This is a genomic window from Dongia soli (genome assembly GCF_034044715.1).
In the GTDB taxonomy this organism is placed as follows: Bacteria; Pseudomonadota; Alphaproteobacteria; order Dongiales; family Dongiaceae; genus Dongia_B; species Dongia_B soli.
Genome location: NZ_JAXCLW010000012.1, coordinates 1 through 57327, shown reverse-complemented (window position 1 = coordinate 57327; position 57327 = coordinate 1). Strand labels below are relative to the sequence as shown.

Genomic DNA, 57327 nt, shown 5'->3' with positions numbered 1-57327 from the left:
TTGCCGTTCTGGGCGCGGTCGCCATGGTATCTGTCACCTGCGACCGCATCTCCGGCGACATCGGCTTCGGCGCCGGTTCATCTAATCAAACCGGTCACCGTCGCGACGAGGCCGTATCGGGCGCCAACACAATTATGACTGATACGGAGAATGATCATGCGTCGCTTTGCACAACCCATCCCCTATATTCAGGGCCCCTGTGTCCAGGTCCGTGCGGAGGGTTCGGTGCGGCGGTCCTCAATGCTGTCGCGCTCCCTGCTGATGCTGGTGCTCGCCGGGACCCTCAGCGCAAGCCTGCCGGCTGTCAGCCACGCCCAGGATGTGGGTGACGACCTCAATGCCGCCGGCCAATCGGTCAAGGAAGGCGCCAAGGATACCGGCCATGCCATCGGCGACGGTGCCAGGGATGTCGGCCATGCCATCGGCGAAGGCGCCCGCGATACCGGCCACGCTATCGGCGAAGGCGCCAGCGACGCCGGCCATGCGATCAAGGAAGGTGCCCAGGATACCGGCGACTTCGCCAAAGACAAAACCCAGGAAGCCCGCAGCGGTATCGGCGGCTTCTTCCACCGCGTCGGCAACTGGTTCTCGGGCGGCGAATAGACGTACCGGCTCTTCCTTATCAAGAACACGCCGCAGACGCCTTGTGCCGTCTGCGGCGTTAGCTTACCGGACTCCGGCATCCCGTGCAGATCATCTGGCTTGCATTCGTGCCGCAATCGGCCGCCATCCTGCCGGTGATGAGGACTTCGCCGAGCTGCTGAAGAAGACGGTCGAGGACATGCATGGCGATGGCACGCTGAGGAGATTGTCGCTGAAATGGTTCGAATTCGACATGACACAGCGCTGAGCGGTTTCCGACGAACAGTAAGCAAATGCAAATGCGATTGAGGCTGGCAACCGGGCCCGATCCTGAGACCACGCCCGGGGAATGTGATCAGTCCTGCAAGGCCAGGCCCGGATGCTTCACCTTTGCCCTGATATCGGCATCATAGAAGCGGGCACTGACGAAGCCGAACAGGGTCCAGCCGAGGAAGATGCAGAGCCCACCCAGCATCAGCGCCTCGGTCCCGGAGCTCCAGAGCGCATAATAGCTATAGGCGGCGCCGATCAGGGCGATGACGTTGGTGAATATCTGCTTGGAGCGCGGCACCCGCCTCACCTTCTGGATCGCGAAGATCGCCGCCATGCACATGACATAGGGCACGAGATTGGTGACCACGGCGAGATTGACGACACGCTCGAATTGCGCGCTGAGATTGGGGCTGATGGTCATCAGAGCGAGCGCAACCTGGGCTACAAGCAGCACGAGCATGCCGATAATCGGCGTGCCGTTCTTAGTCGCCCGGCCGAAGATCGGTAGGAAATAGCCGACATCGGCGGAGCTTTTGAAGACCTGTGCCACGGTGAACTGCCAGCCGAGCAAAGAGCCAATGCAAGCGATCACCATCAAAGCCATGACGATGCTGCCGACCATCGGCGAGAACATATGCGCAAAGGCAAGGCCGAAAGGTGCCGTCGATGCCGCCAGTTCCTGATCCGGAATGATGCCGGCGATCACGTTGGTGGAGAGAATATAGATGACGGCAGCGCCGAGCGTGCCGCCCATGACGGCAACCGGAACGTCGCGTTCGGGATTTTCCACCGCATCGGCATTGGCGCAGGCTGATTCCAGCCCGAGAAAGGCCCAGAGGGTCAGGGAGATCGAGGCGCCGACCGCCGTGCCGAAAGGCAGGTTGTTTGGGTTCCAGGCCGCGAGCCAGGTCGAACCGCTGAACCAGAACCAGCCGAGGAGCGCAACCGCGACCACCGGAATGATGACGCCCCAGACCGTCACCGCGCCGATACGGCCGGTGATGCGGGCGCCGCCGAAATTGGCGACCGTGGTGATGATGAGGAGAACGATCGACCAGATGCAGGTCTGCAGCGGCGACAATTCCATATTGAACAACACGACCAGATAGCCGACGGCGGTGATCGCGATAGCGACATTGGCGATCACCAGGGACAGGCCATATGTATAATTCGCCATGTAATTGCCGCCCTTGCCGAAAGCATATTCGGCATAGCCACCCATGCCGCCCGGCTTCTTGCTGAGCATGCCGCAGCGGGCGAAGACATAAGCCAGGGCGATGGAACCACCCGCCGTGATGGCCCAGGAAATGATCGAGATGGTGCCGACCTGAGCGAGTTTGGTCGGGAGCATGATAATGCCGGAGCCCATCATGTTGACGGCAGTCAGAATGGTGAGCTGCCATACATTCATTTTACTGCCTTGCGCACTCATTCCAACCTCCATCGCGAGAAGCGTAATCCGTTCTGCACAAATTCATTGTCGGACGTGATGACTCGGCGGCTTTCGGATATTTCTCTCCGAGATAAAAACGGGCAACCGAATTGAAACCGGAGCATCGGCCAAGGCAATAGCTTGGCGTACCTTCGTATGACGTTTTATGTCAGTCTCGGTCGGTGGATCCCCGTGGCACGGCTGCTCGCAGCTCGCGATCATTGGGATGCAGCGCACAACAAAAAGCAAGCATTTTCTGTTTAACCTAAATAAAGCTCGGTAATAAGCGCCACTGGGAAGCGGGTCTTACACCGTTTGTTGGCGCCGATATTTGCCGACTGAGTCCAAGGAACCCGCGCATAACGCATGCGCCAAGGAGGAGCGATGAAATCGCTATTGAGCAGTTGGCCCTTCTGGGCGTTTTTGTCCGCAGCCTTCGCGGCATTGACGGCGATCTTTGCCAAGGTCGGCGTCGAGAATATTCAATCGGATTTCGCGACGTTGATCCGCACCATCGTCATTCTCGGCGTGGTCCTTGCGATCGTGTTGGCCAGCGGTCAATGGCAGCCATTGAGCGGCATCTCCGCCCGCACCTATCTTTTCCTGATCCTCTCCGGCATCGCCACCGGTGCCTCCTGGCTGTGCTATTTCCGTGCGCTCAAACTGGGCCAGGCGGCGCAGGTGGCACCGATCGACAAGTTGAGCGTGGTGCTGGTCGCTGTGTTCGGCGTCGCCTTCCTGGGCGAGAGCCTGTCGATCGTGAGCTGGCTCGGCATCGTGCTGATTGCCGCCGGGGCCGGCATCATCGCCTGGCAGGCTTAGCGCCGAATTGATGGAGATTGACCTGGCAAGCAAACCGGCCGCACCTGAAGGTCGGACACAGACCACAGCCAACCAACACGAACATCGCCTCGTCTCCGACCCAATGCAGAGGCCGTCCACATATGACAAGGGCCTCTGGCATCCAAACTCGGCGTCGGCAACAAACTCGTCTTGTGTCGATCTTGGTTCCGCTCATCGCCCGATGCCAACAGAATTCGCCGGTCACCAACGCTGTTAACCCGTCGTTGCCGGTTGCGACAAGGCTGTCAAACTTGGCCTTTGTAGGTGACAACCTCGACGAGCGTCGCATTTGGCGATGCTTGCGATGCGTACGAGCGCCTCACCGTTGCGGCGATCAGGATGCGTCGCGGCTATCACTGCATCTTGTGACCCCGGTGAATGCGACGCTTGCGAAGCCGGGCCGTATCGGCTTATCTCGATTGTCGGAAAGCGCATATATTTTCGGTATGCGAAAATTGACCTCTATCAAGAGGAACGACATCGGAAACAGCAGCGGTGGCGTGCAACGGGGAGAACTGCACGACGAGGCCACCACGCCAACAACCGAGTCATCAAAAGCAATGACCTATAGCACTGGGAGACGAGAATGTCGGACTGGCTTGATTTGCAATTGGCTCTGCGCCGCGGCGGTGTCGGTCGCCGCGACTTTCTGAAATATGCGAGCGCGCTGGGCATCGGTGCCGTCGCTTCGCAAACCATCCTCGCCAAAGCAGGTTACGCGGCCGAGCCGCAATCGGGCGGCGTGCTGAAGCTCGGCATGGGTGGCGGCAATACCACGGACAGCCTCGACCCTCGCACCGTTACGGGCACGGTCGGGATCGTGACCGGCTTTTGCTTGCGCAACAGCCTGGTCGAGATCGATGCCGACGGAACGGCGATCCCGGAACTGGCGGAAAGCTGGGAAGCCAAGCCGGGTGCGACAGAATGGATCTTCAATGTCCGCAAGGGTGTCACCTTCTCCAACGGCAAGACGCTGGACGCCGACGACATCATCTATTCGATCAACCTGCATCGCGGCGCCAATACGACATCCGGCGCGGCAGCGGTGATGAAAGCGATCAAGGACATCAAGAAGCTATCGTCGCACCAGATCCTGGTGACGATGGAAAGCCCCGATGCCGATACGCCGACCATCTTCGCCGATTACCATGTACAGGTCGTGCCGAACGGCTTCACCGACTGGCAGCATCCGGTGGGGACGGGCGCTTTCGTGCTGGAGAGCTTCCAGCCGGGTGTCCGTATCCAGTTTAAGAAGCGGGACGGATATTGGAAAGCCGGACGCGGTCATCTCGACGGTCTCGATTTGACGGTGGTCAATGACGGGATGGCGCGGGTGAATGCGCTGGTATCCGGTTCGGTCGATGCCGTCAACCGGATCGACGGCAAGACAGCCTCGCTGGTCGAAAGCAACGGCCTGCAATTGGTGCGCTCGCCTGGCGCGCAGCATTACACCGCGCCAATGATGATCGACCACAAACCCTACGACAATCCCGATACGCGGCTGGCGCTGAAATACGCCTTGGACCGGGAAAAGGTGTTGAAGACCGTGTTCAATGGCTATGGCTCGGTCGGCAATGATCATCCAATCCGACCCACCGATCCCTTCTGCAATACCAGCCTGCCGCAATATAGCTATGATCCCGACAAGGCGAAATTCCATGCCAAGAAGGCCGGCCTTGGCGACACGGCCATGACCTTGACCGTTTCCGATGGCGCGTTCCCCGGAGCCGTCGACATGGGCGTTCTCTACCAGGCGGATGCGGGTCGCGCCGGCCTCAATGTAAAGATCGACCGCCAGCCGGCCGATGGCTATTGGGACAATGTCTGGCTGAAAGCCCCATGGTGCACCTGCTTCTGGGTCGCCCGCGCCTCGGCGACCCAGGTCCTCACCGTCGGCTATAAATCCGACGCGCCCTGGAACGATACGCATTGGCGCGTGCCAGCTTTCGACAAGCTGCTGCTGGAAGCCAAGGCGGAACTGGACACGGCCAGGCGCAAGGGGAAATTATGGGAGTTGCAGCGCATGCTGCATGACGATGGCGGCCAGATCGTCGCGGTCTTCGCCGACCGGCTGGAAGCATGCACCAAGAAGGTCGGCGGCCTGACACCGCATGGGCTGGATGAGATGGATAACGGCCGGATCGGCGAGAAAGCCTGGCTCATCAGCTAATACCGGCATGGCCCCGCCTTGCGCCGCCGGTATCGCGGGGCGGGGTTATTGCTTTTCCAGTGCCGTCAGTATCTGGTAGGCGGCCGTCACACGCGCCGGCGTGGGATAGTTTCGGTTCGCTAGCAACACGATGCCGATATTTTTGGCCGGCACGAAAGCGACATACGTGCCGAAACCGTTGGTCGAGCCGGTCTTGTTGATCAGCACATCCTGGCGCGGCGGCACGGGCGGCGACAGCCGTGTGACATCATGCGGCTTAAGGACCATGTCGGATGAATTGCCCGCCAACAGGCGGTCGAGCGTGACTGGATAGTCATACATCTCCCAGCCCAAGCCCTGTGTCATGTCCCCGATCTTGTCATAGCCGCTTTGCGCAACGGAGATTGCCCGGCGGAATGTGTCGTCCAGCTTCGCGCCGTTCATATTCGCCGCGAGAAAGCGGATCATGTCCGACGCGGTGGTCTTCACGCCGTAGGCCTCCGAATCCAGGACGCCCGGGCGCACGCGGATCGGTTTGCCGTCTTTCGAATAGCCGTAAGCATAGCTCGCCATCTTGTTCTGCGGCACGTGGATATAGCTATGGGTCAGGCCGAAAGCCGGAAAGACCTTTTGTGCCATCAGATCGTCGAAGGACTGCCCCAGGCTTTGCGCCGCCAGATAGCCGAACAGGCCGATGCTGGCATTCGAATAGAGCCGATGCGTGCCGGGTGCATAGGCGGGCTGCCAGTCCTTGTAATACGCGACCATTGTCGCCTGATCGGTGACATTGTCGGGGAACTGCAAGGGCAAGCCGCCCGCCGTATAGACCCCAAGATCGAGCAGGCTGATCGTATCGAAGCTGCTGCCGGCGAGTGCCGGCAGATATTTGGTCGCCTTGTCGGACAGGGACAAGGCACCTGTCACCTGCGCATAACCCGCCAGGGTCGCAGTGAAGGTCTTGCTGACCGAGCCAATCTCGAACAGCGTTTCGTCATTGACCTTCTGCCCGCTCTTTTTTGAGGCGATGCCATAATTGAAGACATAGGCCTTGCCGCCGACCGTGATTCCCACGGCCATGCCGGGGATGTCGTTCTCTTTCATCAATGGGCGGATCGTCTGATCGACGATGTGCTTGATCTCTTTTGGGCCAGGATTGTCGGCGGCGTGAGCGGCGGTGCCGCCGAGCAGAAGACCCGCGGCAAGAATGCCAAGGTTTGGCCGTGAAACTCTTATCATGATCGAATGCCCCTCTATCCCGTAACCGCGCTTGCCGGCCGGTATAGGGAATATACCGACGCCATACAAACTACGATATTTTGCAGCACGTATTAGAATAACTGGGGCAGTCGACCAGACTCGCCCGCCCGTTCTCGTCGGCTCTTCCGTGCCTTGAGAACGGGGGGCGTCCCGGCTGTCGCGGCTTTGATTACAAGGTAGCCATGCCGCCATCGATGATGAGCTCGCTGCCGACGGTGAAGGTCGATTCATCGGAGGCGAAAAAGACCACGGCCTTGGCGATCTCGGCGGTATCGCCGCGACGGGCCACCGGAATTTGCGCAACGAGACCTTTGACGGCCTCATCATCCATGCCGATCTTTCCGTGCAACGGCGTTGCGATGGGGCCCGGGCTGATCGCGTTGACGCGGATGCCACGGCTGATCAATTCACCCGACAATGTACGCGCCATCGACAGCAAAGCAGCCTTGGTGGCGGCATAGATACTGCTCATCGGCATGCCGATATGGGCGTTGATCGAGGCATTAAGGACGATCGACGCGGGATTGGCGAAAAGCGGCAACAGCGCCTGGATCAGAAAATAGGGGCCCTTCACGTTAATCGCGAAGGAGCGGTCGTATCCCGCTTCGTCCCAATTCTCCACCGGCCGGAAATCGCCGATCCCGGCATTGACGAAAAGAATATCGAGGCCACCCATAGCTTCCTTCACCTGCCGGGCGACATCCTGCTGTGCCGCGACGTCGCCGGCATCGGCCTGGATCACCAACACATCTTTGCCCAGCACCTTGCGCGCTTCCTCGATGCTCTTGGCACTGCTGCCGGTGACCGCGACACGGGCACCTTCGGCCAGAAATTCTTTGGCGGTTTCCAGGCCGATGCCACTGGTGCCGCCGGTGATGAGGGCGCGTTTGCCTTGCAATCTCTTCATGATCTCCTCCTGCTGAGAATTCGCTTCCGGGTGCTCCCGTCGCTGAAGAAACTGGCCCTTTTTCCCCGCCCTGATTAGACTGGAAATAAGAGAACTGCTTTTCGGAAAAACCGAACAATGAAAATCGAAGGAATCGCGGCTTTCGTGGCTGTGGCCGAGGCCGGATCGATCAGCGAGGCAGCCCGGCGGCTCAACCTATCGAAATCGGTGGTTAGCGAACGCCTGGCGGAGCTGGAACGCAACCTGAAAAGCCCCCTGCTCCACCGGACGACCCGGAAATTGTCCCTGACTGAGGACGGGGCGGCTTTCCTGGAACGGGCCTCGGCCATTCTACGCGACATCGATGCCGCCGTCGCCGATCTGGCCGAACGGCGCGGCACATTGTCAGGGCCACTGCGCCTGTCGGCGCCAGTGACTTTCGGCCGGATGCATCTCGGCCCGGCGCTCTATCCCATCCTGCAACGCAATCCCCGGATCGAACTGACACTCGATCTCAACGACCGCCGGGTCGATGCCGCCGCCGATGGTTTCGACGCGGTGATCCGCCACGGCCCGATCTTCGACAGCCGTTTGATGGCCTGGCGACTGGCGCCGAGCCGTCGGGTCCTAGTGGCGGCGCCGTCTTATCTAGCCAAGCATGGCGTGCCGCGATCGCTTGAGGAACTTGCCGCACATCGGGCCCTCACTTATACCAATCGCGGCGTCACCGATTGGCAGTTCGCCGGACCGAGCGGCGCGATCACAGTACGGGCACGGGTCGCCTTGCGGGTGAATAACGGCGATATGCTGCGCGACGCCACCCTGGCCGCGCTCGGCATCGCCTTTCTGCCGACCTTCATTATCGGTGCCGAGGTCAAAGCCGGTACGCTGCAAGTGATTGATGTCGGATCGCCAGCTTTGGGCGAATTCATCTATATTGCGCATCCGGAAGGCCGGCAGCCATCGGCGAAACTGCGTGCTTTGGCCGACAGCCTGCGCGATGCTTTCGGCAAGCCGCCTTATTGGGAATGGACCTGATTATTTGCTCTTAACGGCTCGCCTGCTGGCCAGCGCCACGCCGATCGCGGCAACCGCCATTCCGATCCAGGCAGCCGCCGGCATGGTCTCGCCGATCATCGGCCAGGACAGCAAGGCGGCAAGCGGCGGTACCAGGAAGAACAAGGCGGCGACGCGCGAAGCCTCGCCATGGCGGATCATCGCTAGCATCAGGGTAATGGCGATCAGCGAATTGCCGATGACGAGATAGGCCATGACACCGATGAATTCGCCATTCCAGTCGACCCGCGTCGAACCGAACAGGAAGGCGAAGGGCAAGGTGGTGATGAAGCCGACGCCATATTGCACGGCATTGGCGACCAGCGGATGCTGCGTCACGCCGAAACGCTTCTCATAGAGGGCAGCACCGCTCATGCCGAACAGGCCGATCACGGTGAGAACCAATCCCGTGATCGACGTCACCTCCACGGCCGAGCGGCAAAGGATGACAATGACCGCGCCAGCCAGGCCCAAGCCGAAACCGAGCCATCTTTTGAGGCCGATCACCTCACCGACCATGGCCGGCGCCGCAAGGGCGACGACGACGGGCTGCAGCGAGACGATCAGCGCCATGGTCCCGGCCGACATGCCGAAGGAGAAGGCGGTATAGCAGAGGCCGAAATAGAGCGTCTGGATGAGGAAGCCGACCACCGCCAGATGCAGCCAGTCGATGCGCCGCGCCGGCAGGCGGGGGCGGAACCAGACGATCAGCGGCGCCAGGACGATCAGCACCAGCCCATAGCGCATGGTCAGGATCATCAGCGGATCGGCGTGACGGATGCCGATCTTCGCCACCGGAAAGCCGAGCGACCAGAGCAAAAGGAAGATTGCCGGACCGGCTTTCAGCCAGAGTGGGGTATGTTCCTGCGGCACGGCTTGGCGGTCCGAATTGCGTGGCGCCTCTGCGATATTGGAAGTTGTGGCGGGCGCCTCGGACGTCACGGTGGTCTCTCCCCTTCATGGCTTGGCCGACCTGCACCATAGAGGGCCGGTCGGACCGCGTCATCACACGGGAAGAGAAGGCAGGTATCGGCCTGGCTCATGCCAGGACCGCTTCACTAAGTGCCTTGTGACCGGTCCTCGGCGAGGCTGGTTTGCAGAAAATTCAGGCAATCCTGTATGGCGGTGCGATGGCTGAAGCGGCCGGGATTGAGAATGGCCTGGAGCCAGTAGCCGTCGATCATGGCGATCAGCGGCGCGGCGATATCGCGGGTGCGGCGCATGAGATGGGATTTCGGCACGGCTTGCGGCAGGGTCGCGAGAAGACGCATGCCATGCAGCCGGCATCACGTTCCGATACCTGAACGAACGTTCAATATTTGAATATTTATTCAATTTATGCCGAAGCGGGGCCGTCTTGTCCAGTTCCGCGTCTCGCCTCTGCGCATGAAAACCTGACGCCCGGCCGCGGGGGGGGGGGCGTGGACCTTTTGGGCGTGGGGCGCGTTTCGCCATCGCGAAACTGCGATTTGACTTCCCCGGTTGTGCTGGCTACCACTGCCGGCATGCAGAGACGAAAGGCTAAGATAGTGCAATTGCAGCAAAAATTGCCAAAAGAGCGCGCCGTCACGGTTGCAGCGCAGAGTGTCCTTGCGGTTGGATTGACGCTTGCCTTGGCGAGTTCGCCGGCGCTGGCCAAAAAGAAACCCGCCGACGAGCCGCCCGCTCCCAAGGCGGCGCCGGTAGGAGCGGTCGACGGCGCACCACTGGGGGCGGTTAGCACCACGTCGATCGAGGGTACGCCCACTGTGATCGATGGCGACACCTTGCGATTCGGCGACCGGTTGGTCCGTCTTTACGGCATTGCCGCGCCAGATATCGACAGCGCCAAGGGGCCCGATGCCCGTGTCGCCCTGGACGAGATTGTCGATCACCAGCGCGTTGCCTGTACGGAAGCGGACCGGACCCGCGACGGCATGTCCATTGCCATCTGTAAGGCTGGCAATACAGATCTCGCCGAAGCGATGTTGCAGCGTGGCGAGGCCGCGGTGTATCGGGCCGGCAATAATGCCACGGCCGAGGAACAAGCGCTGGGCGGGCGTTACGATGCGGCGGAGTTGGTCGCGCGGCAGATGGCCGTTGGACTTTGGATGAAAGCGGAAAAACCGGCAGCCCCACCTGCGAAAGCCGAGCCGGCGCCGGAGCCCTGGATCGATCGCGGCGTGATCCGGGACTGGATCGTCGCCGCGCCGATCGTGCTGCTCACCTTTGTCGGCCTACTGCTGCTTGGCCTGCTGGGAAACCGGCAGCGGCGCCTGGAACTTTTGGATCAGCGGCGTAGCGATACCTCGCTGCTGGCGCAAATTCTGGCCGAGGTCCTCGCCATCCGCGAAGCTGCCGCCGATTTCGTGATCAACACATCCGGCCTGAACCACCAGGCCCCCCTGCCGGTCGATCATCTGGCGACGCTGAACCTGCCATCGACACCGGTCTATGTCGGCAATGCCGGCCGCGCTCATCGCCTGCCCCGCGATATCGGCGTCGACCTGGTGCAGTTCCATGCGGCCCATGCCGGCATCACCCAGATGCTGCGCCATGCCGGCGAGATCCCCAGCGAAAACGTCCGCACCGCCTTGCGCAAGCTGGTCGATTCTGCCGATATGGTGCTGGAGCGGGGACAGAAGTTTCTATAGGCCGCGGATTGGCGATCACCTCGCCGGCATCGGTTGCTGTTCCACTTCAGGCTGGATCATCCAGCCCGTCATATAAATGTAAGAATTCCAATGGCAATTGGCGACGCGTTGTGCTCGATACGCGCCCCCATTCCTAGGAGTTCGATGCAATTTTATTAAAACGAGTATTTCTTCTCCACAAGGTATCCATGCAATCCTATCGCGCCGATATCGATGGGCTCCGGGCCATCGCTGTCCTTTCCGTCGTCCTCTTTCATGCCGGGTTCGGGCTGAGCGGCGGCTTCATCGGCGTTGACATCTTCTTCGTCGTTTCCGGCTATCTGATCACCGGATTGATCACACGGGATATCGCGCAGCAGCGCTTTTCGCTCGCGGATTTCTATGAGCGCCGCATCCGCCGGATCTTTCCCGCTTTATTTGCCGTGCTGGCGGCTTGTGTCGTCGCGGCCAGCTCTCTCTTCATGCCACGGGAGTTCATCCTGTTCGGCCGCAGCGCCATCGCGACAGCCTTGTTCTATTCCAATATCCAATTCTGGCACGAAGCGGGATATTTCGACGTCGCGGCACAGTTCAAGCCGTTGCTGCATACCTGGTCACTGGCGGTGGAGGAACAGTTCTATATCGTCTTCCCGCTGATCCTCTTGGCGGTCGAACGATGGGCACCGCGTCGACGGCTGTGCATCATCGGCTTTCTGCTGATGGCCTCGTTCGCTCTCAGTCTCTACTGGGTACGATACGGGCCGGAAAGCGCCTTCTTTCTGATGCCGGCACGTTTCTGGGAACTCGCGCTGGGGGGACTTATCGCTCTGCAGCCTCGCCTCGCGCCACAGCGGCCCGTATCCGCCATCTGCATGGCAGCGCTCGGCCTGCTGCTGATCCTAGCGGCCGTTTGCGGCATTTCCGAGGACATGCCCTTTCCCGGCGCCCTCGCCCTCTTGCCCTGCCTCGGCGCCGCGCTGGTCATCCTCGCGGGAGAGATCGACAATCCCCTCAGTCGTCTGTTAGGGGCGCGCCCGCTTGCCTTCATCGGCCTCATCTCATACTCGCTCTATCTGTGGCACTGGCCGATCATCGTTTTCTTCCAATATAAGCAAGGCGATCTGCTGACCTGGTCGCAAGGGGCGTATGTGGTGGCCGGCTCGTTCATGGCGGCCGTCCTATCCTGGTGGCTGATCGAACGGCCGTTCCGTCGGCGATCGCTGCTGGCGGCACGCAAGCCGCTGTTCAAGACAGCTATTGCCAGCATGGCGGCGTTCAGCATTGCCGGCATCGCCATAGTGACGACCAAGGGATGGCCGGAACGCCTTCCTGACAATGTCGAGCAGATCTATGCCGCGAAGCTCGATACCAGCCGCTATGGGAAGGCGACCTGTTTCACCGACACCAAGCATCGCGGGCCGAGCAATGATGATGTCCGCGCCGGAAAACTGTGCATGCTTGGTGTCGAGTTGCCGGAATCAGTGGATTTCCTCGTCTGGGGCGATTCTCATGCCGGCGCGATGGCGCCCGCCATCGATCTTGCGGCCGAGCGATATGGCGCGACGGGATTGCTGGCCGGACAAGGCGGTTGCCCGCCTTTGCTCGGCTATCACGCGGTCAATGGAACTAAGGGTAAAGCTGCCGCCTGTATCGACCGGAATGCCGCCGTGCTCGACCTGGTGACGACACAGCATATTCCGCTCGTCTTCCTTGTCGCACGCTGGCCGCGCGAGGTGCTGGGCTCCGAATTCGGCAATGAAGGGCCCTATTTCGATCCCACCCGCTCCTATTCGATCACCGACCGCTCACGGGAAGTCGCTGAGGGGTTGGAGCGCACGCTGGCCGCGCTGAAGCAGTTGAATGTGCATGTCGTTCTGGTGATGGATGTGCCTGAGCCGGGATATGACGTTCCTGACGCCCTTGCCAAAGCGGCGCTGCATCAAGTGGTCCGCGACATCGACCCGCCGAGAAGCGTTGTCGATACGCGGCAACAAAAGGCAAAGGCGATCCTGACCGCGGCGGCAGCCAAATACGGTGCGTCGATCGTCGATCCGACCGCCACCTTCTGCGATCCGGATGATTGCGAGGTGCAGGAAAACGGCCAGCCTTATTATGTCGACGCCGATCATCTGACGGCCAGCCGCGCCCGTGAATTGAGCACGCTTTACGACCCCGTCTTTGCCGCCTTTGCCGGCATGCCGACCGCACACGGCGGCTAACAGCATCAGCTAGCTGGTACCGGACCATGACGGGGCATTCGCGATGCTGCTCGCGAGCGGTAAAGATTCCCCTGCCGAGGACGGCATCGACATCGCCAACAGTGAACGGTATCATTCCTCGGCTGGCGTCAAGCCGGCGTCATATAGCGGCGTAACGAGCACCGGGCCTGCGACCCATATCGCAGTGCAACCGACAGGATAAAGTTCGTACGACGGGAGGCAACCGCATGCAAATGATATCGAAGCATATCTTTGCAGCGGTGACCATTGTCACCGCTGTTATGCTTGCCACACCTGTAGCCCAGGCCGGACCGGTCAGCACCGATGATTTGCTGAAGGCGCAGGACAATAGTGCTGAATGGCTGATGTATGGGCGCGACTATCGCAATTGGCGATACAGCCCACTCAGCGAATTGACCCCGGAAAATGTCGCGCAGCTGCACCCGGTCTGGGCAATGTCGACCGGCGGCCAGTTGGGCGGACTGGAATCCACGCCGCTATTCCGCGACGGGGTCCTCTACTTCTCTGCCGATTATGCGCGCGTCTTTGCCGTCGATGCCCGCAGCGGCAACATCGTCTGGCATTACGAACCGGAATACGACCAGGGACTGACTGCAGTCCTGTGCTGCGGCCCGATCCATCGCGGCTTGGCAATGAAGGACGACCTGGTTTATGTCGCGCGGCTCGATGCAAAATTGGTCGCGCTCCACCGTGCCGACGGCAAGGTCGCCTGGGAAACGAAGATCGATGACTGGTCGAAGGGCATCACCACGAACTCCGCGCCGCTCATCGTCAACGACCATGTGATCATCGGCATCTCGGGCGGCGAATTCGGGGCGCGCGGCTATCTCAAATCCTTCAATGCCAAGACGGGTGCGCTTGAATGGACAACCTATACCATCCCGGCGCCGGGCGAGCCGGGCAGCGACACCTGGCCGAAGGACGATAGCTGGAAAACCGGTGGCGGGCCGACCTGGCTGACCGGCAGTTATGACGCGGCGACCAACACGCTCTATTGGGGCATCGGCAATCCGGCTCCATGGAGCACAGATCGGATCCCCGGGGACAACCTTTGGACCGACTGCATGATGGCGCTTGATCCCGATACCGGCAAGATGAAGTGGGCCTTCCAATACACGCCGAACGATGCCTGGGATTATGATGGCATGGCGACCCCGATCCTGGTTGATTTGACCATCGACGGGAAGCCGGTCAAGGCAGCCGTGGTCTCCAATCGGAACGGCTTCTTCTATGCCATCGACCGGACCACTGGAAAGTTCATCTATGCCTTCCCGCTCGTTGAAGGCATCAACTGGACCTCCGGCATCGATCCCGTCACGGGTCGCCCCAAGGTCAATGCGGAGATGCGGCCGAAGAGTGGCGGCGCCACGATCCAGCCGATCGTGCCCGGCCTGGAAGGCGGCACCAATTGGTTCCCGCCAGCCTATGATCCTGATCTCGGCTACTTCTTCACCTCGGTCAATCAATGGGGCATGGGCCTCACGGCATGGGAAAAGAAGAAACTGAATTACAAGCCGGGTGACTGGTATATCGGCGTCGATTATCAAATGTACCGGATGGGTGACACGATCGGCCATATCAAGGCCATCGATATCGCCAATAAGAAAGTCGTCTGGGACGTACCAAGCTCATTGCCGCTCTTTGCCGGCATGCTGGTCACCAAAGGAGGCGTACTCTTTACCGGCGACCAGCGCGGCCGCTTCCTGGCCTATGACGCCAAGACAGGCAAGGAGCTGTGGAAGTTCCAGACAGGATCTGGCATCAACGCCTCGCCGATCACCTACCAGCTGGATGGAAAGCAGTATGTTGCGGTGCTCTCCGGTCTTGGCGGCGACCCGAGCTTCTATTATTCGGCGCCGAAAGGCGGCATGCTCTGGGTGTTCGCTATCGACGGCAAGGTCCAAGAAGGCAGCGCCTATAATCAGCAGGTGATCGAGAAGATGCTGCCGGAATTTAAGAAGTAATCGCGTCGACGGTCGGCGAGAATGTTGTTGAAAATGACGTCAATTCGGCTCGGCATTCTCGCCGCCTTTGCTTGCACGACACTTGTCGCCTGGCTCGCCCAGGCTGGGCCCGGCCGCAGCGACGAGACGGTGACGGATCCCTTCCTCGGACAGGCCGAGGCGATCGACGAAGGCGAGTTGACCTATCGCAGCAAATGCATGGGCTGCCACGGCAAGGCCGGTGCACGGGGCCCCAATCTGTTCGCCACTAAGCTCACCGATGAGCAATTCCTCGAAACCGTGATCAACGGACGCAAGAATACGCAAATGCCTGCCTTCGGCCTGCGCCTCTCGCCAGACGATGTCTGGAAGGTGCACGCTTTCATCAAATCCCGGGACAGCCTATAGGATCAGATCTGCAATTGCGCGTCGCTGCTGAGGATTTGCTGGGCCAAGGCTTCTGCAGGCCCGCTGATCTTGGCGGTGCGGCCGGTGACGATGAATTCGATATCATCCAGCGCCGGCAAGGGACGCCCCGCGCGCAAGGGCGTGAGGCCCGCCGGCAACATGCTGCGCGGCTGCACCAGGACGCCGAGGCCGGCCAGTGCAGCGGCGCGCAGTCCGCTGAGGCTGCTGCAGGTGCAGACGACGCGCCAGGGCAGCTTCGCCTGATTGAGCGCATCGAGGGCAATGGCGCGGGTGACGCTGGGCGGCGGAAAGGCGATCAATGGCACCGGACGGTCGGGCACCAGGATAGCCGGATCGCTCGCCACCCAGACGAGTTCGTCACGCCGAACCAGACGACCACGTTCTTCACTCCAATGTCCCGGCGCTTTGCGCAGCTTGCTGCCTGCAACCTTACCCGAAGTTGGCGCCCCATCGAGCCGGCGCTTGGCGAGGATTAAATCGAGCTGCCCAGCTTCCAGCATTTCATAAAGGACGCCGCTCAGGGCTACGGTCAGCTCGAGATCGACCGAAGGATGCTTGCGGGTGAAATCGCGCAACACTTGAGGCAGTTGGCTGTAAACAAAGTCTTCAGAAGCGCCGAACCGCAGATTGCCGCGCAATTCGGTGCCGGCAAAATACCTTGCCGCCCGGTCATGGGAGTCCAAAATCGATTGAGCGAAACCCAGCATCGCCTGGCCATCCGGGGTCAGAGCCACGGAATGGGTGTCGCGCGCCAGCAGCCGCCGGCCGGCGAGCTCCTCCAACCGGCGGACATGCTGGCTGACGGTGGATTGGCCGATGCCGAGCTGTCCCGCCGCCTCGGTAAAGCTGCGGGTGCGAGCGACGGCGGCAAAAGTGGCAAGCAGTTGAGGATCGAACATAGCCGGTTATCACGAATTGCGATTACTGATATTCAGGCTAGCCGTATTCACAATAACCGTCAAACAGCTTAGATTCTGGTCATAAACGCCTCTCAGTAAATTTCCGAAAGTATTGGCCCATGTTGGCGCGTCTTCGTCCCGATAACTTCACCCTCGCCTTGCTCGGCACGGTGGTTCTTGCTTCCGTGCTGCCGGTCCGCGGCGCATTTGCCGACTGGTTCGAGGTCGCCACCGATATCGCCATCGGCCTGCTGTTCTTCCTGCATGGCGCGCGGCTGTCCCGCGCGACGGTGATGGCGGGCCTCGGTCATTGGCGATTGCATCTGGTGGTCTTCGCCAGCACCTTCATCCTGTTTCCGCTGCTCGGCCTCGCCACGCAAATCCTGGTGCCGAGCCTGCTCACCCCGGCCTTCTATGCCGGCATCCTGTTCCTCAGCGTGCTGCCCTCGACGGTGCAGTCTTCGATTGCCTTCACCTCCATTGCCGGCGGCAACATCGCCGCAGCGGTCTGTTCCGCCTCGGCCTCCAATATCATCGGCATGTTCGTGACGCCGCTGCTGGTCGGTTTGCTGTTCCGTATCGAAGGTGGCGGTGCGGCCAGCGGCTTCTCGCTGGACGGGCTGGAATCCATTCTACTGCAGCTTCTCGCCCCCTTCATCGCCGGCCAGATCCTGCAGCCCTGGATCGGCCACTGGGTAGAGAAACATCGCAAGATGCTGAGCGTGGTCGATCGCGGCTCGATCCTGATGGTGGTCTATCTCGCCTTCGGCGCAGCGGTGGTCTCCGGCCTGTGGCATCGCCTGACGCCGGAGAGCTTCGCTGTCATGGTGATCGTCGATATGGCGCTGCTCGCCATCGTCATGGTGGCCACCACTTATGGCAGCCGGTGGATGGGTTTCAACAAGGCCGATGAAATCACCATCGTCTTCTGCGGGTCGAAGAAGAGCCTGGCCAGCGGCGTGCCGATGGCAAAGGTGATCTTCGCCGGCCAGGATGTCGGCGGCATCGTCCTGCCGTTGATGCTGTTTCACCAGATCCAGCTGATGGTCTGTGCCTATATCGCCCGGCGCTACGCGGCGAAGCGCGAGGAAGCTGCCCGCGCAAAGCACGCGATGGTCGCTTGCGAATAAAAGGTGGCTCGCGCGTAGTCAGATCGAGGATTCGGCGCGGCGCTGGCGGGCAGCCATGTATTTGAGGTTGACCAGCCGGAGCCGTGCCGCCGTCACGCCCAAGAGATGATCGCGCAGCCGCACGGCGTCCGGCGTACCGGGCGCGAATTTCCGCGCCCGGATCGCCTGGGCCAATTGCCGCCGCGCGGTTACCGGATCGTCGCAAGGCGGCTCGTCCAGTAGCGCCGCGATTTCCGCCGTTTCCCGCTTCGACTGTTCGCCGTGATCATGAGAGGCCGCCTGCACGATCGCCAGCGCGCGGGCGATCATCAGGCCGGTCAGCTTGTCATCGCCGGTAAGGCGCGGCAGCAACTCTTCCTGCAGGGTTTCGAGCGCGATCGACAAGAGCGCATCGGTATCGGGACGGGTCAGCATATTACTCTCTCCTCTCAGGCTTCGTCGCCCGCGGACTTATGGCGATGCTTTTTCTCGGGCGCCGGCTTGTCGAATGCCTCGATGTCATGCAACAGGTCGTAGTCGCATTCCAGCGCCCGCAAGGTGGTGAGCGCCAGGTTGAGCGATCTTTCGCCGCCGCTGAAATGGCGCTCGCCCTGATCCAAGGCGATCATCGCCCACCGCAAGGTGCCGAAGATTTCCCAGAAACGGATGCGGCGATCGTCGATCTCGCGGCCGGCAACATTCCGATAGCCGTCATAGAAAGCGGCGCGGCTGCCGATCCCCCCCGCCTCCTGGGCGAAAGCGCCGAAGCGCCAGCAGCGGGCGCAGAGCCAGCCCAGATCTTCATCGGGATCGCTCCAGCCAGCGAATTCGAAATCCAGCACGCCGGTGAGCCGGCCATCATCGATCAACAGATTGCCGAGGCGGAAATCGCGGTGACAGAGCGTAATGCGCTCGATCGCAGGCGCATGGTCCTCGATCCAATTCAACGCCCATTCCAGCACTGGCTGGGGTTCGGGCAATTGGTCGAGATGGCGGCGGTAATCGGCGACGCGCCGGGCGACCAGATCAGGGCCGGCAGGCTCCAGGAAAGCCAGACCACCCGGCACTGCTTCCAGCGTCACGCGATGGAGTTTCGCCAGCTCTTCGCCGAGACGACGCGCCAATACATCTCCCGGCGCTTCGCTTGTTTTATCATCGCCATGTTCCGCTTCATGCATTTCCGCGAGATCGGCAAGCTGATGCAGCACCTGGCGCGGTTCCGCGACGCCCGGCAGCCGGCGGATCAAGCTGAAGGGTCGCCCGATCACCTTGCCGGTGGGCTCCAGCGCGAAGGGCTGCGGCACGGTCATGCCGGCATCAAGCGCAGTCTGCAACAGGGCCACTTCCTCGGCACGGCTGCGGCTTTCAGCGATGCGGCTGACGGCGTCGCTGCGCAGGACCAGTTCGTGGCGACCGGCCTGCGGACCGCCGGCAATCTCCACATCGATTGCCCAATTATCCTGGATGGCGCCACCGCCAAGTTTCCCGCCCATCGTCACCGCCGCCGTGCCACCGGTTTCGGCGCTGATGAAGTCGGCCAGGGCCGTGCGATATTTGTCCAAGCTCACCGATCGAACCCCTTTGCTCTCTTACTTCCGTCGTTGCGGTTGCCACGACCAGAATTCCCGCCCTTCCGCCATCAGGTTGCGGGCCAGAACCATCTTATGCACTTCCGATGCACCATCAACCAGGCGTGCCTGGCGCGCATAGCGATACATCCATTCGAGCGGCGTGTCCTTCGAATAGCCGCGTGCGCCGCAAAGCTGGATCGCCACATCCACCGCCTTATGCAAGGTATCGGCGACCTGAATCTTCGCCATCGAAACCTGCTTGCGGGCCTGATTTCCCTGGTCGAGATACCAGGCAGCCTGCATCGTCAACAGCCTGCCCGTCTCGATCGCCATCGCTGCTTCGGCCAGCATCCATTGGACGCCTTCACGCTCGATCAGCGTGCGGCCGAAACTCTGCCGTTCATCGACATAGGCGGTGGCAATTTCCAGTGCCCGCTTGGCCATGCCTAGCCAGCGCATGCAATGGGTGAGACGCGCGGTGCCGAGACGGATCTGCACTGCCTTCATCCCCTCGCCCACCCCCATCAATCGGTTCTCGTCGGGAATTTCCAGGCCCTCAAAGATCAATTCGCAATGGCCGCCATGTTCCTCCGGTCCCATGATCGGGATACGCCGCTCGATGCGCCAGCCCGGCTGGTCCTTGTCGAACAGGAAAGCCGTGAGGCCGCGCTTCGGATCGTCGGAGGTGCGGGCCAGCAGGATGAAATGTTTCGCGGCGCCGGCGCCGGTGATGAACCATTTATGGCCGTGGATCACCCAAAGGCCGCCGCGTTTCGTCGCGGTGGTGCGCATCATGCCGGCGGGATCGGAGCCGGCACCGGGATGCGGTTCGGTCATCGCCAGGGCCGAGCGCGCCTCGCCACGAATGATCGGCACCAACCAGCGTTCCTTCTGCGCCGGCGTCGCCACTTTGTTCAGCAGAAACATATTGCCGTCATCGGGTGCGGCGATGTTGAAGATGACCGGCCCGAAGATCGAGCGCCCTGCCGCCTCGTAGCACGCTGCCATGCCGACCGTGTCCTGGCCCTGGCCGCCAAGGTCGCGTGGCATCTGGAAACACCAAAGCCCTTCGGCTTGCGCCTTGGCACGCAGATCCTGCAGCAGATCCTCGCGGATATTCTCGCCCTCGCCGAAACTCCCCGGATCGGTTTCCAGCTTCAGCACATGTTGTTCGAGGAAGGCGTCGATCCGCTTGCAAAGATCATGCGTTTCAGCCGAGAGCGTAAAATCCATCGTATCGCCTCACAGGCTGGAGTTCAGATGGCCGCCATCCACCGTGACGACGCTGCCGGTCATATAGGCGGAAGCGGATGAGGCCAGGAGCAACAAGGCGCCATCGAGATCGCCGGGCTGGCCGAGACGGCGTTGTGGGATGCGCTTGATCAGCGCCTGGCCGGGAGCGGTAGCGAAGAAATCGCGGTTGAGATCGGTTTCAATATAGCCCGGCGCGATGGCATTGACACGGATGCCATGCCGCGCCCATTCCAGCGACAGCGCCTTCGTCATTTGCACCAGCCCCGCCTTGGAGACAGCATAGGGCAGACTACGACCGGCGACGCGAAGAGCGAGGATCGAGGCAATATTGACAATGTTGCCGGGCGCACCACGTTCGACCCAATGCTGGGCGCAAAGCTGTGACAGGCGCCAAGCGCCCTTGAGATTGATATCGATCACGCGGTCCCAATCGTCCTCGGGCAGATCGAGCGCCGCATGGTCATCGGCGATGCCGGCATTGTTGATGAGCAAGGTCACCGGGCCCAATTCATCCCCAGCCTGCCGCAAGGCGCGCTGCATCGAGGCACCGTCCGTGACATCGCCCACGACCGCCAATGCCCGGCCGGCCGGCAAAGCAGCGACAGCCTGGGCAACCAGATCGCGGCGGCGGGCGCAGAGCGCGACCTTGGCCCCGGCTTCTGCCAGGACGCTCGCGAAATGTCGGCCGAGACCGGCCGAGGCGCCGGTGACGAAAGCAATTTCACCGCTGAGATCGAAGAGACTGGAATTTGCCATGCGGGGTCCATCGGCAAGACGTAAAGCATCACCTTGCCTAAGCGGGACGACCGGAGCAACCCGGAAAGCGGACGGCCGGAACGCAAAAGGCCGGCCCCGAGCGGGCGCCGGCCTTATTGCAGCGAAACGACCACGCAGCGGTTATTTTTGCTTGGCCTGCTGTGCCGCGGCGATGCCGGTGCGGATCAGTTCCAGTGATTCGTCGACATCGGCCCAGCGCGACACCTTCACCCACTTGCCCTTCTCCAGGTCCTTGTAGTGGGTGAAGAAATGCGCCACCTGCTCGCGCAAGATTTCCGGCAGGTCGCGATAGGAGCGCACATCGGTATAGAACGGATGCAGCTTGTCGACCGGCACGGCGATGATTTTCTCATCGATGCCGGCCTCGTCTTCCATGATCAGGGCGCCGACCGGGCGAGCCCGCAACACGGCACCGGGCACAACCGGGGTCGGGCCGAGGACGATGACATCGCAGGGATCGCCGTCATTGCTGAGCGTATGGGGGATGAATCCGTAATTGCCGGGATAATACATCGCCGTATAGAGGAAGCGGTCGACATAGATCGCACCGGATTCCTTATCCAGCTCGTATTTCACCGGGTTGCCGCCGAGCGGGATCTCGATCACCACATTGACGTCATAGGGGGCGTTATCGCCGATCTTGATCTTCGAAATATCCATTTGTTCCGGTCCAAATTAAGGCATTCAAACGTGCGACCGGCGGGAAGACGTCGGACGCTAAAAACCCGCCTGGACGGGGAGCCACCCAGGCGGGGTGTGTTTAGCAGATTTTCGCCGGTTGCGGCGTTTAATTCAGCACGCTGTAGCCCCGCCCGCGTAGGCAATTGTCGATAATCCGCTGCTGGTCGCTGATGCCCTTATAGGCGCCGCCACCGGCGCCGACCGCGCCGCCCGTGGCAGCGCCCAGGGCAGCGCCCGTGCCGGCGCTGGCGCCCGGTAGAATGGCCCCTGTGATCGCACCGAGGGCGGCACCGCCCGCCGCGCCGCCGAGGCCGCCGATCGCTGCATTGCCGGCCGGGCTCTTCTGCTCGGCATATTGCCGGCATTCATACAAATCCTGCTGGTACCGTGCCGAATCGACGCCCTTGGTATCGACAACCGGCTGGTAACTCTGAGCACAACCGGCAAGCACCGTAACCGCTGCCAAGATTGCACCTAAACGCTTCATTTTTCATCCCTTTCCATAAGGCACCGGCACGCCGCGAAGATCGCTGGCAAAGCCATCACCATGCGTTTGCGGCAGTTTCGCTACCGGGCCGAGTTCTATATCTGCCTGTCATTCAGTCCTACCCACACAAATCTCGGTGAAAGTCGCGGGGCCCGGCTCATCTATATACCTGACGCTGCAAGCGGACCATGCCAACTCTTGGAACCAGTGACCTGCGTCACGATGACACTCCCCACCGCCCCGCCACGCCCCTCACGGGACGGCCCCGCGCCTGCAGATTATACGGGCCCGGCGGGCGTTACCTGTGCAGCCTGCCATAAGATCGAAATCTCAGCTGCCGCCCTTCGGACTTGTGAGCGGTCGATGAAGAACCTAGAGATAGATGACAATATCGGGTCACCGGCCGTATCGGGCCGGCAAAATAACGGATCTGGGTGGAATTGCCGCCCGCCAATGCGCTCGAGCGTGAGGGACGATGGTGAAAAGTAATAGCCGCGCGGGGGATAACGCGGCACGGCCGGCCGTGCCGCATGGCGCCAATTCCAATACGGTTTATGAAGCGCTACGCCAACGGATCGCCACCAGCTATTACCCGCCGGGCAGCCGGCTGACCGAAGTCGATTTGGCGGCGGAATTCGGGCTGAGCCGGACGCCGGTCCGCCAGGCGCTGCATCGTCTAAGCGCCGACGGGCTGGTTGAGGTCAAAAACGGCGTCGGCTGCCGCATCACCGAGATCGACGACCGGCAACTTGTCGACATGTACAAGCTCCGCCTGCGGCTGGTGGAAATGATGGGGGAGATATCGCCCCAGCCGCTCAAGCCGGCAGAGATGCAAGGCGTTGAGGAGATCCGCGCACGGATCCGGCATATCCTCGAGGGGAATGACGAGCCGGATATCACGGAATATGCTGGGCTCTGCGACCAGTTCTATGCCCTGGTCAATAATGTGATCGGCAATCCCTTTTTACGGCATTTCATCGATGTCATGTATCACCAGACCGACCGCTACTGGTATGGCTGGATGCAGACCGAGGATGTGCGGCGCGAAATGCAGTTCCTGCTGCACGAGGTCGAGGAGACCTTGCGGGCGCTGTCGGTGCATGATTTCGAGGCTGTCGGGCATATCCGCCGCAACCACATCTCAATGATGCTGGCGCGCATGGAGAATTACCGCCGCAGCCTGGCTAAGTTTTGACGTCGCCGGCTTAATAGCCTTGCGCACGGTCAACCTGGTTCTGCAGCCTTTCCCCAGCCGTCGCGCGGCGATAATTCTCGACGATCAATGCAGCTCCCGTGCCCGGCCGCGTGATGGCGGCGATATGCGGGGTAATGGTGATTTTCGGATGCGCCCAGAAAGGATGGCCAGCCGGCAGCGGTTCGGTGCGGAAGACATCCAGCACGGCATGATCGAGATGGCCGGAATCGAGAACCGCCAATAAATCCTCTTCCACCAGATGCGCGCCGCGTGCCGCATTGATCAGGCAGGCATGTTTCGGCAGCAGATCGAACAGGCGCCGGTTGAGGATACCGGTGGTTTCCGGTGTCAGCGGCAAGAGGCAGATCAGGATATCGCAACCGCCGAGAAAGGCCGGCAGAGCATCGAGACCGGCGAAGCTCTCAACGCCGTCGACCTGCTTGGCGGTGCGGCTCCAACCGCGCAATGTCAAGCCGAGCGGCAAGAGCTGCCGCGCGGCATCCTGGCCCAATGTACCAAGCCCCATGATGCCGATGGTCGGCCGCTGTTCCACCGGCACCGGATGATCCGCCCAGACATGCTCGCGCTGCGCCTGTCGCAAGGCCTTGCCCTGGCGCAGGCGATCCAGCACGTGGAACACCATATATTCGCTCATGCTGACGGTGAGGCCGTCATCCACCATGCGGGCGAGCGGCACGCCGGCCGGCAAGCCGCCACCTTGCATCAGGTGATTGACCCCGGCCCAGGTCGATTGGATGCCGCGCACATGGGTGAAGGCCGAAAGGTCGCCGGGCAGATGGCCGCTGACGATGATGAAATCGATCTCCTCAGCCGGGCCGTAATCCGGCCAATGGCGGAAGATCAGCGCCGGATCGATCTCCCGGATCGATCCCAGCCATTGATCGGCTTCACTTGGATCGGCAGCATAGAGAATGGCCATGATCGGTCCCACGAATGTTCGGCCTTGTCTTTAGACGGAAAGGCGTTGCCGATGTCAAGATCGCGCCCGATTCCCCGGGCGCGGCCGAATCACATTTAGTTTGAAGACCTGCCGCGGATGCCGCAACGGCTGTAAGAACCAGCACCGGCATGCTAGACATGCACCAGCAATATCCATGCATAGCGGTAACTGCTACCGGCAGCCGCTGACTGAGACCGAAGCGCCAAGGAAAATGATGCCTCGCAAATCCCGAACTCTCACTTCATTGGCCGTTCCGGCGGCATGTTTTGCATTCCTGGTCTCGATGGGACCGGCGATGGCAGTCGCACCTGCGCCTCACGCCATCACCGCTACCCACATCGGCGAACAATTGGCCGATTCATCGCCCAGTGTCGGCGCGATCGTTATCAGCGAAGTCGCCCGCCGCATCATTGCGGACTATTACCAACAGCGGTATGACCAATGGGTGGCGATCGATAGCGGACATCAAGGCAAGAAGAACAAGCAAAAGCATATGCCGCCCGGCCTTGCCAAGAAAGGCGGATTGCCACCCGGCATTCAGCAGAAACTCGCGCGCGGCGGCACGCTGCCGCCTGGTCTCGCCTATCGTAACTTGCCGCCCGACCTGCTGCAGCAACTGCCGCCGCTGCAAGCCGGCTATCGCTATGTCATCATCGACGACCGGGTCATGTTGATTCGGGCCGCGACCAATTTGATCATAGATGCACTTCAGGTGGCTGCTGCATCCTTGTAACAGGATGCAGGCAAAGAGATAGCATAGGCGGAAGACAGTCCGCGGCATCGACGCGGACTGTCAGCTTCTTGCAACCCGACCTGGCGGAACAAAATCCGGCTACGCGCTGTTTACGGCTTGGCTGATGCGGAGCTGTGAATATGCGCTTTCTTCGATCTTTAGCCGTCTGGCTGCTGGGCGGCTTCCTCCTGATCGCGGGCCTAGTTCTTGGCTATGGCGGCATGCGCCTCATCCTGCTTGGCGGTTCCTGGTATTACATAGTTGCAGGCATCGGCTTCATCGCAACGAGTATTTTGATTTTCCTCAAACGACGCGAAGCGCCATGGCTCTATGCGCTGGTCGTCTTGGGGACGTTGGCTTGGTCAGTGTGGGAAGTGGGTCTCGACTGGTGGCCGTTGGCGGCGCGCGGGGATATCGTTTTCCTGGTTGGCTTCTGTGTGCTTGTCTGGTCCTTCGGCCGCTGGTTCAGAGCGGGCGCTATCGGTCCTGAAGCGACAGGAGGGCGTGGTGGCGCAGTGGCTTTGGCAGCGAGCCTGGCGATCGCCGGCGTTGTCGGCATCATCTCGGTTTTCATCGATCACCATGACCGGCCGGGCCGGTTAGCGATGGAAACTACCGCCTCCTCGACCGGCGGGGCGTCGAGCGCATCAGCGTCGCCCGCATCCACAACGGCCCCATCGGCAACGGGCGGAGCGCTTGCTTCGAACGGCGAGTGGACCGCTTATGGCGGTACCCATTTCGGCCAGCGCTACTCGCCTCTGGATCAGATTACACCGTCAAATGCCGACAAGTTACAGGTTGCCTGGGAATATCACACCAAGGATATTCGCAGCCCACAGGATCCCATCGAGACGACCTACGAAGTGACGCCGCTGAAAGTCGGCAACCTGCTGTACATCTGCACGCCGCATAATTTTGTCATCGCCCTCGATGCCGAGACGGGAAAGGAGCGGTGGCGTTACGATCCGAAGCTGAAGCAGTCACCCGATTTGCAGCATCTGACCTGCCGAGGCCTCTCCTATCACACCGACACATCCGCTGCGGCAACAACGCCCTGCGCCCACCGGCTGTTCATGCCGACGGCAGACGCGCGGCTGCTTGCGCTCGATGCGGCGACCGGCAAGCTCTGCGAGGATTTCGGCAATCATGGCGAGGTCGATTTGTGGCGCGGCATGCCCGAACTGCAAGCCGGTTTCTATTATTCGACATCACCGCCGGTCATCGCCGATAACCTCGTCATCATCGGCGGCAATGTCAGCGATAACGTCAATGTCAACTCGCCCTCGGGCGTCATTCGTGCCTATGATGCCAAGACCGGCGAACTTAAATGGAACTGGGATTCCGGCAATCCCGACAACACCCAGCCGATCGGGCCGGATCAGCATTACACCCGCAGCTCGCCAAATAGCTGGAGCATCTCTAGCGCCGATGAGCAGCTCGGCCTTATCTATATCCCCATGGGCAACCAGCCACCGGATCAGTTTGGCGCGAAACGGTCACCGCAGACCGAAAGATTCTCCAGCGCAATTGTCGCCCTCGATATCGATACCGGGCAGATGCGCTGGGTCTTCCAGACCGTGCATCACGATCTTTGGGATATGGATGTGGGCTCCCAGCCGAGCCTTATCGACCTGAACACGCCACAAGGCGTGGTCCCCGCTTTGGTCGCGCCGACCAAGCGCGGCGATCTCTATGTGCTCGACCGGCGCAGCGGCAAGCCCATCGTGCCGGTGGAGGAGCGCACCGTGCCGCGGGGCACCGTTGCAGGCGATACGGCCGCACCGACGCAGCCCTTTTCGGCCCTCACCTTCCTGCCGCCGGAAAGGCTGCAGGAAAAGGATATGTGGGGCGCGACGATGTTCGACCAGCTTGCCTGCCGGGTGAAGTTCCGCTCGTTGCGTTATGACGGGATTTTCACACCGCCTTCCCTGCAGGGGACACTCGTCTATCCGGGCAATTTCGGCATCTTCGACTGGGGCGGCATCGCCGTCGACCCGGTGCGGCAGATCGCTTTCGCCAATCCCGATTACATGGGCTTTGTCGATCGGCTGATTCCACGCGAGCAATTCGACAAAGAATGGAACGAGCGTCTCAAGAAGGAGCAACCTGCGGCATCGGAGCAGGAAGAAGGGAAGGCACCTGCCTTCCCGCGCAGTGAGGGCGGCCTCAACCCCAATCGCGGCGCGCCTTTCGGCGTCGATCTCGAACCCTTCCTCTCGCTCATCAATCTGCCCTGCCAGTCGCCGCCCTGGGGGTATATCGCCGGCATCGACCTGAGATCCGGCAAGATCGCTTATATGCACAAGAACGGCACGATCCGGGACAGTTCGCCAGTGCCTTTGCCTTTCAAAATGGGCGTACCCAGCCTCGGCGGGCCGATCATCACGGCGGGCGGCGTCGCCTTTCTGACCTCGACACTCGATTATTATATCCGCGCTTATGGCGTTTCGGACGGCAAGCAACTCTGGGAAGGCCGACTGCCAGCCGGCGGACAGGCTACGCCGATGAGCTACTGGTCGGAAGCCAGCCAGCGGCAATTCGTCATCGCCGTGGCGGGCGGTCATGGCTCGCTCGGCACCAGGGCCGGAGATGCGATCATCGCCTATGCCCTGCCGAAGCCCTGACGGGTCAAATTAACACGGCCATGGGGTCGCGTTGAATTCACCAGGAACTCAGCCGTCGCCCGCGCGGTTATATATCCGGTCTTCCCGGAGAAGTCTGATGCCAGAAATCGCGGGGCCCATAGAGGCGACCGGTCCTTATCAAACCGCTGCCCAGACGGCGAATTCCCTGCTGCATATCATCCGGCGGGCGGGCGGGCTATCGCCTGATTTTTGGCACGATCCCTTCGTTCTCGGCTTCCTTTTCAATTTCATCCACGGTGTCGCCGTTCAGGGCGGCGCCACAGCCGGCGACTACAGCGACATGCCGAGCGTGTTCCAACATCTTTGCGGTAATGATGGATTGGAGGTGCTGGAGCGCAGCACGGTTCTGCGGATCAACGGCGATGCAGATTACCGGGCTGGCGGTCAGGCCGCGGAAAAATTCCTTGATGTCATCTATCGCCGTCGCAGCCATGACGACGATCCGGATGTGCGGCAGGCGCATAGCCGGGCATCGATCGCTGTGGAGGGTTGGGATGGACCAAACAGACCGGATGCGAACAACATATTTTTCGCCTGCCTGCTCGAGGCCGTCTTCCTGGATAAGATCTGGCAGCACGTGAACCGATCGGACGTCGCTTCCGCTCCGCCGGGCGAAAAGCGAGAAACCTCGCGCGACCCCGGCTACGACTAATTGCGGCGAAGCATCACATAAATGCGAGAGGAGCGAACCGGGGCGGAACAATCGGAACCTGCATTCATTTGACCTAGACCGGCGGGACAGAGGGTGGCCCGCCTCGGTTAAGGGAGAAAAGAATGGAAATCCGGGAACTGCTCAAAAAGGATCATGAGAAGGTAAAGGAGCTGCTGGAAAAAATGAGCAGCGGCAAGCTCCAAGAGGATGCACTGAAGACAACCTTCGACGAGTTCAAGGTGGCATTGACCAGCCATTCCAAGGCCGAAGAAAAGGTCGTCTATGCCAAGCTAAAAAAGGAAAAAGAAGAAGAAACCCAGGAGGCCGGCATCGAAGGCGAAATCGAGCACGGCTTGGTCGACCAGTTGCTGCAAGTCATGGCGCGGAGCCGAAGCAAGGGCTCGACCCGTTGGGAAGCTTATCTCAAAGTCATCAAGGACTTGCTTGAACACCATATCAAGGAAGAAGAAAGCACCGTCTTCACCCAGCTCGGCGAGCACTTCGATGCAACCGCCCTGCAGAAGATGGGCGAAGAGATGGAGCAGGAAAAGAACAAGGTGATGAAGGCTGCAGCCTGACCATCTTGATTGCTAACTGGCGAAGGACCGTGACAGAGCGGTCCTTCGCGAGGGGGGCCAGATGAGTGGTTTAGCCTCCGCGGCGCATCTCTGCGTCGATATGCAAAATCTGCTGAAAGCCGGCAGCCCTTGGCCCGCCCCGTGGGCGGAGCGCATCCTGCCGAAAGTCGTGGCGCTCGCCGAGACCTTGCCCGAGCGGACAGTCTTTACCCGTTTCATCCCGCCGCGCACGCCGGATGAAATGAGAGGCACCTGGCGTGATTTTTATTCGAAATGGCGCAACGTCACGCGCGATCATTTGGCCGGCAATGTATTGGATTTGATGTCACCGCTGGATAAGTTCATTCCGCCGGCAAAACTGATCGATAAGATGACCTATTCCGCTTTCTCCAATCCGGCGCTTTTGCAACAATTGAACGCTTGGCGCTGCCCGAATGTCATCATCTCCGGCGCGGAAACTGATGTCTGCGTCCTGGCAACCGTCCTTCATGCGGTCGATTTCGGCTTTCGGGTGATTTTGCCGATCGATGCGATCTGCAGCTCCTCCGATCCGTGCCACGACGCCTTGCTGACGCTTTACCGGCAGCGTTTCAGCCAGCAGATACTGGCGCTCGAAACCGAGCAGCTCCTGGCCGGCGACTGGCACTGAGAGCGACCGAAGCCAAGTACGTACCGCCAGTTCGTTCCGACTCTATTTCACCTCAGCCTGGAACGCTTGCTGCGCGAGACGGTTGCCGTCTCTAAGCAGTCTCGTTCCCGTCGCATCTATCTATTGGCATTCTGGAGGCGTAGATGAAAGCGCTCACTTGGCACGGCAAAGGCGACATAAGATGCGAAAGCGTCCCCGATCCGGCAATTCGGGAAGGGCGCGATGCGATTATCAAAGTGACTGCCTGCGCGATTTGCGGTTCTGATCTTCACCTCTATGACGGCGTGATGCCGGCGATGCATAGTGGCGATATCGTCGGTCACGAAACCATGGGTGAGGTCGTCGAAATCGGCAAGGACAATCGCAAGCTCAAGGTTGGCGATCGCGTTGTCGTCCCCTTCACCATCTCCTGCGGCGAATGCTTCTTTTGTCGGAATGGCTTCTACTCGGGATGTGAACGAACCAATCCCGATGCCGCGGCAGCCGCGAAACTGTGGGGCCAATCGCCCGCCGGTCTATTCGGCTATTCCCATCTTCTCGGCGGCTATGCAGGCGGACAAGCGGAATATCTGCGTGTACCTTATGCGGATGTAGGGCCAATCAAGATCGAGAGCGGCCTGAGCGATGAACAAGTTCTATTCCTCTCCGATATCTTTCCGACCGGCTATATGGCCGCTGAATTCTGCGACATCAAAGGTGGCGAGACGATCGCGATCTGGGGCTGCGGTCCGGTAGGACAAATGGCGATCCGCAGCGCCTTTCTGCTGGGAGCGGCGCGCGTCCTGGCGGTCGACCGCGTGCCGGAACGGCTCGCCCTCGCCCGCGAAGCCGGCGCGGTCACCATCGACTTCTCGGAAGAAGAGGTGAGCGAGCGCATCCGCGACCTGACCAAGGGGCGCGGGGCCGATGCCTGCATCGACGCCGTCGGCACCGAACCGGACATTGGCAGTGGCATCGATACTGTTGTCGATCGCGCCAAGATGGCCGTGCTTCTCGGCACCGACCGTCCGCACGTTCTGCGCCAGGCAATACAATGCTGCCGCAATTTCGGCATCGTCTCCATTGTCGGTGTTTATGGCGGCGTGCTCGACAATGTACCGATGGGCTCGGCCATCAATCGGGGGCTGACCTTCAAGATGGCGCAGACACCGGTCCAGCGTTACCTGCCCCATTTACTGCAGCGGATCGAGAACGGCGACATTGATCCCTCCTTCGTCATTACCCATCGGGCAAGGTTGGAAGATGGACCGACGCTCTACAAGAAATTCCGCGACAAGGAAGACGGCTGCATCAAAGTCGTCATGAAACCCTAGGGAAATTGCTCGCGAAGGAGAATGCCATGGCCGGGAACCCTTTGGCTGTCGTAACCGGGGCGTCAAGCGGCATTGGATATGAGCTGGCGAAGATCTGCGCGCAGCGCGGGTTCGATCTCGCGATTGCGGCGGATGAGCCTGCCATTCACACCGTGGCCGATGAGCTGCGCAAGCTGGGCGGAAAAGCGGTTGATGCTGTCGAGACGGATCTGGCAACGATGGAGGGCGTGGATGAGTTCCATCGCGCCATCCAGGCCATGCAGCAGCCGGTCGCGGCACTGCTCGCCAATGCAGGCCATGGCCTTGGCCACGCTTTCCTCGATCAGGATTTCACGCGCGCCAAGCATATCGTGGACACCAACATCACGGGCACGATCTATCTCATCCATCTGATCGGCAAGGAGATGCGCCGAAACAAGGACGGCAGGATCCTGATTACCGGTTCCATCGCCGGCTATATCCCCGGCAGCTATCAGGCGGTCTATAATGGCACCAAAGCCTTCATCGACAACTTCTCTTTCGCCTTACGCGAGGAACTGAAAGATTCCCGCGTGACCGTCACCTGCCTGATGCCGGGCGCGACGGATACCAATTTCTTCCGGCGGGCAGAGATGCTGGACACCGAGATCGGTCGCGGCGAAAAGGACAGCGCGGCGGAGGTAGCAGAAGCCGGCTTCGAAGCCATGATGAAAGGCGAAGGCGATATCGTGACCGGTTGGAAGAACAAGCTGCAAACGACGCTGGCAAATGTCACGCCGGCTGAACTCCTGGCGATGCAGCATCGCAAGCAGGCTGCGCCGCCCGAAGCGAAGCACTGATATCGCGAGCAGGTGATTTCGATGAGCAGAATCCTGATGCCGGTCAGCCGGCGTGGATTTTCCGCGTGGCTGGGCGCGGCCGCGGCGTCGCTTACCTGCGTCTGCGGGCGGGCGGCGGCGCAAAATACCACGCCTTCGGATATCCAGCCTGGCGCGATCCCCGGTGCGGAGAAATCCACCAAAAGCGAGATGCTCGGCATCGGCGCCGATCTGCTCCAAGGCAAATCACCGATCCATGCCATCAACATGTATTTGAACGGCTTCCACTTCTATGCCGACGACATGGGCCGGCAGGTCGAGGCGCATCATTTCTGCGCGCATGTCAACGAAGAGTTCTTCCAGTGCGTGATTTATGATGGCAACACAGCCGATTCCCGCTTGATCGGCATCGAATACATCGTCTCGGCCCGCATCTTCAACTCCCTGCCCGCTGAGGAGAAGCCGCTTTGGCACAGCCACCGTCACGAGACTACATCCGGCGAATTGTTGATGCCCGGCATTCCGGCGCCGGTCGTACATACGGCAATCGCTAGCCTGGTTTCCACCTATGGCAAGACCTGGCATACCTGGCAGATCGACCGCGACACCTCCCTGCCGCTCGGCATCCCTCAGTTGATGATGGGTTTCACCGCAGACGGCCAGCTCAAGTCCGAGATGATCCAGAAGCGGGACAAGGAGCTGGACATGTCCACGATGGATGCCAAGCGACGCCGCGAAGATCTGGCGGCCTCGGCGCCGCAGGTTCTCTCGGGCGCGGATGCCTGGCAGAACGGCAAATCACGCCAATTGGCGCTCCGTGAAGTCGCGCTGAAGAACCGCAGCTGAAAAATACCTCTCGCTGACAATGAGCCCGCGTTTCACTGGTTATTCTTCGAAGTGAATGGCACCAGCGTGTCACGCGAAGCAACGCTGCTTGCGCGGAAATGATAATCCTCCAGGGAGAAGCACTGCATCGGCCGGCCCGGCACATTGAGCGGGAAGATGCCGAATTCAACTGTGCAAGCCGCACCCCGCATGGTCGGCCAGATATATTTGCCAAGAAAGCTAGATCGCGACGACCAGGCCTGATGATAGGAGTCCCGCCCTTCCTTGATCCAGGGGGATTGCGAATTACCCAGCTGATCGAGATAACGACCGGTCAAATCGCCGCACATCTCGACCACCTTTGTTCCGGTCAGCCGGTAGAACACACGGAACGGCTCCGGTTCGATTTCCGCGACAAGCAGATAAGGCAGGATATGTTTGAGATCGGCGAGGTCGAAGTCGTTCCGCTCGGGCAGAGCGCGACCGGCCTTTTTCGTTTCCCAATAGTCGGCAAGAAAACGAAGCCGCCAGGACTGCGCTTCATCGAGGGCCAAGGGCCATATGCAAGTAAACATCGCGCCGCTTTCGTCGCACCAAATTGCCCCATTCTGCGACTAGGACGCTAAGAAAGAGATAATGCGCCCTTCATGCTGGCCGGTTCAGGCGCGCTTTGTTCATCCCACGATGTTGCTTCAGGGACCATCCCCGGCCGGCTTCTGTTGGCACATAATAATGGGCGGCGAGAGGGCGTTGAGGAAACCGTTGGCTGCATAGATCTGCATATTCGCCACACCCGGCGGCAACAGGAAGGAGCCCTGCGCAACTTTCGTCGAGCTGTCGGTCTTCAGCAAAGCCCAGCTATAGCTGCAAAGCTGGGGCGGCGCATGGGGGTCGAGATGGCTGCATAACAGCTCCGCCGCATTCATCATGACGGCGCCGCCGCAGCTCACCAGGGACGCAGCGGACACAGGCGAGGCGGGCAGCGACGACAGGAAGCCGGCCACCGACATCGCCAAAATCAACCCTAAAGCTAGTCTTTTAACCATATTCCCGGGCATAGCTGCCTTACGTCACCAGCATTACTTTTCTTAACTATCCAGCATGCTTTCTATAGCAACCCATGTCATAAGTATGCTTATGACAAGGCTCGCAATCATTTTCGACATGCCCTGCTCCAGGAGGCTGTCCGATGAATAACGCCCCGACTCTCGGCTTCATTCTGCACGATGTCGCACGGCTGCTGCGCAAGCGCTTCGAGCAGCGCGCGCGCTCTCTTGGGCTGACACGGTCGCAATGGCAGACGCTCGCCTATCTCAACGTCAACGAAGGCATCCACCAGGGCGGGCTGGCGGAAATCCTGGAAATCGAGGCGATCACCCTGGTGCGCATCCTCGACAAGCTGGAAGAACGTGGCCTGATCGAGCGGCGCCAGCATCCGACCGACCGGCGCATCTGGCTACTGTTCCTGCGCGAGGAAGCGCGGCCGCTGATCAAGAAGATGCAGAAGATCGGCGATGCGACGCGGGCCGAAGCCCTGGAAGGCCTCAGCGATGAGGACCGCGCCTTCCTGTTGGGAAGCCTGACGCGCATGAAGACCAATCTGATCGATGCCTGCACCCGGCCGGTCGACGATCCAGTGGATCGTGCCGCGGGAGCCAAGGACCGCAAAAATGCCTGAAGGCAATTCATCCGAACGCGCCACCCCGTCCTCCGCGCCGATGGAGCCATCAAATTGGGTTGAGTCGGATCCACCCCGCGCGACTGAGCAGGACGACAGCAACGAAACACAACCTGCATCCGGCGAGGCGGAACGCCTTCGCATGACGGAACGCCCCCTGCCGCCCCTTACGACCGACATGAACAAGATCACCCCGAAATCCAAACGCCGTCTGCTTCGCCCACTTCTCTTCGCCCTGCTGCCTGTTGCATTGGTCGCCGGCGGCTACATCTACGTAACGGGCGGCGAGGTCATGTCGACCGACAACGCCTATGTGCAAGCCGATACCGTCGGCATTTCCACCGACGTCGCCGGCACCGTCGATTCCATCGAGGTACATGACAACGAAGTCGTCAAGAGAGGCCAGGTTCTTTTCCGCCTGCGGGACAGAGCCTTCCGCATCGCTTTGGAAAGCGCGCAGGGACAGCTCGGCACGGTGCGCAACCAGATCCTGACGCTGAAAGCCACCTATACCCAGGCCTTGGCAGAAATTGCCCAGGCCGAAGCCGACATTCCCTATTACCAGACGAACTTCAAGCGGCAGCAGGATCTGGCCGGCAGCCCGGCTTATTCGCGCGCGGCCTATGACAAGGCGCATCAGGACCTGATCGCCGCACAGCAACGGGTGAACGTGGCCAAGGCGGAGGCGGAAGCGGCGCTGGCCCAGCTCAGCAACGATCCGAACCAGCCGGTCGAGCAGAACCCCTTCTATATCCAGGCTCAGGCCGGTGTCGATGAAGCACAGCGCCAGTTGGACCATACGGTGGTGCGTGCGCCCTTCGACGGCATCGTGACCAATGTCCCCGCGCTGCAGGTCGGCGCCTATCTGAAAGCGGCACAGCAGGCCTTCAGCCTCGTCTCCACCGAGAATATGTGGATCGAAGCCAGCCCCAAGGAAACCGAACTGACCTATGTCCGGCCCGGCCAGCCGGTGAGGATCACGGTCGATACCTATCCCGGCATCGAATGGAATGGCACGGTGGGCAGCATCAGCCCTGCTTCCGGTTCCAGCTTCTCTTTGCTGCCGGCGCAGAACACCACCGGCAACTGGGTGAAGGTGGTTCAACGGATCCCCATGATCGTCAAGCTCGGCGATCTCGCAAACAAGCCGCAATTGCGCGTCGGCATGAGCGTCATCGTTGCGGTTGATACCGGCCATCCCCGGGGTCTGCCGACTTTCATCACCGACCTTTTCGGCAGCTCGCATAAGAACACCGATGACAGCGAGCCGGGCAATCAACAGATCAGCAAGGGGCAGACGGGCGTTAAGGAGCAGGCGGGCGACAGCCATGGCTAATACGGCAACGGCCGGGGGTAGCACGGTCGGGGGTAGCGTCATGCCGGTCATCGCCAACCGGGGCATGATCACCGCCTGCGTCATTCTTGCCGTCATTATGCAGGCGCTCGATACGACGATTGCCAATGTCGCCCTGCCCTATATCCAGGGCAGCGTCTCCGCCAGCTCTGACCAGATCAACTGGGTCCTCACCTCCTATATCGTCGCGGCGGCGATCATGACGCCGCCTTCGGGCTTCCTGTCGAACCGCTTCGGCCGCAAGCGCGTGCTGCTGGTCGCGATCGCCGGCTTCGTCGTTGCCTCGATGCTTTGCGGCTTCTCGCAATCGCTGTTCGAAATCGTGCTGTTCCGCCTGATGCAGGGCCTGTTCGGTGCCGCTTTGGTACCGCTCTCCCAAGGCATCCTGCTCGACATCTATTCCGCCGAGGAGCGGGGATCGGCGATGGCCGTCTTCGGCGTTTCCGTCATGGTTGGGCCGGTTCTCGGCCCGGTGATCGGCGGCTGGCTCACCGATAATGTGAGCTGGCGCTGGGTCTTCTACATCAACCTACCGATCGGTCTCATTGCCTTCGCCGGCATCATGATCTTCGTCGAGGAAACCAAGCTCGATGCCCGCGCCAAACTGGACTGGCTGGGTTTCGGCACGCTCAGCCTTGCCATCGCGGCCTTGCAGTTGTTCCTGGATCGCGGCGAGCAGCTCGACTGGTTCTCCTCCGGCGAAATCATCATCGAAGCGGTGGTTTCCGCCTCGGCGTTCTACATCTTTCTCGTCCACACCTTGACGGCGGAGAAATCCTTCGTCAATCCACGCTTGTTCCTCGACCGGAACTTCGCCGTCAGCATGTTCTTCATCTTCATCGTCGGCGTCACCTATCTGGCGTCGCTCGCCTTGATGACCCCCTATCTGCAGACGCTGATGGGCTATCCCGTGACCACGGCGGGCATCGTCATGGGGCCGCGTGGCCTCGGCACCATGGTCTGCATGTTCCTCATGGGGAAGCTGATCGGCAAGATCGATACCCGTATCCTGCTTGCCATCGGCCTCGGCCTCACCGCCTGGGCGATGTATGACATGACGGGCTGGACGCCGGATGTGTCGCAATGGACCATCATCTCGGTCGGCTTCATTCAGGGCGCCGGTCTCGGCTTCCTTTTCGTGCCGCTGACCACCATCGCTTTCGCTACCCTGCCGGCACAGATGCGCGGCGAGGGAACCGGTCTCTATAATCTTTCACGCAATATCGGCTCAAGCGCCGGCATTTCCGTCGTCACCTCGCTGATCACCGAGAATACGCAGATGAATCACGAGACGATCGGCGCCTATGTCACCCATTTCAACCATTCTTTCTTCGCCCCGGCGGCCGAGAGCATGAGCCCTCTCACCGCAGCGGGACGCGCCTCCCTCAACGAAGTCATCACCAATCAGGCGACGATCATCGCCTATATCGACGATTTCAAGCTGCTGATGATCATGTCTCTCGTCGCCATGCCGCTGGTCATCTTCCTGCGCGAGCCCAAATCAGCACCCGATATGGAGCATGCCGCGATCATCGATTGATGGCAGATTGCGTCATGGCCGGCCGAGGCTGTGATAGGAAAAGCCCATTCCACGCATCTTATCCGGATCGTAGATATTACGGAAATCGATGATCAGCGGGGCATGCAATGTCGCCTTGATACGGTCGAGATCGAGGGCGCGGAACAAATTCCATTCCGTGAGCAGCACCAGACCATCGGCCTTGGCTGCGGCCTCATAGGGATCGCGGCAGCAATCGATGCCAGGAATGAGCTTCGCTGCCTCCGCCATGCCGGCCGGGTCAAAGCATTGCAGCTTGATGCCGCGTTCCAGCAAGCGCGGCAGGATGGTGAGGGCCGGGCTTTCACGCATGTCGTCGGTATTCGGTTTAAAGGTGAGACCAAGCACGGCCAATTTTTTTCCGGAGGACGGCGTTCCGAGCGCGTCCAGGATGCGGTCGACCATGGAGCGCTTGCGCGCCTCATTGACGCGGATTACCGTCTCCACAAGGTCGACGGGCGCACCGCACTCACGCGCGAAAGTGGCCAGGGCCATCGTATCCTTCGGAAAGCAGGAGCCGCCATAACCGGGCCCCGGATGCAGGAATTTCGGTCCGATACGATGGTCGAGTCCCATTGCCTTGGCAAGGACATGTACGTCGCCGCCGACTTTCTCGCACAGATCCGCCATCTGGTTGATGAAGGTGATCTTCATCGCCAGAAAGGCATTGGACGCGTATTTGATCAGTTCGGCGGTTTCGAGATCGGCGAAAATGATGGGCGTCTCGATCAGATGAAGCGGCCGATAGAGTTGCTGCAGCATCTGCCGCGCCCGTTCGCCCTCGACGCCGATGACGACGCGGTTCGGCCGCATGAAATCCTCGATCGCCGAGCCCTCGCGCAGAAATTCAGGATTTGCCGCGACGTCGAATTTGCAATCGGGCCGGAGACGCCGCAGGACCCGCTCGACCCGCCGCGTGGTTCCGACCGGCACGGTCGACTTGGTCACCACCACTTTATAGCCAACGGCATGTGCCGCAATCATCTCCGCCGCGGCAATGACGAAGCTGACATCAGCCTCCCCATTGCCCCGCCGCGACGGCGTGCCGACCGCGATGAAAATGACATCCGCTGCCCGGATCGCCTCCCCCGCATCGGTGGTGAAATGCAGCCGCTCGTACTGCAGGCCCAGTTGCACCAGGGCTTTCAGGCCGGGTTCGAAGATCGGCACTTCGCCCTTGGCAAGAGCTGCGATCTTCCGCTCATCCGTATCAACGCAGGTAATCTGAAAGCCGAATTCCGCAAAGCAGGCACCGGTCACCAGACCCACATAGCCCGCGCCAAGGATCGCCACCCTCATCCTTCGTCTCCGTTCTAACTCGTCCCATTCCCACGCATCCGGGCCGTTATTCGACCGTAACGCTCTTCGCTAAATTGCGCGGTTGATCGATATCGGTGCCCTTGGCGACAGCGGCGTAATAGGCCAGGAGCTGCAAGGGCACGGCATAGAGGATCGGCGCGACGAAGGGATCGACCTGCGGCAATTCCAGTGCATGCGTCGCACCATGCCCTGCCCTGGCGATGCCTTCCGCATCGGAAATGAGGATGATGCGGCCGCCCCGTGCGTGTACCTCCTGCAGATTAGAGGTGGTCTTCTCAAAAAGGTTGTCATGCGGCGCGAGGATGACGACCGGTACATTCCCGTCGATCAAGGCGATAGGGCCGTGCTTCATCTCACCGGCGGCATATCCCTCCGCGTGGATGTAAGTGATTTCCTTGAGCTTCAGCGCCCCTTCCAAGGCAAGCGGATAAGCCGAGCCGCGACCCAGGAACAGCACGGTCCGCGCCTTCGATATCTCCGCGGCGACTTTCTGTAGATGATCGTCGTTGTCCAAGACCTCGGCAACTTTCCCCGGCAGGCTGACCAGGGCATTGTAGAGTTCAACCTCATGCCGCAGATCGATGACCTGCCGCGCTTTGGCGGCAGCAAGTACAAGCGCCGCCAGGACGGTGAGCTGTGCGGTGAAAGCCTTGGTTGAGGCGACACCGATTTCCGGCCCTGCCAGGATTGGCAAGACGATATCGGCCTCACGTCCGATCGAACTTTCCAGGACATTGAGGATGGCGACGATTTCATTTCCTTGCGCCTTGGCATAGCGCAAGGCCGCTAGTGTATCGGCGGTTTCACCGGACTGGGAAATGACCAGCGTCGCGCCGTTGGCCGGCAGCGGTGTGTTGCGGTAGCGGAATTCCGAGGCGACGTCGATCTCCACTGGCAGGCGCGCTATCTGCTCGAACCAGTATTTGGCGACGAAACCGGCGAGATAGGCGGTGCCGCAGGCGGTGATGGTCAAGCGGTCGAGTTTGGCGAAGTCGAGCGGCATGGCCGGCAGTTTGATGCGGCGCTTATTCGGATCGAGAAAGACCTGCAGGGTCTTGCCGATGACCGCCGGCTGTTCGGCGATCTCCTTCATCATGAAATGGCGATAATTTCCCTTGCCGATGACCGCGCCCGAAAGCGCCGTCTGCTGAACCTTCCGGCTGACCCGACGATCGTGGTTGAAGAACCGCGCTCCTTCCGGCGTCAGCACCGCCCAATCGTCTTCCTGAAGATAGGTGATGCGGTTGGACAGGGGCGCCAAGGCAATCGCATCGGAGCCGAGATACATAGCCCCCGTCCCATAGCCGATTGCCAGGGGCGAACCGCGCCGTGCGCCGATGATCAGATCTGGCCACCCGGCGAAGAGGATGGCCAAAGCAAAGGCGCCTTCCAGCCGGCCCATCCCGGCTGCCACCGCCTCCTCCGGCGTCTTGCCCTCGTCGAGATATTGCGTCAGCAAATGGGCGATCGTCTCGGTATCGGTTTCCGTCACGAAACTATGGCCGGCGGCAGCCAGTTCTTCACGGAGCTCCTGGAAATTCTCGATGATGCCGTTATGCACGAGCGCCACTTTGCCGGTGGCGTGGGGATGGGCATTGACCTCGCTGGGGCGACCATGGGTCGCCCAGCGCGTATGACCGATCCCCGTCGTCCCTGTCAGCGGATGTGCGGCAAGCAGCTTTTCCAGATTGGCAAGCTTTCCCTTCGCCCGCCGCCGCTCGATCCGGCCATCGACCAAAGTGGCGATGCCGGCGGAATCGTATCCGCGATATTCCAGTCGCTTCAAGCCATCGAACAGTAGTCCGGAAACATCCGGCCGTCCCAGGATACCGATGATGCCGCACATATCCGGCCTCCGTCATTCCATCAATGCAGCGCGACATTTGGCGAGAGCGTTTGCCGATAGACATCCATGGTCGATTGAATGACGAATTGCTCGTCGAATTCGGCTTCCGCCTTGCGACGTGCAGCTCCACCCAATTGCTGGCGCCGTTCCGGATCGGCGATCAGCGACCGCAGGGCCATTGTCAAAGCCTCAGTGTCGCCCGGCCGAATCAACAAGCCGGTCAAGCCATCCTCCACAATCTCTCGGCACCCTGGCCGGTCCGTGGTGATAAGGGCAGCCGAAGAGGCAGCGGCTTCCAATAGGATGCGCGGAATGCCCTCCGCATAGCGCGACGGCAGCACGACGATGTCGATCGAGGCGAGAAGATGATCGATATCATCCACATGGCCGAGGAAGGTGACATGACCTTCGGCGCGCCAGGCATCGATGGTATCCGGCGGGATGCAATCGGGACTTCCAAGGTCGGGCGTGCCGGCGACGAGAAATTCCGCATCAAGGCCGGATGACGCCAAGCGCCGGGCCGCCTCGACATAGTCCTCCACACCCTTGCTCCAGAGCAGCCGTGTGGCCAACAGGATGCGGCAGCGGTGATCGCGGTCACGCGGCACTGGCTTAAACCGCCGGGTGTCGACACCGGAACCGCGGATCAGTTTGATCTGCGACTGCTTCACCAGACCGGCGGCGGTGAAGGCGGCGATATCATCGGGGTTCTGGAAGATCGTCATGGTCGAGCGCCCGGCCAGCGCTGCCTTGAGCAGCATCCGGACCACAGGCCGCAACAGGCGCGCTTTGGCACTTTGGCTGGAGAAGATATAGCCGAGACCGGCAATCGCGTTCACCTGGCAGTGAATGCCGGCAAGCCGCGCGGCGAGCGAGCCGTGAATGACCGATTTCAACGTGAAGTGATGGACGAGATCCGGCCGTTCCTGCCGGTAGATCGACCATAGAGCGGCGATCGAGCGCAATTCATGCAGGGGATTTGTGCTGTCCCGCTTCATCTTCAAGGGTATCCATCGTACCCCCAGCTCCATGAAGCGTTCCGCAAAGGGTCCTGGCGGCGATACCAGCACGACTTCCCAGTTATAGCGCCGAATGGCGATCGCCAGTTCGCGCCGAAAATTCCAGAGATACCAATCCGTATTCGCAAACAGAATGACTTTCATGAGACCACCCATTCCCACGTTGTTGCGATTCTGAGGCGTTTTTCGATCAGGCTTTCTTCGCTCCTTCCTGCTGCCGCCCCCCCTTCTCTCGTATCGAGCCGAGGACCAGAACGACGGCGAAAAGAAGCCAGAACAGGGAGAAGCGCAGACCTTGATGCGTGATGCCGTAGAGAAAGGGCGGCAAAACATAGAGGAATTGTCCGAGTGAGGTGCCGCGATAGATGCACCAGATGGCCGAGAGGAACAGCGTCAGGCCGACCAGCCCGTAGCTGAACAGAATGGTGGCCATGGTCGAATGAATCTCGAACCGGTCGTCGCTATATTCGCTGTCATCCCAGCGATAGATCGCACCCTCCCCGGCCCCAAGGAGGACATATTGCGGCCAGGCGATGATCCGCAGATAGCCGCGGGCATAGAAGCTGTCATCGTATTGCTGGCCGATGTTGTCGATCCGATTGGTCACATGGTCGACGATCGCCGACTTCTCCAATGCCACATAGCCGATACCCGCCAGCACGATCGCGATGACAAGCATCTTCCTGTTCTTCACCACGTGAATGAAAATTGTCAGGACCGAGGCCAGCATCGCCGCTTTAGAAAGCGAGAGAGCGACGGTATAGCAGAGGCAGATCGGTACCAGCGTCTGCATGTACCAGGGAAATTTCAGCCGATTGGCGATGCTTAAAAAGATGCAGAGCGAGAGCAGCGACCAATAGCCGAGTTGATTAGGATTGTTGAAGGAGATCGTCTGCCGGATCATCTCCTCCTTGTCGGCTAGGAAGGAGGCGCCGGCCTGGAGCACCACAGATGCGGTGGTGGCATAAGCGATGACCACCAACGTTACCTTCGGCTTGAGGAAGCCATAACGCAGGCAAAGAATGACCAGCCCGACATTGAAGACGTAATAGGCCGCGTACAGCATGACCTTTTTGTCGGCTAGGATGGCGGACCAGGTAACATTCACCACGGTCGCATGCACGGCGAAAAGCACCATCCAGCCGGTGAAGGCGCGCGCTTCCTTGCTGAAATACACCCGGCGCTGGAAGGCAAGCAGCGTCAGCATGATGATGAGCAGGAAGTCGCCAACCTGCGGCAGGCCGGAAGGCAGCATGTAAAAAGGCTTCAGCAGGATATAGAGCGCAAGCCCGGACAGCCCCAGCTTGTCGGCAATGCCGAGTGGCGCCTCGGTGGGATCGACCCGTTCGGCTGGCGTGAGGTTGCGTGGCGGCCGGCTTCGCGGCGGGTTCCGCCCCGCTTTCGAGCTCCTGGGGGATATGGTGACTGTCGACGGCGTCATTCCATCCCCCTAACGCACCGACAGGAGCAATTGCGCCCCGGTCAGCAGCAACGACAAAGTTGAAAGAAAGCCCACGGCGCCGAAGCGCGATGCCTTGATCGCCAAGAGGCATTCACAGGCATAAATCAGGACGAGGCCTTGAATGACCAGGCTCGCTATCTGCGTCGCGTTGAATTGGAAAGCCGAGACCGTCAGGGCACCCAAGGCGACGATGACGATCAGGATATCCAGATTGGACAAGCGGAATTCGTCACGCGGCGAAAAGACCAGTACGAAAGTGACGGCGACGCCGATGGAGGCGATCCACAGATGGAACCAAAAGACGTTGAGCCAGGGAAGACCGATCGATGTAGCAAAGAGATAGCTCACATAGATCGACGCCAGATAAGCGGAGAGGCGCCGCGCCATCATCGACCACGGCTTGGAGAAAGCGACGCTGAGAATGGTGAAGAGGGCGAGGCCCAAGGCAAGAATGCCCATATCGACCGAGGGCGGCGCCACGATGCAGGCGCCGAGCACCAGATAGGCAGCGACGGAGATCTTTATATAGAGCAGAAGGAGATTGCGCAGGCTTTGCGGGCAATAGAACCATTTTGACCCGGCATGCTGCTGCCGCTGCTTGTGCTGCCGCAGATAACGATAGGTCACGACGCAGGCGGCGCAAAGGCAGACATAGACGAGGATGATGGTCAAATCGTCCTGGAAACGAAGCTGATAGGCGGCGACCACCATCAGCGATTGGAGGCCATAGATAGCCGCCACCGCCTGATGGTGCTTCAAGCCCAGGTCCAGCAATTTGTAATGGATGTGATTGCGATCCGGCGAAAACGGCGAGCGGCCTTCCCGCAGACGGATGAACATCACCATGGCGGTGTCGAACAGTGACAGGCCCAGAAGCGGCAGAATGGTCGCCGGGCTGACCCGCTCCTGTGACCCGTCGATCAGCAGCATGGCCAGGGCGCCGATGGAGAAGCCGAGGAATTGGCTACCGCCATCGCCCATGAAAACGATCGCCGGATGCGTGTTGTATTTCAGAAAACCAAGAATGCCGCCGATGATCGCCACGGCGATCATGACAACCGGTCCGGTCCCATGGGTCAGCACGGAAAGCATACCCAATGCGGCAAGACTGATCAGAGCGCTGCCGGCGGCGAGGCCGTCCAGACCGTCGATCAGGTTGAAGGCATTGGTGACGCCGATCAGGAAGACCATGGCGACTGCGTATAAGGCGATGCGGCCATAGCCCTCCATGTCCAGCAAGGGGAGCTGATCGAACCCGATGCCGGCCGCGATCGCCGCGGAGGCTCCGGCTGCCTGGCCGAGAAATTTCAGGCGAAAATCGAGATTGAGGCGATCGTCCAGGACGCCGAACACGACAATGATTGTGGCACCGATCAAATATCCGGCTACGGTGATGTCGATGGGCGCGAAGACAAAAATCGGTACCATCGCGCTCAGCACGATGCCGATGCCGCCGACGCGCGGCACGAGGCCGAGATGAATCTTGCGCGCCTCCGGCCGGTCGACCAGACCCAATTGAGGCGCATAGCGCATCAAGATGGGGATCAGAACAACACTGATAAAAAACGACATTATGAAACAGAGCGCGAGCTCCATCATGGCACCTCCGTCGCCTTTTCAGGGCGTCGTGCGCATTCAACTGCTGAGCGAATGTGGTGGTCTTATCGACCTAAGCGTTCATCCTTCGCTTGTTAGGTCATAGGACCCAGCGCAGCCAGACGAACGGATCAAACATCTTTTTCGATTCGAGATCGGTCATCGTATTCCCGCGCGCGAAAGAGGGGATCGCTGCCGCGCCATCGCCGGCGCCCCGCAGATAGCTATAGCTGTCGGCGCGTGCAAAAGCCGGAGTCAGGCCCTCCTGCTGTGAGGGATATTCCTTCGCCCGCCTTGCCGGAACGGAGGCATAGGCCCCTTCGACGGCCTTCTCCGGCACGTCTTCGGGGATATTGTCGGGCATGGCATCACCGACGCAGGCCGCGTCACCATATTCGGCTTCCCCGTCATAGTATTGCGGCGCAGCGTATTCCGGCTGATCCACATAGACGGGCTCAGCCGGCGCAGCCTCCTCACCCTCGCCGAATTCCTGTTCGGATTCCTGCTGCAGAATTTCGCGGGTTACGGTGCTCGCCTGCCGCGCCAGAGTCTGCACACCGCTCTTCTCCCGGTCCAACGCCACGGCAAGAATCGTATCGACATCGATGATGCGCCGGCCTTCTGCAAAGGCGTAGACAAGGGCCATGTCGCAGATGGAATTTATCGTGCGCGGCACGCCTGCGGTGAAATAGTAAACGGCCGCCATGGCGAGGCTGTCGAAAATCGCCCGCTGCGCCCCGGCCACGGCGAGGCGGTGCTTGATATAAGTGCAGGTCTCGCGGTAGGTAAGCGCAGTCAGGTGGTAATGGACCGAGATGCGTTGGGCGAATTGATGCAGACTCGGCTGTTTCAGCTTTTCCAAGAGCTGCGGTTGCCCCACCAGGATGATCTGCAGGGTCTGGCCGTTGATATCGATATTCGACAGCAGCCGCAATTCCTCCAGGGCCCCGGCGGTGAGGTTTTGCGCTTCATCGACAATCAGGACGACCTGATGGCCGCGATTGTACTGCAGCTCGATATACTTGGTGAAAACCTTGTAGCGTTCGGCCTTATTGGTCGCTTCCGTCTCGATATTAAGCGCCTGAAAGACCCACTGCAGGATGTCGCCGAAGGCTACATGGGTATTGGATATCACACCCAGGATTGACATGTGGTCGGCGCGGCTGAGGAAGTGCCGGATCAACGTGGTCTTGCCGGCGCCGATATCGCCGGTGACGACGACGAAGCCCGCCTGGCCCGTCAGGCCGTATTCCAGCATGCTGAGCGCCAATTTGTGCTTCGAGCTTAGATAGAGAAAATGCGGGTCCGGCCGCAGCGTGAAGGGACGCTCAATAAGACCGAAAAAGGACTCATACATGTTAAATCACCGTTTTCAGTGGCGAATAAGATCGTCACGCATCAGCGCCATACCCTGCGCATCAATCGTCCGGGCGCATCACCGCCAGCCCTCACTGGGCGGCATTCAATACCGTTCCGATCAGGCTGTGATTGGCGAGCAGATGCAGCGCACGGCTGAGATCCGATGTGCGCGTCGCTCCGTCCCGCACCACCAACAACGTCGCCTCAATCGCCGGCAGGAAGCTGATCGTGTCGCTGACCGTCAAGACCGGCGGCAGGTCATAGATGATGAGCCGGTTGGGATACCGGGTCTTCAGCTCCCAGACCAGTTGCAGCATATTCGAGGAGGCCAGCAGCTCGGCTGAATTTCCCATCCGGGTTTTCGCCGGCAGGATCGAGAGACGCTCGATCCCCGGATTGATCAGGCAATCGGTGATGGTCGCCGTTCCCATCAGGTAATCTTCTAGTCCATTGGTCGGCTCGATGCCCAGGCATTCCGCGACGCCCGGTTCACGGAGATCGGCATCGACCAGCAGGACGGTCTTGTTTTCATCCATCGCCGTCGCTATGGCGAGATTGACCGCCGTCAGGGTCTTTCCTTCATCCGGATTGGCGCTGGTGATCCCGATCGTGGTCTTGCCTTCGTGATGCAAGGCCTGCAGCACCTGCGCCCGCAAGGTACGATAGACATCCGTCAATGGGTGCTGAAACTGGGCGGCGACCACACGATTTCTTTCCAGGATTTCCGGCACGAGATGATCCGTTCTGGTTTGAGTGTAGGAAAAGGAAGCGGATTCCCGCCCCCTGCCCATCGCATGCCTGAAGAACCCGCGGGCCGCGTTTTGTCCTTGTTCTTTCGCCTTCCGAAGAGCTTGCTCGACCTGCTCCATAAGTTCGCTCCATCATGCGAATAAGGTGACGTGACCTGTCTTAGAAAATTCCGAGCCATCCCATGATGTTCGCCCAGATGATGTTCAGCGGGGCGACGAAGAGATCCAAGTAGCTGAGGATGACAGCGAAGGTGACGACGACAAGGACAAAGCTTGACAATGTCGTCATGCGGCTGTGGCGGCGATCCGCTTTCGAATAGATGACCGGCACAACCGCAAAAGGCGCGCCGCCGGCAAGCCGGGTCAATTGACGCGAACCGTTGACGCGCCCCGCCATGATATCCGAGACGATGCCAAACCCGATCCCGGCCACAACTGCCATGAGCAGGCCGGCCGCGAGCAGCAAGACACGGTCGGGCTTGATCGGCGCGACCGGCTTCAACGGCGGCTCGATCAATGAAAGTTTGGTCACCATTTGCTCGGCTTCGAGATTACGGGCAATTTCCGCTTCATCTTCCTTGCTTTTGACTTCCATGTACTGCGTGACGGAAGCGTCATAATCGCGCTTCAAGGCATCGTAATCGCGCTCCAAGGCGCGGCTCTTGATCAGCCGATCCTCGATCTCCGCGCTCTTGGCCTGGGCATCCCGCAATTGCTGCTCAACCGCATTGATCTCGCTGCCGATGCTGGCAATCTGCGTCTGGGTTTGCAGATAGACCGGATTGCTGGGCAGCCGGCCCGACCGGCCCGACGTGTTCATCCGACTCTTGGTCGCCTGGATCTGCCGGTTCAGCTTAACCACATCGGGATGCTTGGCACCGTAGCGTTGCATCGCTGCATCACGCTGCGTTTCCAATTGCTGGAGTTGGGTGGCCAGTACGTCAGCATTTCCTCCATCGCTCACACCGGCGGCAACCAGGTTATCGATCTGGCGCTTCATTGCCACGACATCGGGATGCTGCGTGCCATATCGTGCGCTTGCCTGAGCATATTGGCTGCGCAACATGGCCAGTTGCGTATCGGGAGACATGAGGGAAGGATCGACGACCCTGATCTGTGCCACTGGATCCGTCAGCGAAAGCTGCGACTGCAACAGGCCCTGCCGGTCGCGCAAGGCACGCACTTGCTGGGTCAGTTCAAGAACCTGGCTTTGAGTCCGGTCCAGGAGCTGCATATTGGCCACCTGGTCGTCCGGAAGGAAGCCGGCATGATCCTCCTTGAACTTGCCAAGCGCTGAACCCAAGCGCTGCATATTCAGTTGCAGCCGCCGGCTCTGACCGCTGAAGAACCCCGCGGTCGCGGCAGCTTGTTCATCGCGGCTGCGCTGATTTTCCGCCAGATAGAGATTGACCAGCTCGCTGGTAACCTGCTGCGCCATCTCTGGCGAGCTGCCGTCGAAAGACAAAGTAAAGGCGATTGCTGCCCGCGCTGCCCGTCCGCTCTTGGCATCGATGGCATCGGCACTGACGACATCCATATGGATCTTCGTCCGCATCATGTCGACAATCAGATCCAGCGGCTGCGAAAGACGCATGTCCGAATAAAGGTTAAGCTTATTGATCACCGTGATGAGGGTTTGCGTCGTGAGCACGCGTTGCTGAATCGCCTGTAACTGCTCATCGGCGAAATTGCCGGGATTGGACTTGAAGAATTCATCGGCCGCATCGGGTTCCTCGATCAGGATCGTCGCCGATGAGCGATAGGTCGCCGGCCATAAGATGACGGTCAGTATCGCCAGACCGAAAACTCCAATGCCGACCAGTAGCATGCGGTATTTGCGGCGTGTGAAGATTGCGAAATAGTCGTTGAATACAGGTACATCATCGCTAGGAATGTCAGTCATTTCAGGAACGCTCCGATGGGCACCCACATGCCCCCAAGTTGTTTCGCACAAAGCCCGTCAATCACTTGGACAGCCGTCCCCATTCACCTTCCCGAGAAGGCGGGTGGCGGATTTCAAACTGTCCGGCATACGGCTACCTACGTCGCCCGCAAAGTCTTTTTGAATCCCTACTGGTCTAGGGTTGCCTCCTGCGGTGTTCAAAGAGTGCCAGGACGATGAGACTGATCGTCAGAAGCGACAACGCCATCGGCGCCCGCGGCGCAGTCGATGGATTGGCGCGGAATGTCCGCCGATCGCGGCTCTTGAAATCCACGGCCATCGTGTTGGCCGCCAAATGCATGAAGGTCGCGCCGGCAGGCATGGCTCGTTCCAACGGTCTCCCGGACTCACGCGATGTTGTCGCATTGCCGCCATCTGCGGGATCGTCTGGTGCGATCTTTTGCGATGTGGCTACATCAGCTGTCGCAACATGTGCCATGGTTGTGTCGAGCCAGGCTGACCTTGCAAGCTCATCGCTGGCGATGGCCTCACCGGCGATGCGCTCGATAGGCGCCGGCTGGTTGATCGCCTCGCTTCGGTCAGTCACACCTGCCGACTGCGCCTTCGCCTCCCCACTTAGGAAAAGAAGAGCAAGCATGAAGAGAAGAGCAAACGATGCACTTGACCTCATGTCATCCTCCCTTCGATCATGCTTCTCAAGAGAAAGCGGCATTTCGCGATACAGCGACCAAATTAAGGTCGGAAAATATTTCACCAAACCACTTCAATTTTGTAATAAATCAGAAACAGGAGGCTATGTAGCTCCAAACACACTGTCATCATCTGGATGGATGATGCCGCATATTTTGTTTTGCAGTATCTCACATCGACGCGGAGATGATGTTTGGGGCAGCGCGAATAAGATGAGCATTGCGTCTCACATCAGGCATCAAAACAAAGCTCTCTTTGGTCGCATTGTCCTCGATAACCAGACCTTCGAACAGCCAAGCGAACAATGCAGAGTGAAACAGCACTGCCAGTCGTGATTTCTAGGCGAGATCAAATGAGTTTGTTGTCGTAGACGTAGTTGGCAATTCATCTGCACCTTTCACGGTAGATGCGAATGCCATCACCTCCGGGGCAACACAGTGATCAGCAGTTGTGGGTACAACCGCGCAAGTCGATCAAGCATGAGCTCACCCGTTTCTTTTCTATCCTATTGCTGCCGGCACCGGAAACAATCGAACGAGCAATGACACAGAGATCGTCTGATTCAGAAATGTCACGGCGTCATTTTCTCCAGCTAGCCACGGCGTCGATGACGAGTCTGGCGCTTTTGGAAAGTGGAAGCGATGCGGCCTTCGGCGAGAGCGCGGAAGCGGCGCCGGCATTGCATTACCTGAAATCGATAACCGATCCGAAATTTGGGAGTAAAGTCGTAAAGGTGACGGAGCCCCTCGGCCCGGTACCGGGTTTGAATCTCACCTGGGGCAAGGTCGCACGTCATCATTATTCGATCGATCAGGCCTGGAATGCGGACCAGACATTGCTCGTTCTGGATCGCGGCACGAAGCCACGCGTCTATCTCGACGGCAAGACTTATAAACCGCTCATGGCACGGCCAGATCCTGGTGAAATTCGCTGGCACCCCAGACAGGCCGATTTCATGATCTTTGTCTCAGCGAAGGGTGTCGGTCTGTGGCACGTCAGAAAGAACGAGACTCATGTCGTCAATCCCCTCAGCGGCTATCGCGGCGCCAATTTCGGCGACCACAAAGGCAACCCGTCCGATGATGGCAAAATGATCGCCCTCACCGCGGAACGCGACGACGGCAAGAATGTCGTTTTTGTCGTCAATCTGGAGACGGGCGAGAAGCTGGCCGATATCGACATGAGCAGCGAGCATAAGATGGGCCACACATCGGTATCTCCGAAAGGCGCGCTGATCGTTGCTCATTCCTGGCGCAGCGCAGATGCAACGAGCTATCACCGGCGGGTGTTCACGCTAGATGGCAAACTGCTGCAGACCTGGACGGAATACGAAAGGCCCGGCCACGGGGATTTCACGATCGACAATAACGGCGATGAGGTCTTTGTCGGGCGCAGCAAATCCGATCCCGAGCGCTGGCAGATCATCAAGCGCCGGCTGGCCGATGGCCATGTCACCATTCTCTCGCCACCTTGCTTCGCCAGCCATGTCTCGGCCCGCAATACCCGTGAGCCCGGCTGGATCTTCGCGACTTTCGCCAAGGGCAACGCACGCCCGACATTCGCGCCCTATAAAAGCGAGATCACGGCGCTTGCGATTGATGGCAGCCAGCGGGTGCGCCGTCTGGTGCAAACCCATGCCGTGACGAATGGCTATCTGACGGAGCCGCATGGCTCGTCCTCGCCGGACGGGCGGCGCGTCATCTTCGCCAGCAATTGGGGAATTAAGGACGGCCCCATCGCGGCTTACGTCGCGGAATTTTCCTGAGCCTATCGGAAGGAGGGGATCACAAAACATGGCACGTCGGATCGATCAGCTCCTCAGCGCGACCGCAACCGACCGTGGTGGCCGGCGTGGTGTCGTCGGGGCGTCATTTTTCAGCATGTCGACCCGGCTCGCACAGGTCTCGTTGCAGTTCCTGACGATTATCATATTGGCGCGTTTCCTGGTCCCCGCCGACTTCGGCATATATGGCATGGTGACGCCGCTCATTGCTTTCTTTCTGGTTCTGCGCGATGCCGGACTCGGCATTGCAACATTGCAATCGGCCACCCTCTCGGAACGGCAAGCGTCGACCCTCTTTTACGCCAATATGCTTGTCGGTATTGTTCTTGGCGGTCTCTTTGTCTTGTCGGCTCCGGCCGTTGCCTACTTTTATAATGAGAGCCGGCTGACCGACCTCATTCGTGCATTCACCATCCTCTTTTTGTTCAGCGGCATCCGCGTCCAGTTGGAAGCGCTGGTCTATCGTGGCTTTCGCTTCCAGGCGGTTTTCGTCATGGAGATCGCAGCTTCGTCCATCGCCCTTTTCGTAAGCGCGGCGATTGCGATAGGCGGCTTCGGCTATTGGGCCCTTTGTGTGCGCCAGCTCGCTTACGAGGTGGTTTACACGAGTTCGCTTCTCATCTATGTCCGCTGGTTCCCACGCTTCTTCTCGATGGATATCGGCACACGGTCCTTATTCAAATTCGGCGTGAGTGCAGCCGTATCGAACTTCATCGTCTATTTTTTGCGCAATATCGATAACGTTCTGATCGGCTGGCGCCTCGGTCCCGCCGCTCTAGGGCCATATGCTTTGGCCTATCGCACGGTTCTTTTACCGATCCAACAAGTCGTAACGCCCCTATCGCGCGTTTTCATTCCCCATCTGAGCCAGCAACGGGAGGATCCCGCCGGCTTTGCGAAATCTTATAGTAACGCGCTCAAGGTCATGATGTTTCTTGTCGGCCCACCTTTATGCGCGGCCATCGTCTGTACGAACGAGGCGATTCAGATCCTGCTGGGCCCGAAATGGCGCGAAGCTGTTCCCATCATTCAATGTCTGATCCCTGCCGGCATTCTTCAGGTGGCCTATCTTTCGGCTGGCTGGATCAATTTCGCGCGGGGGCGTGCCGATCGCCAATTGTGGTGGAGCGCTCTTTCGCTGCCTGTCGTCGTCGGTGGCTTCGTCATCGGCCTGAACTGGGGGCCTATCGGCGTGGCAGCCAGCTATTCGATCTCCAATACAATCCTGCTGGTGCCGCTATTTGCCTATGCCATCCGGGATACTGCGATTACCCCTCAACTCATGCTGCGGGCTGTCGCACCTGCGGCTGCCAATTCCGCGATTGTTGTCGCCTTGGGATATTGGGTTCGCAGCACCGCTCACATCTTCAATCTCTCCGACGGCCTCCTTCTCATTGCCGTCGGACTTTTGACCGTGCTGACGATGGCGCTCTTCAGCCCGCTCGTTTTCGGGCTGCACAACCTCTTAAAAATGGCTTCGAAAGTGAAAGGCCGCCTCAGCGCGGAGAAACAACCGGTCTAGCGGCGCGACATGGCTCTGGGACGCCTCATTTGAATTTCCCAGGATGGAATAAGCCACTGACCGCCAACTTTTGTTATCATTCCATGGGCTCGGCCTCCTCGCCTGGATAAGCGCCCCGCCGCGGCTTCTCGAGCATATAAATATAATAATCGGTGCCATATTTCCGCGGCACGACCCTGACTTGCTCGACAGTTCGCAAATTCTTTTCCCGAAAGATCCGGTGAATGGCCGATTTCTCGTGAACTCTCAGGCCCGTCTGAGTGAAGGCTTTATATATTCGGACGGCTATTTGCAGGAAGAATTGTCCCAGTTCCTGCAGCTTGAGGAAGCTCAACTCTTCCAAGGGCGTGTAGTGGCGGATGCCGACAATGAGGTGCCCGCCGGTAACGCGAACCAATTCCTTAAGTGCCTCTCTCGCACCGGCAGTATCCACCCAGTTGAGAAAGCAAATGCAAACACCGATATCGAAACTATCCGCCTTTGCGTCTATGTGCCGGATGTCGCCTATAAGTAGCGGCATGTCCAGCCCTAATTTCTCCGCCTTCCGCGCGGCGATTGCAGTCATGTCCGGCGAAATATCCATTCCCGTTGCCTTCAGTCGAAGTGCGGCATAGGCGGGTATGAAACGACCAGTACCGACGGGAATGTCAATGACGGTCGTGCCCCGGTGAAAAGCCCGCCAACAGACGCTCGACCACCTGTTGTTCAGCCTTCCACTTGCTCAAGCGAGAGCGGTCGCTTTCGTATGTCTCCGCGGCCGCGCCGAGGTAGCTTTTCGCCAACTGATCGTATTTCATGGCCCTCCGAGGGGATTGCGCCGATCGTGGCAGTTAGGGACTATCGCAATCTATGCCATTAAATCCGTGCGGCTTTGAATTTGTTTGCCGTGAACCCGGTTTTGGAGAAGCGCCGAAGCAATTTCCCGGGCGGCTTCTTCGGGTGGTACATCAACATTTTCGACCTTTAAGATATGTCCGCCGGAATCGTCGGAATCGGCCAATTCCCGGACCAGCTTCACGAGATCGGCGACGGTATGGGCGGCAGCTTCCCATTGCCTTTCCAAATCACGCCATGGTCGATCGGTGAGTCGGCTGCCGTTTGAATTGCGTGTCGAAGCGCGTATATGCGCGATTTTTATATCCGTGTGGATATTGGCAATCAAAGCACGCCGGATACCGGTTGCCAGAAGTAGGTCTTTCCAGAGCTCCGGCGAAAACGGCTGTGTGGCTGTAAGCTGAACAGACCAGATTGCCTGTAGCAGGCCTTGATCGACGATGACGGTCGTCCCCTGGCGCCGCTCGCCTTCCGCGATCAGGGCGATGACAGTCCACAGGTTCCAGCTCACCTTGGCGAGATCCCATACGGTCTCCTGCCCGCTCTGCCGCGCATACCGGAAGGACCGGCGATAGAGGTCGCGGCATGACCAGGCATTTCGGGCGACCACCCAAAAGCGGCGGCCATGCCGGCGGAAAAACGGGGCCGTATCGGCAAGGATGCTGGTTCTCGAGACGGTCTGCAGGCCGCACAACTTCAGCTCGGCTTCCAGGCAGGTCGCTATGGTTGATTTCCCACTGCCCGGTAAACCGACAAATTCAACAAATTTGATGAGCCCGAATGCTGGCGGTTTTGGACTCAAAGCTTTTCCCAAATGAGTTTGAAGAGTGATCTCGAAACAGTGTCGAGATCATTACCGGCATCCACGACTTGAATCAGCGGGTCGATCTTCCTCAGTTCGGTCATGAGATCGATACGCTTCTCGAATTCGCCCTGCTGCAGCTCTCCCGGTTTTCTTGCCGCCGACACCGCATAATCGGCCACGAGCTGGATTGCGACATCGGGGCGGTAGCGGTTCATCCTCTCATAGAGCGACAACTCCCACTTCCGGACCCAGGTCCGGGAGCGGTTATCCTGCCGGGTCGGACCATCCAGAAAGCCGTGGCCGAGCGATTGTGGCCAACGATCACAGAACACGATGAAGCCGCAAGCCGCTTTTCGCCGCGCCTTGCAGACGGAATTGTAACGCTCGAGAGCAGTAAGCACACCCCAAAACTGGAGCAGATAGCTACCGATGCGCTTTTTGATCGATGGCCGCCGTTCCCTGAGACCGTCTCCATCGAGGAATATATCTCTGATCTTCGATCGCCGGCGGATATAGAACAGCCGGATCAACCGCCGGAGCCACCACCCTTGCCCGTCACCGCTGCCGAGATAAAGCCCGAGGCAGCTGAACTTGAACGCGAAGATATCCCGCATCCTTTTGACCTGGGTCGATTTGCCCATCCCATCCGGGCCGATGATGGCGACGACAAGACCGCCCGTCACCGGGCAACGACGATCGATACTGATGCCGGGAAAGAGGCGATTCGCAAAGCGGGTGCCGAGATATCTGCCGCCGTTCAAGGCATTACGCAGCCAATCGGCCGGCACGCTCAAAGCCGGCGCCGCGTTGCCTTGGCGGATCACCTGGCGCAGATCAGACAGCTCCCGCCGGTTCACCCAGATGGCACCGTCTTCCTTCTTCACATGGCACCGGAAATTCTCCGGGCCGAAAGCGAAGCTGACGGTCGCCATCTCCGGTCCGCCGGGCACGAAAAGAAGTTCGTCGATTTCCGTCTTCCAGGTGCCTTGTAATTTCTTCCATGTACCGAAGCCTAGGCTGGTTGTCCTGAAGGCGATGCGCGAAAGGGTGATCCGCGCTTCATCCATGAAGGAAACGACCGGTATCGAACAATCGCTGAAGGTCAACACACGCCAGTCCTGGATATCGGCGTAGTTATAGAGGCAGTGCCTTTTTCCGAATTTCCCGCCCAGGCGGATGCTGCTATGCACGTCGAGATGCAGATATTTGCATCTTTCGAAATCGGGAATGAACCAGTCTTCTCGTCCCGAGGACGTGAGGCTCGGATGGTTTACCGAGCGGATCCCCTCGAACTGTGAAGCGATCTGGCAAAAGGACCGGTAATCCTCCCGGGCGATGAGGATATCCATATCCTGCATGCCGGAGACTGCCTCCGCCGTGTTGCGGGAGCTTTTGAAGATACCGTAGCGAATGCCCTCTTCATTGAGGGTCCTGAACAAACGCGATGCAACCGACAAGACCGGATCGTGTGGTTCCCTGCGATATTCCATTTATCAGCATTTCCTGGGCGTCAATGTTTCCTGGCCTCTTATGCTCTCATGCGGAGAGAGTCTGGGCATGAACGACTTCGGCATTGCTGAAGACCGTGACGGTATCAGCTCCATTGGTGAAGGTATAGGCGGCCATCCCGGAGACGGAGATACCCGCCGCCACAGCGGTGGCGCCGAGCGTCGGATTGGCCGTCGTTGCCGTCCAGCCGCCGGCGGTATCGATGTTCAGCGTGTCCGGGCTGCTGCTGCCCATATCGGCGACGAACTGGTGATCCGCCGTGTCGGACAGAACATCGTTGAGGCTTAAGGTGAGCACATCCTTGCCGCTACCGGTCTGGATGCGCTCGACATTGGCGAAAGCCGGCCCCCGCATATCGATCGTATCGGCACTGATGAGGGCAGCATCGACCGTGTCGAAGCCGGCACCACCATCGAACGTATCGCTGCTGTCCCATTTCAGCGTGTCGTTGCCGGCATCGCCGAACAGGTGATCGGTGCCGGCGCCGCCGGTGATGGTATCGTTACCGTCGCCGCCATGTATCGTGTCATCACCGTCGCCGCCTTGCAGGACGTTAGCCAGGGTATTGCCGGTAATCGTATCGTTGAAGGCCGAACCGGTGACATTCTCCAGATTGAGAAGACTGTCGGTTCCCTCACCCGTCGCCGTGCCCTGCGCCAGATCGGCGGTAATGGCCGAAGCGGCGGCGTGGTAATCCATCGTATCGGTGCCGGTTCCGCCATCCAGCACATCATTGCCGAGCCCGCCGCTGAGTGTATCGGAACCGGTGCCGCCATTCAGCGTTTCATTGCCGCTCCCGCCATTCAGTACGTCATTGCCGGCATCGCCGAAGATCGTGGTGTGCAGCGTACCCCCGGTGATGGTGTCATTGCCATCACCGCCATGGAATGTTTGGGTGGCATCGTAGCCGGCATGGGTGGCGGCGGCCGCATCGACAGGCAATGTCACGATGTCGTTGCCGGCCAGCGCGTTATATTGCGTGCCAGGCGCATAGTCCGCCGCGGAAACCGTGCTGAAATCGATGATATCGTCGAGCGCCGTGAACAATGGCGGCAAGGGCGAGATATATTGGACCACCTCGGCATTACTGAAGACAGTGACCGTGTCGGCACCGTTGGTGAAGGTATAAGCGGTCATGCCGGTCACGGATATCCCCGCCGCCACCGCGGTCGGACCGAGCGTCGGATTGGCGGTGGTCGCCGTCCAACCGCCGACCAGGTCGATTTTCAATGTATCCGGACTGCTGCTACCCAGATCGGCAATGAATTGCCGGTCCGCGGTCTCGGCCAGGACTTCACTCAAGCTCAGCGTCACGACATCCTGGCCGCTGGCGGTCATAATCCGCTCGACGTTCTTGAAGCCGGTGCCGCGCAGATCAATCGTGTCGCTGGTGGTGAGCCGCGCATCGATCGTGTCGAAACCGACCCCGCCATCAAAGCTGTCGGCGCTGTCCCATTTCAGCGTATCGTTGCCGGCATCACCGAAGGCCGTATCGGTGCCATCGCCACCGGT

General features: G+C 59.9%; 53 protein-coding genes. 24 read left to right on the top strand and 29 right to left on the bottom strand.

The window, feature by feature from the left end:
* Positions 1-156 precede the first annotated feature (156 nt).
* Both SMD27_RS22820 and SMD27_RS22815 read left to right on the top strand, forming a co-directional pair.
* Positions 157-603: a hypothetical protein gene (locus SMD27_RS22820; protein ID WP_320510762.1), complete on the top strand. Its 447-nt coding sequence runs from the start codon at positions 157-159 to the stop codon at positions 601-603.
* 43 nt (positions 604-646) lie between these two features.
* Positions 647-850, top strand: coding sequence for a hypothetical protein (locus tag SMD27_RS22815; RefSeq protein WP_320510761.1), 204 nt, complete (start codon positions 647-649; stop codon positions 848-850).
* Between the two features lie 87 nt (positions 851-937).
* On the opposite strand, the gene potE is transcribed toward SMD27_RS22815, so the two are convergent.
* Positions 938-2287: a putrescine-ornithine antiporter gene (gene potE, locus SMD27_RS22810; RefSeq protein WP_320510760.1), complete on the bottom strand. Its 1350-nt coding sequence runs from the start codon at positions 2285-2287 to the stop codon at positions 938-940.
* Between the two features lie 384 nt (positions 2288-2671).
* Here potE and SMD27_RS22805 point away from each other — a divergent pair, with 384 nt between their 5' ends.
* Together SMD27_RS22805 and SMD27_RS22800 are read left to right on the top strand one after the other, a co-directional pair.
* The gene (locus SMD27_RS22805) at positions 2672-3109 is read left to right on the top strand and encodes an EamA family transporter (protein WP_320510759.1); all 438 of its coding nucleotides are present in this window, start codon (positions 2672-2674) and stop codon (positions 3107-3109) included.
* Positions 3110-3716: 607 nt separating this feature from the next.
* Complete coding sequence (locus tag SMD27_RS22800) at positions 3717-5300, top strand: ABC transporter substrate-binding protein (protein ID WP_320510758.1); 1584 nt, start codon at positions 3717-3719, stop codon at positions 5298-5300.
* Positions 5301-5345: 45 nt separating this feature from the next.
* On the opposite strand, the gene ampC is transcribed toward SMD27_RS22800, so the two are convergent.
* Positions 5346-6515 (bottom strand): class C beta-lactamase, encoded by a 1170-nt coding sequence (gene ampC / locus SMD27_RS22795; RefSeq protein ID WP_320510757.1) that lies wholly within the window; start codon positions 6513-6515, stop codon positions 5346-5348.
* A gap of 190 nt (positions 6516-6705) precedes the next feature.
* Positions 6706-7443 (bottom strand): SDR family oxidoreductase, encoded by a 738-nt coding sequence (locus SMD27_RS22790; RefSeq protein ID WP_320510756.1) that lies wholly within the window; start codon positions 7441-7443, stop codon positions 6706-6708.
* 117 nt (positions 7444-7560) lie between these two features.
* On the opposite strand from SMD27_RS22790, the gene SMD27_RS22785 reads away from it, so the two are divergent.
* Positions 7561-8460 carry a LysR family transcriptional regulator gene (locus SMD27_RS22785; protein WP_320510755.1) on the top strand — a complete coding sequence of 300 codons (900 nt, stop codon included), beginning with the start codon at positions 7561-7563 and terminating at the stop codon, positions 8458-8460.
* Here SMD27_RS22785 and SMD27_RS22780 read toward each other — a convergent pair whose 3' ends face one another.
* Together SMD27_RS22780 and SMD27_RS22775 are read right to left on the bottom strand one after the other, a co-directional pair.
* Positions 8461-9420, bottom strand: a complete 960-nt coding sequence (locus SMD27_RS22780; RefSeq protein WP_320510754.1) for a DMT family transporter — start codon at positions 9418-9420, stop codon at positions 8461-8463.
* A gap of 116 nt (positions 9421-9536) precedes the next feature.
* Positions 9537-9749: a TetR family transcriptional regulator C-terminal domain-containing protein gene (locus SMD27_RS22775; protein WP_320510753.1), complete on the bottom strand. Its 213-nt coding sequence runs from the start codon at positions 9747-9749 to the stop codon at positions 9537-9539.
* Between the two features lie 264 nt (positions 9750-10013).
* Between SMD27_RS22775 and SMD27_RS22770 the strand changes: the two genes are divergently transcribed.
* From SMD27_RS22770 to SMD27_RS22755, 4 genes are all read left to right on the top strand, one after another.
* On the top strand, positions 10014-11111 hold the full coding sequence (locus tag SMD27_RS22770) for a thermonuclease family protein (RefSeq protein WP_320510752.1): 1098 nt from the start codon (positions 10014-10016) through the stop codon (positions 11109-11111).
* Positions 11112-11299: 188 nt separating this feature from the next.
* Positions 11300-13309, top strand: a complete 2010-nt coding sequence (locus tag SMD27_RS22765; protein WP_320510751.1) for an acyltransferase family protein — start codon at positions 11300-11302, stop codon at positions 13307-13309.
* 227 nt (positions 13310-13536) lie between these two features.
* The gene (locus tag SMD27_RS22760; protein ID WP_320510750.1) at positions 13537-15294 is read left to right on the top strand and encodes a PQQ-dependent dehydrogenase, methanol/ethanol family; all 1758 of its coding nucleotides are present in this window, start codon (positions 13537-13539) and stop codon (positions 15292-15294) included.
* A gap of 33 nt (positions 15295-15327) precedes the next feature.
* Complete coding sequence (locus SMD27_RS22755; protein ID WP_320510749.1) at positions 15328-15681, top strand: c-type cytochrome; 354 nt, start codon at positions 15328-15330, stop codon at positions 15679-15681.
* Between the two features lie 2 nt (positions 15682-15683).
* Here SMD27_RS22755 and SMD27_RS22750 read toward each other — a convergent pair whose 3' ends face one another.
* Positions 15684-16601, bottom strand: a complete 918-nt coding sequence (locus tag SMD27_RS22750; protein WP_320510748.1) for a LysR substrate-binding domain-containing protein — start codon at positions 16599-16601, stop codon at positions 15684-15686.
* 119 nt (positions 16602-16720) lie between these two features.
* Here SMD27_RS22750 and SMD27_RS22745 point away from each other — a divergent pair, with 119 nt between their 5' ends.
* Positions 16721-17731 (top strand): bile acid:sodium symporter family protein, encoded by a 1011-nt coding sequence (locus tag SMD27_RS22745; RefSeq protein WP_320510747.1) that lies wholly within the window; start codon positions 16721-16723, stop codon positions 17729-17731.
* 18 nt (positions 17732-17749) lie between these two features.
* On the opposite strand, the gene SMD27_RS22740 is transcribed toward SMD27_RS22745, so the two are convergent.
* The 6 genes from SMD27_RS22740 to SMD27_RS22715 form a co-directional block, all read right to left on the bottom strand.
* On the bottom strand, positions 17750-18145 hold the full coding sequence (locus SMD27_RS22740) for a DUF6285 domain-containing protein (protein WP_320510746.1): 396 nt from the start codon (positions 18143-18145) through the stop codon (positions 17750-17752).
* Between the two features lie 14 nt (positions 18146-18159).
* A complete protein-coding gene (locus SMD27_RS22735; RefSeq protein WP_320510745.1) occupies positions 18160-19278 on the bottom strand; it encodes a phosphotransferase family protein in 1119 nt (372 codons plus the stop codon).
* 21 nt (positions 19279-19299) lie between these two features.
* Positions 19300-20514: an acyl-CoA dehydrogenase family protein gene (locus tag SMD27_RS22730; RefSeq protein WP_320510744.1), complete on the bottom strand. Its 1215-nt coding sequence runs from the start codon at positions 20512-20514 to the stop codon at positions 19300-19302.
* Positions 20515-20523: 9 nt separating this feature from the next.
* On the bottom strand, positions 20524-21291 hold the full coding sequence (locus tag SMD27_RS22725) for an SDR family NAD(P)-dependent oxidoreductase (RefSeq protein WP_320510743.1): 768 nt from the start codon (positions 21289-21291) through the stop codon (positions 20524-20526).
* Positions 21292-21432: 141 nt separating this feature from the next.
* Positions 21433-21972, bottom strand: coding sequence for an inorganic diphosphatase (ppa, locus tag SMD27_RS22720; RefSeq protein WP_320510742.1), 540 nt, complete (start codon positions 21970-21972; stop codon positions 21433-21435).
* A gap of 127 nt (positions 21973-22099) precedes the next feature.
* Complete coding sequence (locus tag SMD27_RS22715; RefSeq protein ID WP_320510741.1) at positions 22100-22480, bottom strand: hypothetical protein; 381 nt, start codon at positions 22478-22480, stop codon at positions 22100-22102.
* Positions 22481-22955: 475 nt separating this feature from the next.
* Here SMD27_RS22715 and SMD27_RS22710 point away from each other — a divergent pair, with 475 nt between their 5' ends.
* Entirely contained in the window at positions 22956-23675 is a 720-nt protein-coding gene (locus SMD27_RS22710) for a GntR family transcriptional regulator (RefSeq protein ID WP_320510740.1), read from the top strand.
* A gap of 10 nt (positions 23676-23685) precedes the next feature.
* Here SMD27_RS22710 and SMD27_RS22705 read toward each other — a convergent pair whose 3' ends face one another.
* Entirely contained in the window at positions 23686-24615 is a 930-nt protein-coding gene (locus SMD27_RS22705) for a 2-hydroxyacid dehydrogenase (RefSeq protein ID WP_320510739.1), read from the bottom strand.
* A 316-nt stretch (positions 24616-24931) separates the two neighbouring features.
* Between SMD27_RS22705 and SMD27_RS22700 the strand changes: the two genes are divergently transcribed.
* The 8 genes from SMD27_RS22700 (at position 24932) to SMD27_RS22665 (ending at position 32849) form a co-directional block, all read left to right on the top strand.
* Positions 24932-25369: a hypothetical protein gene (locus SMD27_RS22700; protein ID WP_320510738.1), complete on the top strand. Its 438-nt coding sequence runs from the start codon at positions 24932-24934 to the stop codon at positions 25367-25369.
* A 140-nt stretch (positions 25370-25509) separates the two neighbouring features.
* The gene (locus SMD27_RS22695) at positions 25510-27993 is read left to right on the top strand and encodes a glucose/quinate/shikimate family membrane-bound PQQ-dependent dehydrogenase (protein ID WP_320510737.1); all 2484 of its coding nucleotides are present in this window, start codon (positions 25510-25512) and stop codon (positions 27991-27993) included.
* Positions 27994-28090: 97 nt separating this feature from the next.
* Positions 28091-28666: a hypothetical protein gene (locus SMD27_RS22690; protein WP_320510736.1), complete on the top strand. Its 576-nt coding sequence runs from the start codon at positions 28091-28093 to the stop codon at positions 28664-28666.
* A 122-nt stretch (positions 28667-28788) separates the two neighbouring features.
* On the top strand, positions 28789-29244 hold the full coding sequence (locus SMD27_RS22685) for a hemerythrin domain-containing protein (RefSeq protein WP_320510735.1): 456 nt from the start codon (positions 28789-28791) through the stop codon (positions 29242-29244).
* A gap of 61 nt (positions 29245-29305) precedes the next feature.
* A complete protein-coding gene (locus SMD27_RS22680) occupies positions 29306-29893 on the top strand; it encodes a cysteine hydrolase family protein (RefSeq protein WP_320510734.1) in 588 nt (195 codons plus the stop codon).
* Positions 29894-30036: 143 nt separating this feature from the next.
* Positions 30037-31206, top strand: a complete 1170-nt coding sequence (locus SMD27_RS22675; RefSeq protein ID WP_320510733.1) for a zinc-dependent alcohol dehydrogenase — start codon at positions 30037-30039, stop codon at positions 31204-31206.
* Positions 31207-31232: 26 nt separating this feature from the next.
* Positions 31233-32024, top strand: a complete 792-nt coding sequence (locus tag SMD27_RS22670) for an SDR family NAD(P)-dependent oxidoreductase (protein ID WP_320510732.1) — start codon at positions 31233-31235, stop codon at positions 32022-32024.
* Between the two features lie 21 nt (positions 32025-32045).
* Positions 32046-32849, top strand: a complete 804-nt coding sequence (locus SMD27_RS22665) for an OBAP family protein (RefSeq protein WP_320510731.1) — start codon at positions 32046-32048, stop codon at positions 32847-32849.
* Between the two features lie 32 nt (positions 32850-32881).
* Here the strand turns inward: SMD27_RS22665 and SMD27_RS22660 are convergent, their stop codons facing one another.
* Both SMD27_RS22660 and SMD27_RS22655 read right to left on the bottom strand, forming a co-directional pair.
* Complete coding sequence (locus tag SMD27_RS22660; protein WP_320510730.1) at positions 32882-33403, bottom strand: PAS domain-containing protein; 522 nt, start codon at positions 33401-33403, stop codon at positions 32882-32884.
* A 117-nt stretch (positions 33404-33520) separates the two neighbouring features.
* Complete coding sequence (locus tag SMD27_RS22655) at positions 33521-33838, bottom strand: hypothetical protein (RefSeq protein ID WP_320510729.1); 318 nt, start codon at positions 33836-33838, stop codon at positions 33521-33523.
* Between the two features lie 179 nt (positions 33839-34017).
* Between SMD27_RS22655 and SMD27_RS22650 the strand changes: the two genes are divergently transcribed.
* The 3 genes from SMD27_RS22650 to SMD27_RS22640 all read left to right on the top strand — a co-directional run bounded on the left by SMD27_RS22650 (position 34018) and on the right by SMD27_RS22640 (position 37400).
* Positions 34018-34506: a MarR family winged helix-turn-helix transcriptional regulator gene (locus tag SMD27_RS22650; RefSeq protein ID WP_320510728.1), complete on the top strand. Its 489-nt coding sequence runs from the start codon at positions 34018-34020 to the stop codon at positions 34504-34506.
* A 142-nt stretch (positions 34507-34648) separates the two neighbouring features.
* Positions 34649-35842: an HlyD family secretion protein gene (locus tag SMD27_RS22645; RefSeq protein WP_320510727.1), complete on the top strand. Its 1194-nt coding sequence runs from the start codon at positions 34649-34651 to the stop codon at positions 35840-35842.
* Positions 35835-37400: a DHA2 family efflux MFS transporter permease subunit gene (locus SMD27_RS22640; protein ID WP_320510726.1), complete on the top strand. Its 1566-nt coding sequence runs from the start codon at positions 35835-35837 to the stop codon at positions 37398-37400. Before SMD27_RS22645 ends, SMD27_RS22640 begins: the two co-directional genes overlap by 8 nt.
* 12 nt (positions 37401-37412) lie before the next feature.
* Here SMD27_RS22640 and SMD27_RS22635 read toward each other — a convergent pair whose 3' ends face one another.
* The 9 genes from SMD27_RS22635 to SMD27_RS22595 form a co-directional block, all read right to left on the bottom strand.
* Positions 37413-38717: a UDP-glucose dehydrogenase family protein gene (locus SMD27_RS22635; RefSeq protein ID WP_320510725.1), complete on the bottom strand. Its 1305-nt coding sequence runs from the start codon at positions 38715-38717 to the stop codon at positions 37413-37415.
* 46 nt (positions 38718-38763) lie between these two features.
* The gene (gene glmS / locus SMD27_RS22630; RefSeq protein ID WP_320510724.1) at positions 38764-40584 is read right to left on the bottom strand and encodes a glutamine--fructose-6-phosphate transaminase (isomerizing); all 1821 of its coding nucleotides are present in this window, start codon (positions 40582-40584) and stop codon (positions 38764-38766) included.
* 20 nt (positions 40585-40604) lie between these two features.
* Positions 40605-41747 carry a glycosyltransferase family 4 protein gene (locus SMD27_RS22625; RefSeq protein ID WP_320510723.1) on the bottom strand — a complete coding sequence of 381 codons (1143 nt, stop codon included), beginning with the start codon at positions 41745-41747 and terminating at the stop codon, positions 40605-40607.
* A 46-nt stretch (positions 41748-41793) separates the two neighbouring features.
* The gene (locus tag SMD27_RS22620) at positions 41794-43044 is read right to left on the bottom strand and encodes an O-antigen ligase family protein (RefSeq protein WP_320510722.1); all 1251 of its coding nucleotides are present in this window, start codon (positions 43042-43044) and stop codon (positions 41794-41796) included.
* A 9-nt stretch (positions 43045-43053) separates the two neighbouring features.
* The gene (locus SMD27_RS22615) at positions 43054-44664 is read right to left on the bottom strand and encodes a glycosyltransferase family 4 protein (RefSeq protein ID WP_320510721.1); all 1611 of its coding nucleotides are present in this window, start codon (positions 44662-44664) and stop codon (positions 43054-43056) included.
* Positions 44665-44761: 97 nt separating this feature from the next.
* The gene (locus tag SMD27_RS22610; RefSeq protein WP_320510720.1) at positions 44762-46018 is read right to left on the bottom strand and encodes an ExeA family protein; all 1257 of its coding nucleotides are present in this window, start codon (positions 46016-46018) and stop codon (positions 44762-44764) included.
* Between the two features lie 91 nt (positions 46019-46109).
* Positions 46110-46751: a CpsD/CapB family tyrosine-protein kinase gene (locus SMD27_RS22605; protein WP_320510719.1), complete on the bottom strand. Its 642-nt coding sequence runs from the start codon at positions 46749-46751 to the stop codon at positions 46110-46112.
* A 178-nt stretch (positions 46752-46929) separates the two neighbouring features.
* Positions 46930-48672, bottom strand: a complete 1743-nt coding sequence (locus SMD27_RS22600) for a GumC family protein (protein WP_320510718.1) — start codon at positions 48670-48672, stop codon at positions 46930-46932.
* Positions 48673-48847: 175 nt separating this feature from the next.
* Entirely contained in the window at positions 48848-49426 is a 579-nt protein-coding gene (locus tag SMD27_RS22595) for a hypothetical protein (RefSeq protein ID WP_320510717.1), read from the bottom strand.
* 504 nt (positions 49427-49930) lie between these two features.
* On the opposite strand from SMD27_RS22595, the gene SMD27_RS22590 reads away from it, so the two are divergent.
* Positions 49931-51127, top strand: a complete 1197-nt coding sequence (locus tag SMD27_RS22590) for a hypothetical protein (protein ID WP_320510716.1) — start codon at positions 49931-49933, stop codon at positions 51125-51127.
* 28 nt (positions 51128-51155) lie between these two features.
* Positions 51156-52667, top strand: coding sequence for a lipopolysaccharide biosynthesis protein (locus SMD27_RS22585; RefSeq protein ID WP_320510715.1), 1512 nt, complete (start codon positions 51156-51158; stop codon positions 52665-52667).
* A 76-nt stretch (positions 52668-52743) separates the two neighbouring features.
* Here the strand turns inward: SMD27_RS22585 and SMD27_RS22580 are convergent, their stop codons facing one another.
* The 5 genes from SMD27_RS22580 to SMD27_RS22560 form a co-directional block, all read right to left on the bottom strand.
* On the bottom strand, positions 52744-53313 hold the full coding sequence (locus tag SMD27_RS22580) for a class I SAM-dependent methyltransferase (protein ID WP_320510781.1): 570 nt from the start codon (positions 53311-53313) through the stop codon (positions 52744-52746).
* A 1-nt stretch (position 53314) separates the two neighbouring features.
* Entirely contained in the window at positions 53315-53464 is a 150-nt protein-coding gene (locus tag SMD27_RS22575) for a hypothetical protein (RefSeq protein ID WP_320510714.1), read from the bottom strand.
* A 50-nt stretch (positions 53465-53514) separates the two neighbouring features.
* Complete coding sequence (locus SMD27_RS22570) at positions 53515-54195, bottom strand: hypothetical protein (RefSeq protein ID WP_379991248.1); 681 nt, start codon at positions 54193-54195, stop codon at positions 53515-53517.
* A 104-nt stretch (positions 54196-54299) separates the two neighbouring features.
* Complete coding sequence (locus SMD27_RS22565) at positions 54300-55796, bottom strand: nucleoside/nucleotide kinase family protein (RefSeq protein ID WP_320510712.1); 1497 nt, start codon at positions 55794-55796, stop codon at positions 54300-54302.
* Positions 55797-55842: 46 nt separating this feature from the next.
* Positions 55843-57327: calcium-binding protein (locus SMD27_RS22560; RefSeq protein ID WP_320510711.1), on the bottom strand; the 1485-nt coding region annotated here is incomplete at its 5' end.

What these genes read in the sequence shown, in the direction of transcription:
- potE (WP_320510760.1), bottom strand. Translation starts at nt 2,287, where the DNA reads ATGAGTGCGCAAGGCAGTAAAATGAATGTATGGCAGCTCACCATTCTG.
- SMD27_RS22765 (WP_320510751.1), top strand. Translation starts at nt 11,300, where the DNA reads ATGCAATCCTATCGCGCCGATATCGATGGGCTCCGGGCCATCGCTGTC.
- SMD27_RS22640 (WP_320510726.1), top strand. Translation starts at nt 35,835, where the DNA reads ATGGCTAATACGGCAACGGCCGGGGGTAGCACGGTCGGGGGTAGCGTC.
- SMD27_RS22725 (WP_320510743.1), bottom strand. Translation starts at nt 21,291, where the DNA reads ATGGCAAATTCCAGTCTCTTCGATCTCAGCGGTGAAATTGCTTTCGTC.
- SMD27_RS22615 (WP_320510721.1), bottom strand. Translation starts at nt 44,664, where the DNA reads ATGATGGAGCTCGCGCTCTGTTTCATAATGTCGTTTTTTATCAGTGTT.
- SMD27_RS22700 (WP_320510738.1), top strand. Translation starts at nt 24,932, where the DNA reads ATGGCAGTCGCACCTGCGCCTCACGCCATCACCGCTACCCACATCGGC.
- SMD27_RS22745 (WP_320510747.1), top strand. Translation starts at nt 16,721, where the DNA reads ATGTTGGCGCGTCTTCGTCCCGATAACTTCACCCTCGCCTTGCTCGGC.
- SMD27_RS22590 (WP_320510716.1), top strand. Translation starts at nt 49,931, where the DNA reads ATGTCACGGCGTCATTTTCTCCAGCTAGCCACGGCGTCGATGACGAGT.
- SMD27_RS22820 (WP_320510762.1), top strand. Translation starts at nt 157, where the DNA reads ATGCGTCGCTTTGCACAACCCATCCCCTATATTCAGGGCCCCTGTGTC.
- SMD27_RS22575 (WP_320510714.1), bottom strand. Translation starts at nt 53,464, where the DNA reads ATGAAATACGATCAGTTGGCGAAAAGCTACCTCGGCGCGGCCGCGGAG.
- SMD27_RS22730 (WP_320510744.1), bottom strand. Translation starts at nt 20,514, where the DNA reads ATGGATTTTACGCTCTCGGCTGAAACGCATGATCTTTGCAAGCGGATC.
- SMD27_RS22620 (WP_320510722.1), bottom strand. Translation starts at nt 43,044, where the DNA reads ATGACGCCGTCGACAGTCACCATATCCCCCAGGAGCTCGAAAGCGGGG.
- SMD27_RS22755 (WP_320510749.1), top strand. Translation starts at nt 15,328, where the DNA reads ATGACGTCAATTCGGCTCGGCATTCTCGCCGCCTTTGCTTGCACGACA.
- SMD27_RS22785 (WP_320510755.1), top strand. Translation starts at nt 7,561, where the DNA reads ATGAAAATCGAAGGAATCGCGGCTTTCGTGGCTGTGGCCGAGGCCGGA.
- SMD27_RS22790 (WP_320510756.1), bottom strand. Translation starts at nt 7,443, where the DNA reads ATGAAGAGATTGCAAGGCAAACGCGCCCTCATCACCGGCGGCACCAGT.
- SMD27_RS22675 (WP_320510733.1), top strand. Translation starts at nt 30,037, where the DNA reads ATGAAAGCGCTCACTTGGCACGGCAAAGGCGACATAAGATGCGAAAGC.
- SMD27_RS22610 (WP_320510720.1), bottom strand. Translation starts at nt 46,018, where the DNA reads ATGTATGAGTCCTTTTTCGGTCTTATTGAGCGTCCCTTCACGCTGCGG.
- SMD27_RS22565 (WP_320510712.1), bottom strand. Translation starts at nt 55,796, where the DNA reads ATGGAATATCGCAGGGAACCACACGATCCGGTCTTGTCGGTTGCATCG.
- SMD27_RS22695 (WP_320510737.1), top strand. Translation starts at nt 25,510, where the DNA reads ATGCGCTTTCTTCGATCTTTAGCCGTCTGGCTGCTGGGCGGCTTCCTC.
- SMD27_RS22705 (WP_320510739.1), bottom strand. Translation starts at nt 24,615, where the DNA reads ATGGCCATTCTCTATGCTGCCGATCCAAGTGAAGCCGATCAATGGCTG.
- SMD27_RS22665 (WP_320510731.1), top strand. Translation starts at nt 32,046, where the DNA reads ATGAGCAGAATCCTGATGCCGGTCAGCCGGCGTGGATTTTCCGCGTGG.
- SMD27_RS22685 (WP_320510735.1), top strand. Translation starts at nt 28,789, where the DNA reads ATGGAAATCCGGGAACTGCTCAAAAAGGATCATGAGAAGGTAAAGGAG.
- SMD27_RS22650 (WP_320510728.1), top strand. Translation starts at nt 34,018, where the DNA reads ATGAATAACGCCCCGACTCTCGGCTTCATTCTGCACGATGTCGCACGG.
- ampC (WP_320510757.1), bottom strand. Translation starts at nt 6,515, where the DNA reads ATGATAAGAGTTTCACGGCCAAACCTTGGCATTCTTGCCGCGGGTCTT.
- glmS (WP_320510724.1), bottom strand. Translation starts at nt 40,584, where the DNA reads ATGTGCGGCATCATCGGTATCCTGGGACGGCCGGATGTTTCCGGACTA.
- SMD27_RS22690 (WP_320510736.1), top strand. Translation starts at nt 28,091, where the DNA reads ATGCCAGAAATCGCGGGGCCCATAGAGGCGACCGGTCCTTATCAAACC.
- SMD27_RS22645 (WP_320510727.1), top strand. Translation starts at nt 34,649, where the DNA reads ATGACGGAACGCCCCCTGCCGCCCCTTACGACCGACATGAACAAGATC.
- SMD27_RS22600 (WP_320510718.1), bottom strand. Translation starts at nt 48,672, where the DNA reads ATGACTGACATTCCTAGCGATGATGTACCTGTATTCAACGACTATTTC.
- SMD27_RS22585 (WP_320510715.1), top strand. Translation starts at nt 51,156, where the DNA reads ATGGCACGTCGGATCGATCAGCTCCTCAGCGCGACCGCAACCGACCGT.
- SMD27_RS22660 (WP_320510730.1), bottom strand. Translation starts at nt 33,403, where the DNA reads ATGTTTACTTGCATATGGCCCTTGGCCCTCGATGAAGCGCAGTCCTGG.
- SMD27_RS22760 (WP_320510750.1), top strand. Translation starts at nt 13,537, where the DNA reads ATGCAAATGATATCGAAGCATATCTTTGCAGCGGTGACCATTGTCACC.
- SMD27_RS22800 (WP_320510758.1), top strand. Translation starts at nt 3,717, where the DNA reads ATGTCGGACTGGCTTGATTTGCAATTGGCTCTGCGCCGCGGCGGTGTC.
- SMD27_RS22670 (WP_320510732.1), top strand. Translation starts at nt 31,233, where the DNA reads ATGGCCGGGAACCCTTTGGCTGTCGTAACCGGGGCGTCAAGCGGCATT.
- SMD27_RS22680 (WP_320510734.1), top strand. Translation starts at nt 29,306, where the DNA reads ATGAGTGGTTTAGCCTCCGCGGCGCATCTCTGCGTCGATATGCAAAAT.
- SMD27_RS22740 (WP_320510746.1), bottom strand. Translation starts at nt 18,145, where the DNA reads ATGCTGACCCGTCCCGATACCGATGCGCTCTTGTCGATCGCGCTCGAA.
- SMD27_RS22805 (WP_320510759.1), top strand. Translation starts at nt 2,672, where the DNA reads ATGAAATCGCTATTGAGCAGTTGGCCCTTCTGGGCGTTTTTGTCCGCA.
- SMD27_RS22775 (WP_320510753.1), bottom strand. Translation starts at nt 9,749, where the DNA reads ATGCGTCTTCTCGCGACCCTGCCGCAAGCCGTGCCGAAATCCCATCTC.
- ppa (WP_320510742.1), bottom strand. Translation starts at nt 21,972, where the DNA reads ATGGATATTTCGAAGATCAAGATCGGCGATAACGCCCCCTATGACGTC.
- SMD27_RS22750 (WP_320510748.1), bottom strand. Translation starts at nt 16,601, where the DNA reads ATGTTCGATCCTCAACTGCTTGCCACTTTTGCCGCCGTCGCTCGCACC.
- SMD27_RS22625 (WP_320510723.1), bottom strand. Translation starts at nt 41,747, where the DNA reads ATGAAAGTCATTCTGTTTGCGAATACGGATTGGTATCTCTGGAATTTT.
- SMD27_RS22635 (WP_320510725.1), bottom strand. Translation starts at nt 38,717, where the DNA reads ATGAGGGTGGCGATCCTTGGCGCGGGCTATGTGGGTCTGGTGACCGGT.
- SMD27_RS22710 (WP_320510740.1), top strand. Translation starts at nt 22,956, where the DNA reads ATGGTGAAAAGTAATAGCCGCGCGGGGGATAACGCGGCACGGCCGGCC.
- SMD27_RS22715 (WP_320510741.1), bottom strand. Translation starts at nt 22,480, where the DNA reads ATGAAGCGTTTAGGTGCAATCTTGGCAGCGGTTACGGTGCTTGCCGGT.
- SMD27_RS22655 (WP_320510729.1), bottom strand. Translation starts at nt 33,838, where the DNA reads ATGTCGGTGGCCGGCTTCCTGTCGTCGCTGCCCGCCTCGCCTGTGTCC.